Annotated in this window: 50 protein-coding genes and 1 tRNA gene (2 of these 51 running past the window's edge); 33 read left to right on the plus strand and 18 right to left on the minus strand. The window is 56.8% G+C overall.

Annotated elements, in window-relative coordinates:
• Both ACIPF8_RS00805 and ACIPF8_RS00810 read left to right on the plus strand, forming a co-directional pair.
• Positions 1 to 1,261 carry the 3' portion of a RelA/SpoT family protein gene (locus ACIPF8_RS00805; protein ID WP_400416531.1) on the plus strand. It extends 1,007 nt beyond the left edge of the window, so only the last 1,261 of its 2,268 coding nucleotides appear in the window; its start codon lies beyond the left edge, outside the window; its stop codon occupies positions 1,259 to 1,261.
• Positions 1,262 to 1,362: 101 nt separating this feature from the next.
• Positions 1,363 to 1,437: transfer RNA gene (locus ACIPF8_RS00810), tRNA-Val, on the plus strand.
• A 445-nt stretch (positions 1,438 to 1,882) separates the two neighbouring features.
• Here the strand turns inward: ACIPF8_RS00810 and ACIPF8_RS00815 are convergent.
• Positions 1,883 to 9,073: an ESPR-type extended signal peptide-containing protein gene (locus ACIPF8_RS00815; RefSeq protein WP_400416532.1), complete on the minus strand. Its 7,191-nt coding sequence runs from the start codon at positions 9,071 to 9,073 to the stop codon at positions 1,883 to 1,885.
• A 495-nt stretch (positions 9,074 to 9,568) separates the two neighbouring features.
• Here ACIPF8_RS00815 and ACIPF8_RS00820 point away from each other — a divergent pair, with 495 nt between their 5' ends.
• Together ACIPF8_RS00820 and ACIPF8_RS00825 are read left to right on the plus strand one after the other, a co-directional pair.
• Positions 9,569 to 10,024: a hypothetical protein gene (locus ACIPF8_RS00820; protein ID WP_400416533.1), complete on the plus strand. Its 456-nt coding sequence runs from the start codon at positions 9,569 to 9,571 to the stop codon at positions 10,022 to 10,024.
• A 263-nt stretch (positions 10,025 to 10,287) separates the two neighbouring features.
• On the plus strand, positions 10,288 to 11,967 hold the full coding sequence (locus ACIPF8_RS00825; protein WP_400416534.1) for a methyl-accepting chemotaxis protein: 1,680 nt from the start codon (positions 10,288 to 10,290) through the stop codon (positions 11,965 to 11,967).
• Positions 11,968 to 12,026: 59 nt separating this feature from the next.
• On the opposite strand, the gene ACIPF8_RS00830 is transcribed toward ACIPF8_RS00825, so the two are convergent.
• Complete coding sequence (locus tag ACIPF8_RS00830; RefSeq protein WP_400417002.1) at positions 12,027 to 12,656, minus strand: LysE family translocator; 630 nt, start codon at positions 12,654 to 12,656, stop codon at positions 12,027 to 12,029.
• 132 nt (positions 12,657 to 12,788) lie between these two features.
• Here ACIPF8_RS00830 and ACIPF8_RS00835 point away from each other — a divergent pair, with 132 nt between their 5' ends.
• Positions 12,789 to 13,253: an Lrp/AsnC family transcriptional regulator gene (locus ACIPF8_RS00835; RefSeq protein WP_400416535.1), complete on the plus strand. Its 465-nt coding sequence runs from the start codon at positions 12,789 to 12,791 to the stop codon at positions 13,251 to 13,253.
• Between the two features lie 149 nt (positions 13,254 to 13,402).
• Here ACIPF8_RS00835 and ACIPF8_RS00840 read toward each other — a convergent pair whose 3' ends face one another.
• Positions 13,403 to 14,872, minus strand: coding sequence for a nicotinate phosphoribosyltransferase (locus ACIPF8_RS00840; RefSeq protein WP_400416537.1), 1,470 nt, complete (start codon positions 14,870 to 14,872; stop codon positions 13,403 to 13,405).
• Complete coding sequence (prs, locus tag ACIPF8_RS00845) at positions 14,872 to 15,735, minus strand: ribose-phosphate diphosphokinase (protein ID WP_400416539.1); 864 nt, start codon at positions 15,733 to 15,735, stop codon at positions 14,872 to 14,874. Before prs ends, ACIPF8_RS00840 begins: the two co-directional genes overlap by 1 nt.
• Before the next feature lie 204 nt (positions 15,736 to 15,939).
• Between prs and ACIPF8_RS00850 the strand changes: the two genes are divergently transcribed.
• The 3 genes from ACIPF8_RS00850 to ACIPF8_RS00860 are packed head-to-tail and all read left to right on the plus strand — an operon-like array spanning position 15,940 to position 18,904.
• A complete protein-coding gene (locus ACIPF8_RS00850; RefSeq protein ID WP_400416540.1) occupies positions 15,940 to 16,629 on the plus strand; it encodes an NUDIX hydrolase in 690 nt (229 codons plus the stop codon).
• A gap of 1 nt (position 16,630) precedes the next feature.
• Positions 16,631 to 18,751: a hypothetical protein gene (locus tag ACIPF8_RS00855; protein WP_400416542.1), complete on the plus strand. Its 2,121-nt coding sequence runs from the start codon at positions 16,631 to 16,633 to the stop codon at positions 18,749 to 18,751.
• A gap of 6 nt (positions 18,752 to 18,757) precedes the next feature.
• Positions 18,758 to 18,904 carry a hypothetical protein gene (locus ACIPF8_RS00860; RefSeq protein WP_400416543.1) on the plus strand — a complete coding sequence of 49 codons (147 nt, stop codon included), beginning with the start codon at positions 18,758 to 18,760 and terminating at the stop codon, positions 18,902 to 18,904.
• A 9-nt stretch (positions 18,905 to 18,913) separates the two neighbouring features.
• On the opposite strand, the gene ACIPF8_RS00865 is transcribed toward ACIPF8_RS00860, so the two are convergent.
• From ACIPF8_RS00865 to ACIPF8_RS00900, 8 genes are all read right to left on the minus strand, one after another.
• Positions 18,914 to 21,118 (minus strand): OsmC domain/YcaO domain-containing protein, encoded by a 2,205-nt coding sequence (locus ACIPF8_RS00865; RefSeq protein ID WP_400416544.1) that lies wholly within the window; start codon positions 21,116 to 21,118, stop codon positions 18,914 to 18,916.
• A 206-nt stretch (positions 21,119 to 21,324) separates the two neighbouring features.
• Positions 21,325 to 21,522, minus strand: coding sequence for a hypothetical protein (locus ACIPF8_RS00870; protein ID WP_400416545.1), 198 nt, complete (start codon positions 21,520 to 21,522; stop codon positions 21,325 to 21,327).
• 191 nt (positions 21,523 to 21,713) lie between these two features.
• Positions 21,714 to 21,920: a cold-shock protein gene (locus ACIPF8_RS00875; protein WP_400416547.1), complete on the minus strand. Its 207-nt coding sequence runs from the start codon at positions 21,918 to 21,920 to the stop codon at positions 21,714 to 21,716.
• A 402-nt stretch (positions 21,921 to 22,322) separates the two neighbouring features.
• Complete coding sequence (locus ACIPF8_RS00880; protein ID WP_400417003.1) at positions 22,323 to 22,808, minus strand: DUF4440 domain-containing protein; 486 nt, start codon at positions 22,806 to 22,808, stop codon at positions 22,323 to 22,325.
• Between the two features lie 253 nt (positions 22,809 to 23,061).
• Complete coding sequence (locus tag ACIPF8_RS00885; RefSeq protein WP_400416548.1) at positions 23,062 to 23,541, minus strand: hypothetical protein; 480 nt, start codon at positions 23,539 to 23,541, stop codon at positions 23,062 to 23,064.
• Positions 23,542 to 23,562: 21 nt separating this feature from the next.
• On the minus strand, positions 23,563 to 24,081 hold the full coding sequence (locus ACIPF8_RS00890; protein WP_400416549.1) for a spore coat protein U domain-containing protein: 519 nt from the start codon (positions 24,079 to 24,081) through the stop codon (positions 23,563 to 23,565).
• A gap of 193 nt (positions 24,082 to 24,274) precedes the next feature.
• Positions 24,275 to 24,883, minus strand: coding sequence for a TetR/AcrR family transcriptional regulator (locus tag ACIPF8_RS00895; RefSeq protein ID WP_400416550.1), 609 nt, complete (start codon positions 24,881 to 24,883; stop codon positions 24,275 to 24,277).
• A complete protein-coding gene (locus ACIPF8_RS00900) occupies positions 24,867 to 25,046 on the minus strand; it encodes a hypothetical protein (protein WP_400416552.1) in 180 nt (59 codons plus the stop codon). Before ACIPF8_RS00900 ends, ACIPF8_RS00895 begins: the two co-directional genes overlap by 17 nt.
• Here ACIPF8_RS00900 and ACIPF8_RS00905 point away from each other — a divergent pair.
• The 4 genes from ACIPF8_RS00905 to ACIPF8_RS00920 are packed head-to-tail and all read left to right on the plus strand — an operon-like array spanning position 25,045 to position 29,754.
• On the plus strand, positions 25,045 to 26,499 hold the full coding sequence (locus tag ACIPF8_RS00905) for an efflux transporter outer membrane subunit (RefSeq protein WP_400416553.1): 1,455 nt from the start codon (positions 25,045 to 25,047) through the stop codon (positions 26,497 to 26,499). The two genes, ACIPF8_RS00900 and ACIPF8_RS00905, sit on opposite strands and share 2 nt — an antisense overlap.
• Positions 26,500 to 26,540: 41 nt before the next feature.
• A complete protein-coding gene (locus ACIPF8_RS00910; protein WP_400416555.1) occupies positions 26,541 to 27,737 on the plus strand; it encodes an HlyD family efflux transporter periplasmic adaptor subunit in 1,197 nt (398 codons plus the stop codon).
• A gap of 28 nt (positions 27,738 to 27,765) precedes the next feature.
• A complete protein-coding gene (locus ACIPF8_RS00915; RefSeq protein WP_400416556.1) occupies positions 27,766 to 29,304 on the plus strand; it encodes a DHA2 family efflux MFS transporter permease subunit in 1,539 nt (512 codons plus the stop codon).
• A 12-nt stretch (positions 29,305 to 29,316) separates the two neighbouring features.
• Positions 29,317 to 29,754 carry a MarR family winged helix-turn-helix transcriptional regulator gene (locus ACIPF8_RS00920; RefSeq protein ID WP_400416557.1) on the plus strand — a complete coding sequence of 146 codons (438 nt, stop codon included), beginning with the start codon at positions 29,317 to 29,319 and terminating at the stop codon, positions 29,752 to 29,754.
• A 41-nt stretch (positions 29,755 to 29,795) separates the two neighbouring features.
• Here ACIPF8_RS00920 and ACIPF8_RS00925 read toward each other — a convergent pair whose 3' ends face one another.
• Both ACIPF8_RS00925 and ACIPF8_RS00930 read right to left on the minus strand, forming a co-directional pair.
• The gene (locus ACIPF8_RS00925) at positions 29,796 to 30,482 is read right to left on the minus strand and encodes a Fe2+-dependent dioxygenase (protein WP_400416559.1); all 687 of its coding nucleotides are present in this window, start codon (positions 30,480 to 30,482) and stop codon (positions 29,796 to 29,798) included.
• Positions 30,483 to 30,498: 16 nt separating this feature from the next.
• On the minus strand, positions 30,499 to 32,733 hold the full coding sequence (locus ACIPF8_RS00930) for a TonB-dependent receptor (protein ID WP_400416560.1): 2,235 nt from the start codon (positions 32,731 to 32,733) through the stop codon (positions 30,499 to 30,501).
• A 473-nt stretch (positions 32,734 to 33,206) separates the two neighbouring features.
• Between ACIPF8_RS00930 and dkgB the strand changes: the two genes are divergently transcribed.
• The 12 genes from dkgB to ACIPF8_RS00990 all read left to right on the plus strand — a co-directional run bounded on the left by dkgB (position 33,207) and on the right by ACIPF8_RS00990 (position 45,344).
• Complete coding sequence (dkgB, locus tag ACIPF8_RS00935; protein WP_400416561.1) at positions 33,207 to 34,016, plus strand: 2,5-didehydrogluconate reductase DkgB; 810 nt, start codon at positions 33,207 to 33,209, stop codon at positions 34,014 to 34,016.
• Between the two features lie 353 nt (positions 34,017 to 34,369).
• The gene (locus ACIPF8_RS00940; RefSeq protein WP_400416563.1) at positions 34,370 to 36,370 is read left to right on the plus strand and encodes a methyl-accepting chemotaxis protein; all 2,001 of its coding nucleotides are present in this window, start codon (positions 34,370 to 34,372) and stop codon (positions 36,368 to 36,370) included.
• Positions 36,371 to 36,407: 37 nt separating this feature from the next.
• A complete protein-coding gene (locus ACIPF8_RS00945; RefSeq protein WP_400416564.1) occupies positions 36,408 to 36,557 on the plus strand; it encodes a hypothetical protein in 150 nt (49 codons plus the stop codon).
• Positions 36,558 to 36,699: 142 nt separating this feature from the next.
• A complete protein-coding gene (locus tag ACIPF8_RS00950; RefSeq protein WP_400416565.1) occupies positions 36,700 to 37,725 on the plus strand; it encodes a patatin-like phospholipase family protein in 1,026 nt (341 codons plus the stop codon).
• 31 nt (positions 37,726 to 37,756) lie between these two features.
• Positions 37,757 to 38,647 (plus strand): alpha/beta fold hydrolase, encoded by an 891-nt coding sequence (locus ACIPF8_RS00955; protein WP_400416567.1) that lies wholly within the window; start codon positions 37,757 to 37,759, stop codon positions 38,645 to 38,647.
• Positions 38,648 to 38,755: 108 nt separating this feature from the next.
• Positions 38,756 to 39,586, plus strand: a complete 831-nt coding sequence (locus ACIPF8_RS00960) for a 3',5'-nucleoside bisphosphate phosphatase (protein WP_400417004.1) — start codon at positions 38,756 to 38,758, stop codon at positions 39,584 to 39,586.
• A gap of 390 nt (positions 39,587 to 39,976) precedes the next feature.
• Positions 39,977 to 40,477, plus strand: coding sequence for a hypothetical protein (locus ACIPF8_RS00965; RefSeq protein ID WP_400416569.1), 501 nt, complete (start codon positions 39,977 to 39,979; stop codon positions 40,475 to 40,477).
• 195 nt (positions 40,478 to 40,672) lie between these two features.
• Positions 40,673 to 41,881: a c-type cytochrome gene (locus ACIPF8_RS00970; protein WP_400416570.1), complete on the plus strand. Its 1,209-nt coding sequence runs from the start codon at positions 40,673 to 40,675 to the stop codon at positions 41,879 to 41,881.
• Positions 41,882 to 41,902: 21 nt separating this feature from the next.
• Positions 41,903 to 43,675 carry a cytochrome c oxidase subunit I gene (gene ctaD / locus ACIPF8_RS00975; protein ID WP_400416571.1) on the plus strand — a complete coding sequence of 591 codons (1,773 nt, stop codon included), beginning with the start codon at positions 41,903 to 41,905 and terminating at the stop codon, positions 43,673 to 43,675.
• Entirely contained in the window at positions 43,672 to 44,313 is a 642-nt protein-coding gene (locus tag ACIPF8_RS00980) for a bb3-type cytochrome oxidase subunit III (RefSeq protein WP_400416573.1), read from the plus strand. The genes ctaD and ACIPF8_RS00980 overlap by 4 nt, the downstream gene beginning before the upstream one ends.
• Positions 44,314 to 44,331: 18 nt before the next feature.
• On the plus strand, positions 44,332 to 45,021 hold the full coding sequence (locus ACIPF8_RS00985) for a heme-copper oxidase subunit III family protein (protein ID WP_400416574.1): 690 nt from the start codon (positions 44,332 to 44,334) through the stop codon (positions 45,019 to 45,021).
• Positions 45,022 to 45,029: 8 nt separating this feature from the next.
• Positions 45,030 to 45,344, plus strand: a complete 315-nt coding sequence (locus tag ACIPF8_RS00990) for a cytochrome C oxidase subunit IV family protein (protein WP_400416576.1) — start codon at positions 45,030 to 45,032, stop codon at positions 45,342 to 45,344.
• 7 nt (positions 45,345 to 45,351) lie between these two features.
• On the opposite strand, the gene ACIPF8_RS00995 is transcribed toward ACIPF8_RS00990, so the two are convergent.
• Complete coding sequence (locus ACIPF8_RS00995) at positions 45,352 to 46,491, minus strand: SLC13 family permease (protein WP_400416577.1); 1,140 nt, start codon at positions 46,489 to 46,491, stop codon at positions 45,352 to 45,354.
• 184 nt (positions 46,492 to 46,675) lie between these two features.
• Here ACIPF8_RS00995 and htpX point away from each other — a divergent pair, with 184 nt between their 5' ends.
• The 8 genes from htpX to ACIPF8_RS01035 all read left to right on the plus strand — a co-directional run bounded on the left by htpX (position 46,676) and on the right by ACIPF8_RS01035 (position 54,104).
• Positions 46,676 to 47,560: a protease HtpX gene (gene htpX, locus ACIPF8_RS01000; RefSeq protein WP_400416579.1), complete on the plus strand. Its 885-nt coding sequence runs from the start codon at positions 46,676 to 46,678 to the stop codon at positions 47,558 to 47,560.
• 100 nt (positions 47,561 to 47,660) lie between these two features.
• Positions 47,661 to 48,284 carry an L-threonylcarbamoyladenylate synthase gene (locus tag ACIPF8_RS01005; RefSeq protein ID WP_400416580.1) on the plus strand — a complete coding sequence of 208 codons (624 nt, stop codon included), beginning with the start codon at positions 47,661 to 47,663 and terminating at the stop codon, positions 48,282 to 48,284.
• Between the two features lie 180 nt (positions 48,285 to 48,464).
• Entirely contained in the window at positions 48,465 to 49,124 is a 660-nt protein-coding gene (locus tag ACIPF8_RS01010) for a site-2 protease family protein (protein WP_400416582.1), read from the plus strand.
• 64 nt (positions 49,125 to 49,188) lie between these two features.
• The gene (locus ACIPF8_RS01015) at positions 49,189 to 50,391 is read left to right on the plus strand and encodes a tryptophan--tRNA ligase (RefSeq protein WP_400416584.1); all 1,203 of its coding nucleotides are present in this window, start codon (positions 49,189 to 49,191) and stop codon (positions 50,389 to 50,391) included.
• Positions 50,392 to 50,401: 10 nt separating this feature from the next.
• Complete coding sequence (locus tag ACIPF8_RS01020) at positions 50,402 to 51,016, plus strand: class I SAM-dependent methyltransferase (RefSeq protein ID WP_400416585.1); 615 nt, start codon at positions 50,402 to 50,404, stop codon at positions 51,014 to 51,016.
• Between the two features lie 129 nt (positions 51,017 to 51,145).
• Positions 51,146 to 52,024 carry a 4-hydroxy-tetrahydrodipicolinate synthase gene (gene dapA / locus ACIPF8_RS01025; RefSeq protein ID WP_400417005.1) on the plus strand — a complete coding sequence of 293 codons (879 nt, stop codon included), beginning with the start codon at positions 51,146 to 51,148 and terminating at the stop codon, positions 52,022 to 52,024.
• Between the two features lie 53 nt (positions 52,025 to 52,077).
• The gene (gene bamC / locus ACIPF8_RS01030; protein ID WP_400416586.1) at positions 52,078 to 53,259 is read left to right on the plus strand and encodes an outer membrane protein assembly factor BamC; all 1,182 of its coding nucleotides are present in this window, start codon (positions 52,078 to 52,080) and stop codon (positions 53,257 to 53,259) included.
• Positions 53,260 to 53,330: 71 nt separating this feature from the next.
• Entirely contained in the window at positions 53,331 to 54,104 is a 774-nt protein-coding gene (locus ACIPF8_RS01035) for an MBL fold metallo-hydrolase (protein WP_400416587.1), read from the plus strand.
• A gap of 129 nt (positions 54,105 to 54,233) precedes the next feature.
• Here ACIPF8_RS01035 and ACIPF8_RS01040 read toward each other — a convergent pair whose 3' ends face one another.
• Together ACIPF8_RS01040 and ACIPF8_RS01045 are read right to left on the minus strand one after the other, a co-directional pair.
• Positions 54,234 to 54,557: a hypothetical protein gene (locus ACIPF8_RS01040; protein WP_082797903.1), complete on the minus strand. Its 324-nt coding sequence runs from the start codon at positions 54,555 to 54,557 to the stop codon at positions 54,234 to 54,236.
• 683 nt (positions 54,558 to 55,240) lie between these two features.
• Positions 55,241 to 56,362, minus strand: a complete 1,122-nt coding sequence (locus ACIPF8_RS01045; protein ID WP_400416589.1) for a JmjC domain-containing protein — start codon at positions 56,360 to 56,362, stop codon at positions 55,241 to 55,243.
• Between the two features lie 144 nt (positions 56,363 to 56,506).
• Here ACIPF8_RS01045 and ACIPF8_RS01050 point away from each other — a divergent pair, with 144 nt between their 5' ends.
• Positions 56,507 to 57,055, plus strand: coding sequence for a peptidylprolyl isomerase (locus ACIPF8_RS01050; RefSeq protein WP_061535335.1), 549 nt, complete (start codon positions 56,507 to 56,509; stop codon positions 57,053 to 57,055).
• A 100-nt stretch (positions 57,056 to 57,155) separates the two neighbouring features.
• On the opposite strand, the gene ACIPF8_RS01055 is transcribed toward ACIPF8_RS01050, so the two are convergent.
• On the minus strand, positions 57,156 to 57,671 hold the 3' portion of the coding sequence (locus ACIPF8_RS01055; RefSeq protein WP_400416591.1) for a hypothetical protein. It continues 426 nt past the right edge of the window; only the last 516 of its 942 coding nucleotides appear in the window; its start codon lies off the right edge, out of view — the gene reads right to left on this strand; it ends in the stop codon at positions 57,156 to 57,158.

Consider the following 57,671-nt stretch of genomic DNA (forward strand, 5'->3'; position numbering starts at 1 on the left):
CGAGCGGGCGCTGGAAGTGCAGATCCGCACTAACGAAATGCATCATTTCGCCGAGTACGGCGTGGCGGCGCACTGGCGCTACAAGGAAGCCGGCGGCTCCAATTTCTCGGCGCAGAAGTACGACGAGAAGATCGCCTGGCTGCGACAACTGCTGGCCTGGAAAAGCGAAGTGGTCGATGCGGTGGTCGAACATGAGGATAGCCGTCGCGAGTGGCTGGAAAAACTCAAGCAGGCCACGCTCAACGATCATATCTATGTGCTGACGCCGCAGGCGCGCGTGATTGAATTGCCGAGCGGAGCGACGCCCATCGATTTCGCCTATTACTTGCACACCGATGTTGGCCATCGCTGCCGTGGCGCCCGTGTCGACGGCACGATGGTGCCGCTGAATACACCGTTGAAGAATGGCCAGACGGTGGAAATCATTACCGCCAAGAATTCGCCCGCCGGCGCCGGTCCGTCGCGTGACTGGCTGACGCCGGGCTATGCCGCCAGCGCGCGCACACGCTCCAAGGTGCGGGCCTGGTTCAATGCCATCGAACAGCAAGAAACCCTGGTCACCGGCCGCAGCCTGCTGGACAAGACGCTGCAGCGCGAAGGCAAGACCGCGGTCAACCTGGAAGAACTGGCGCGCAAGCTGGAATTCGCCAAGCTGGAAGACCTGTTGCTGGCACTGGGCAAGGATGAATTCAGCTTGCGCCATGTTGAACAGGCGCTGCATGACGATCCCGGCCTGAAATCGATCGAGCACGACAGCGAGATGGAAGAGGCTGCGATCACCCGCAAGAGCCGTGCTTCCAGCGTGGTTCGTGGCGGCAAGTCGGGGGTGTTGGTGGTCGGCACCGACGGCTTGATGACGCAACTGGCCAAGTGCTGCAAGCCGGCGCCGCCGGACCCGATCGTCGGTTTCATCACGCGCGGCAAGGGCGTCTCGATTCATCGGGAAAACTGCAAGAATTTCGCTGAAATGTGCGACAAGGCGCCGGAGCGCGTGATCCTCACAACCTGGGGCGCGCAGGAGGCCGAAACCGTTTATCCGGTGGATATTTTCGTTCTCGCCAGCGACCGCCAAGGCTTGTTGCGCGATATTTCTGAAGTATTTTTGCGTGAAAAGATCAACGTCATCGGCGTCAGCACCCAAAGCGCCAAAGGGCATGCGCGGATGGCATTCACCGCTGAAATCGCTTCCACTGCCCAGCTGCAAAAGGCGTTGACAGTGATCCGCGAGGTCAAAGGTGTGTTGGATGCGAAGCGTCAATAGGCCGAAATGCGTTTGGATCGTGCTTCAAACCACAGTGTTTCAGGATATGCAGGCGGCCGCTTTATTTACCAGAAATTTTGTGTAATAATAGCGGCCTCTCCGGGAGGTTAGCTCAGGGGTAGAGCGATCGCCTCACACGCGATAGGTCACAAGTTCGAAACTTGTACTTCCCACCAATTCAAAGTTCCAAAGTCAATATCCATGCGGGTCTCAGCCGAAAACGGGAAACTCGTTTTTGCGTTTCGGGATAATTCGGATATAAACGGCTTCAAGTCGCCGCCTGTGATCCTTGTCCAGGCCTGCACCAATCCAATTCCCATCAGTCCGCATGACCATCACCTAGTTGCTGTGTTTCGCACTGGTTACTTGATCCTATTGTGAATTTATTTTGATGCTAAATTTGCATCTATTTTGCCATTCCATTGATGGAATCGGTTGACGCCAGCAGCGTCGCGATACGAATTTCATGTAGAAAGAGCGAGCATTTGCTCGCTCTTTCTACATGAAACGTGTGCTTGCATTTATAGGAAATCAAACAAGGAGCCGGTCTGCCGCTTGTGACAGCAGACCGGGTTCTCTCGCCCGGCGCCCACATTCGTGGTGCGCCGAATACAACTCCCTCTAGTTGCCAAACACCACGCCGACACCGGCGCGGATAATGGTGCTGTTGTTACCGGCACTGGATACGCCGGCGTTCAGGTTGATGTTGCCGCGTTGATTCCAGCGCGACACGGTGACGCCCAGCGCCGTATTGCCGCGATAGGTTGCGATACCCGCATTCAACGACGTCTTGCCCGGGAGATAAGGCGTAACGTTGTTCAACGCTGCCGATGCTGCAATCCCGCGGCTCGCCGCCTTGTCGACTTCGTTCAACGCATTGGTCACCTGGTTGAAGCGCTGGTCGGTATAGTCGTTGGCGCTTTGCAGGGTTTGCGCTGCGCTGTTGTTGACCATGTTATTCATCTGGCCGACATTGACTGCATCCGTGCTGGCGACACCTTCGGCAACGTTGACGATTGCCCGTTCGTTGCCGGCAGAGCCGACCGATACGGTATTGTCTTGAGTCGCAACCGAATTGGCGCCGATCGCTACCGAGTTGTTGCCGGTTGCCTGGGCATTCTCACCGACAGCCGCGCTGGACGTACCAGGCGTTGCTACTGCAGGAATGCTCTTGTCGCCGGCAGAAACGAAGTGCGGATCAGATTGACCGCCGCCACCGCTGGTGTTTTCCAGGTTGGTCACGCGATTGTCAATATTGGTGATCTGACCCTGCAGGTTGTCACGCAGGGCTGCAATCTGACCACCATTGACCGCCTGCATGCTGCCGGCAGCGATATTGCCATTGGCGACATTGTTCAGCACAGTGCCACTGGCGCCGGCAAAAGTGACTGAGCTGTTGCCGGAGCCGGCGTCATACACGACTGCGTTGAGCGTATTGCCGCTGCCGTCGACCAGACCGGTATCCTTCAATTGCTTGAGGTTGACCGCATCGGTGTCTTGCGTGCCGGCTGCCAGACCACTGATCTGACGGCCGCCGACTTCAACCACGTTGTCGCGAGTAGCGACCGAACCGGCGCCGAGGGCGACCGAATTATTGCCGGTTGCCGAGGCGTTGGCGCCCATCGCCACCGAGTTGGTGCCGGTAGTAACATTCGCATCGTCGCTGCCATCGCCTGCACCGTCCGCCTTGAAGTAACGCGTGGCGCCGTTCAATTGACCGACATTGACTGCATCGTTGTCTGCCACGCCATTGCCCACATTGTGGATCACTGTCGTGCCGCCGGTGCCGTTGCCGAGGTTGATGTCAGTCTTGTTGCCGTCGGTGTAGGTCACCGCCAGGGCGCCCAGGTCGCCAACTTGGTCGGCAACGCTCTTCAGCTGCGAGACATTCACTGCATCGTTATTTTCAACACCGTCTGCCACGTTGACGATCTGGCGTTCCGCTCCCGCCGCGCCAACCGAGACGGTATTCGCGCGATCGGCAACGGAGCCGGAGCCCAGCGCGACTGAGTTTGTTGCAGCGGCGGTGGTAGTTGCATTGTGCCCCAACGCCATGGATTCATCGGCTACCGAATTTGCCGAAGCGCCCACCGCGACCGAGTAGCTCCCGCTTGCCGATGCATCATCTTTGTCGTCACCCATGCCGTCAGCCTTGAAGTAACGGGTTGCGTGCTTCAAATCGCTATTGACGGTGCTGAGTCCTGTCGACAGCGAGCTGACGTTACTGTTGGTGGAGCTCAGGCCGGTCGACAACGAGCCAACATCGCCAGTGATGGTGCTCAGCCCTGTCGACAATGAACTGACGTTGCTATTGGTCGAGCTCAAGCCGGTGGACAGCGAATCGACGTTGCTGTTGGTCGAGCTCAAGCCAGTCGAGAGCGAGTCAACATTGCTGGTAACGGTGCTCAGGCCGGTAGAAGTCGAAGTGGACAGAGATTCGATGTTGCTGTTGGTCGAGCTCAGACCGGTCGACAGCGAGTCGACATTGCTGGTGACGGTGCTCAGACCAGTAGAAGTTGAAGTCGACAACGAATCTACATTGCTGGTAACAGTGCTCAGACCAGTGGAGGTCGAAGTGGACAGCGATTCGACGTTGCTATTAGTCGAGCTCAGGCCAGTCGACAACGAATCCACGTTGCTGGTGACAGTGCTCAGGCCAGTAGAAGTCGAAGTGGACAACGATTCGACGTTGCTGTTAGTCGAGCTCAAGCCAGTCGAGAGCGAGTCAACATTGCTGGTAACAGTGCTCAGGCCAGTAGAAGTCGAAGTGGACAACGAATCGACGTTGCTGTTAGTCGAGCTCAGGCCGGTCGAGAGCGAATCAACATTGCTGGTGACGGTGCTCAGGCCAGTAGAAGTCGAGGTGGACAACGAATCAACGTTGCTGTTAGTCGAGCTGAGGCCAGTCGACAACGAATCCACATTGCTGGTAACAGTGCTCAGGCCAGTGGAGGTCGAAGTGGACAGCGAAGTGACGTTGCTATTGGTCGAGCTCAGACCGGTCGAGAGCGAGTCGACATTGCTGGTAACGGTGCTCAGGCCGGTAGAGGTCGATGTAGACAACGATTCGACGTTGCTGTTGGTCGAGCTCAAGCCGGTCGAGAGCGAGTCAACGTTGCTGGTAACAGTGCTCAAACCTGTAGAAGTCGAGGTGGACAGCGAATCGACGTTGCTGTTGGTCGAGCTCAAGCCTGTCGACAACGAATCAACATTGCTTGTGACGGTGCTCAGGCCAGTAGAGGTCGAAGTGGACAGCGAATCGACGTTGCTGTTAGTCGAGCTCAGGCCTGTCGACAACGAATCCACATTGCTTGTGACGGTGCTCAGGCCAGTAGAGGTCGAAGTGGACAGCGAATCGACGTTGCTATTGGTCGAGCTCAGGCCGGTCGAGAGCGAGTCAACATTGCTGGTGACGGTGCTCAGGCCGGTAGAAGTCGAAGTGGACAGCGAATCAACGTTGCTGTTAGTCGAGCTCAAGCCGGTCGACAGCGAGTCAACATTGCTGGTGACGGTGCTCAGGCCGGTAGAAGTCGAGGTGGACAACGAATCGACATTGCTGTTGGTCGAGCTCAGGCCGGTCGACAACGAATCGACGTTGCTGTTGGTCGAGCTCAGACCAGTCGACAGCGAGTCGACATTGCTGGTGACGGTGCTCAGGCCAGTAGAAGTCGAAGTGGACAGCGAATCAACGTTGCTATTGGTCGAGCTCAAGCCTGTCGAGAGCGAGTCAACATTGCTGGTGACGGTGCTCAGGCCAGTAGAGGTCGAAGTGGACAGCGAATCAACGTTGCTATTGGTCGAGCTCAAGCCTGTCGAGAGCGAGTCAACATTACTGGTAACAGTGCTCAGTCCAGTAGAAGTCGAAGTGGACAGCGAATCAACGTTGCTATTGGTCGAGCTCAAGCCTGTCGAGAGCGAGTCAACATTGCTGGTGACAGTGCTCAGGCCGGTAGAAGTCGACGTGGACAGCGAATCAACGTTGCTGTTGGTCGAGCTCAAGCCGGTCGACAGCGAGTCAACATTGCTGGTGACGGTGCTCAGGCCGGTAGAAGTCGAGGTGGACAACGAATCAACGTTGCTGTTGGTCGAGCTCAGGCCGGTCGACAACGAGTCGACATTGCTGGTGACGGTGCTCAGGCCGGTAGAAGTCGAAGTGGACAGCGAATCAACGTTGCTGTTAGTCGAGCTCAGGCCAGTCGACAACGAGTCAACATTGCTGGTGACAGTGCTCAGGCCGGTAGAAGTCGAAGTGGACAGCGAATCAACGTTGCTGTTAGTCGAGCTCAGGCCAGTCGACAGCGAGTCAACATTGCTGGTGACGGTGCTCAGGCCGGTAGAAGTCGAGGTGGACAACGAATCAACATTGCTGTTGGTCGAGCTCAGACCAGTCGACAGCGAGTCAACGTTGCTGGCAACAGTGCTCAAACCTGTAGAAGTCGAAGTGGACAGCGAATCAACGTTGCTATTGGTCGAGCTCAAGCCAGTCGACAACGAATCAACATTGCTGGTGACGGTGCTCAGACCAGTAGAGGTCGAAGTGGACAGCGAATCGACATTGCTGTTGGTCGAGCTCAGGCCAGTCGACAACGAATCGACGTTGCTGTTAGTAGAGCTCAAGCCAGTCGAGAGCGAATCAACATTGCTTGTGACAGTGCTCAGGCCAGTAGAAGTTGAAGTGGACAGCGAATCGACATTGCTGTTAGTCGAGCTCAGGCCAGTAGAAGTCGAAGTCGACAGCGAATTAAGTTGGTACATCGCCACGGCATCGTTATCTTCAGTGCCTCCTGCGACATTAACGATCTGGCGCGTAGCGCCGCCGATTGCGCCCCCCGCGCCTACCGAGACGACGTTGTCACGGCTGGCAATCGAGTTAGTGCCCAAGGCGACCGAATTGTCGCCTGTTGCATTTGCATTGTTGCCAATGGCAATCGTGTTGCTGGTAAGGGTGGCGCCGCTACCGCTTGTACCGGCGCGGGCGCCAAAGCCGATGGCGATGCCTCGATCGCTGCTGGCGTTGGCGGAATTGCCGATTGCGACGCTTTGTGAGCCGGTAGCAACGGCGCTTGCACCGGCGGCAACGCTGCGGTAACCGGAGGCGACAGCGTCATCGGAGCCGTTGTTTGCGCCATCCGCCTTGAAGTAGCGCGTGGCGTCGGTCAGATTGCTGGAGACGGTGCTGAGGCCGGTCGACAGCGAGCCAACATTGCTGTTGGTCGAGCTTAAGCCTGACGAAAGCGAGTTAACACCGCTGGTGACAGTGCTCAGACCGGTGGAAGTCGAGGTCGACAACGAGTTAACGTTGCTGTTGGTCGAGCTCAAGCCAGACGACAGCGAATTAACACCGCTGGTGACAGTGCTCAGACCGGTGGAAGTCGAGGTCGACAACGAGTTAACGTTGCTGTTGGTCGAGCTCAAGCCAGTCGACAGCGAATTAACACCGCTGGTGACAGTGCTCAGACCTGTGGAAGTTGAAGTCGACAACGAGTTAACGTTGCTGTTGGTCGAGCTCAGACCGGTCGAAGTCGACGTCGACAACGAGCTGATCCCGGTCGACAGGCTGCCGACACCGGTGCTCAATTGCGCAACCGTGACCGCATCTGATGCTGCCGAACCGTCGGCCAGGTTGGTCATGCGACGTTTCACGGTAGCGGAGCCGATCGATACTTCGGATGTCGGCGCTGCGGAGCCGGTCAGGTAGCCGACGCCGGTCGGCGCTGCGGCGCCGGTGGCCGAGCCGTTACCCAAAGCCACTGAATTGGCGTAAGTGGCGTTGGCGCCAGCGCCGATTGCCACGGCATTGGTGGCGGAAGCGATCGACGAAGAGCCGAGTGCAACGCCATACGCGCCTGCTGACGTAGCGGTGTTACCCATCGCGAGAGAATTGGCGCCTGTGGCGTTGGAACGGATACCGACTGCGACGGCGGTATTGCCATAGGCGGTGGTCTGATAACCAAGGGCTACCGCGCCGTTGCCTGAAGCCGTTGAGGTACCGATAGATACACCATAACTGCCGCTAGCGACACCGGTGCTTAGCACACTTGCTACCGCATTGTTGCCAATTGCGACCGAGCCGCCGTTGTATGCCTTGGCATTGCTGCCGAGCGCCGTGCCGGCCATCTGTGCACTATCGGCTCCACTTTGCGCCAGTGCGTTGTTACCGATGGCGATGGCGCCGCGGGCATTATCACCACCTGAGCCGCCGGCCCAGTTGGCTTGCGCGCCGGTACCGATAGCGATGGTGTTTTGGCCGTTGGCCACAGCGGATCGGCCTGCGGCAATCGCACCCGGGCGAGCCGCCGTTGGCAGGTCGCTACTGTCACCAGCACCGGTTGCGACGAAATAGGCATTGGCGCTGACGCCGGCAACTGCGGTGCTCAACTGCGCCAGGTTCACGGCGTCGGTGCCGGTGGTGCCAGCCGCGACATTGGTGATTTGACGTTCATGGCCTGCATCGCCGACCGATACCACGTTGCTACGGCCGCCATCGGTCGAATTGGCGCCAATCGCCACGGAATGGGAACCTGTGGTTACTGCTGCGTCAGCATCGCCGGCCACGCCATCGGCTTTGAAAAAGCGCGTTGCGGTGCTCAGGTTACCGCCGATTGTGCTCAAGCTTGTTGAGGTCGCAGTCGACAGAGACGATACGCTACTGTTAGTTGTGCTCAGGCCGGTCGACAGCGATGCAATGCCGGTCGAAGCTGAAGTTGACAGCGAGGTCACGTTGCTGTTGGTTGTGCTCAAGCCAGTGGATGTGGAGGTCGACAGCGATGTCACGCTGCTGCGGACGGTGCTCAAGCCGGTTGAGGTCGAGGTCGACAACGAAGTCACGTTGCTGTTGGTTGTGCTCAGGCCGGTTGAGGTCGAGGTCGACAAGGAGTTCAACTGGCTAACGTTGACCGCATCGGTGAGCGCGGTACCGGCAGACATGTTGGTCATCTGACGTTGGTTGCCAGCAGTGCCTACCGAGACGCTGTTGGCGCGATCAGCCACACTGCCTTGGCCGAGAGCGATACTGTTGGTGCCGGCCGCCGTGACGCTGGCGCCGCTGCCAACGGCGACGCCATTGGCGACAGCTGCTGCGGCATTGCTACCTATGGCGAGGCTGTTGTTGCCGGTGGCGTTGGCGCCGAAACCCATGCCGATGGCATTGGCGCCATTCGTGACAACGCTGGAGCCGAACGCCAGTGCGCCCGCCGCATTGGCCCTTGAGCCCCAACCGATAGCGAAGGCGTCGGACGCGTTCGCTTGCGAGCCGCTACCGATAGCGATCGCACGTTGATTGGTTGCCTGAGCGTTGGTGCCGATTGCGGTGGCGTCAGTGGCTGTTGCCAGAGAGCTTTGTCCAATCGCGGTGGCATGGCCACCACTGGCGTTCGCATAGGCACCAAGGGCCTGGGAATATTCACCGGCTGTCGCATAATTGCCGATTGCCACGCTTGCGGTCCCGGTTGTGGTGGTGTTTTGACCGACAATCACGCTGTTTTGGTAAGTCGTATTGGCGCCATTGCCGATGACCGTGGAGCAGGCCACAGGCTGGCCACTGACGCCGGAGCAAGCCGTTGTGGGACCGGATGCGCCATCGCCGACGACGGTGTTGGCCGCGTTACCCTGGACGGCGCCAGTGCCGGCCACATACGCTTCAGCGCGGCGCGGCAAGACTGATGCGGTGGTCGCAGCGGCAACCGCCAGCACTACCGCGAGCGATTTAACTGCGTTCGAAGTCTTGCTCTTGGTGCGGCCTTTGGCTGTTTCAGCGACGGCAGTCCAGGTGCCGGTGACCTGATTAAATACTACGCGATAGATTTTGTTCATGGATGCTCCCAACTTAAGAGGATTTGTACTGGGATGAACTTTATCTATCGCGCCTCCTTTCAAATATAGGAATTGTCCGAAAATTCTCGGAAACTCTGACCTTTTCCTTAAAAAAACAACAGACAAATCTGATGTGGTCGAATCTTATTCTTGCTTGCAATATTCCTTAATCGCAATCTTCTGTCGGGTTTTTCTGACGCGTCAGTCGGAAACGAAAATGCGCTGCTGCCAAGCGGACGCTGGGGGAAAGGCCGATCGCGTTGCGGGCGGTAGCCGACTCATTGGCGTTTCGCCTCGACGCAGTGGGCTGTGCATGAGCCGATTCCACCTGCATTGTTTTCCTGTAGCAATTCCTTACACATTAGCGCGGAACCACGTAAACCTTTCCCGATGCGGGCCGTTGATGTCACAGGCGCGCTAATTCGCCATGCATCTGCCAAGCCAAGTGTTCTGTTTTTTTGTATTTTTCGACCATACAGCCAGGGAGTCACCATCATGAAATTGAAATTATCCGCGGTAGCCGTACTGTTTTCCGCCATGCTGCCATTTGCCGCCCACGCCGATCTGCCGGGCGCGCATCCTGGTTATCTGCATGCACTGACCGATCTGCGCGATGCGCGCTGGAACCTTGAGCATCGTCCTGGCGACGCTGCGGTGAGCGGCCAGGAAGATGTCGCCATCAGCGAAATCGACCGTGCAATCGGAGAGATCAAGAAGGGGGCGCGCGACGATGCCAAGAATCTGGGCGATCATCCGCAAGAAGATGCCAACCTCGACCACCCGGGTCGCCTGCATCACGCGATCGAACTGCTGGAGCGGACGCACAGCGATCTGGCGCAAGAAGAAGACAATCCGGAAGCCAGGGGCCTGAAGCATCGCGCCCTGGATCATGTCGACCGCGCAATCGATGCGGCAAAACATGCGCTGCATGATGCTGAACATCATCGCTGATTCGATGGCGTAATCGCTGCAAAGCGCTTGCTGAATGGGCAAAGCCGTGGTCACGGGCTTTGCCCATTTTTGTTTGGGCGCCGTCTTAGGTCTTCGGCATCGCTTCTCTCCTCAATGATTCCACGTTTCTGCCGTTAACCGGGGTATGGGTTCTTATCGAGCGTTTTTCTCGCAACTGTTTTGTCTCGTGAAAACAGCACGCGATGCGGAACAAGCGCTCTTTACAGGCCAGGTCAACGTCTAAATGAGAATAAGGAGATAACGTGCGTCTTAATACTCCAGTCAGTCATGTCGAGTATGAACTCAGCGATACGCAAACCATCGTGTCGACCACCGACACCCAGGGAAACATCACCTATGCCAATCCCTATTTCATCACGGTCAGCGGTTATACCGAGCAGGAACTGATAGGCGCGCCGCAAAATATCCTGCGTCATCCCGACATGCCGCCGGAGGCATTTGCCGATTTGTGGCGAACCATCAAGAATGGTCAATCCTGGACCGGCATCATCAAGAACCGTTGCAAGAACGGCGATTTCTATTGGGTGCAGGCGAACGTGACGCCCGTGATGGAAAACGGCTTGCCGGTCGGCTATATGTCGGTGCGCACCAAGCCTAGCCGCCGTCAAGTGGAAGAAGCGACGGCGCTGTATCAAAAAATCAGGAGCGGCAATCGCGACAAGGTCGTCTTCGACCAAGGCGTCGCCGGCAAGAGCGGCCTGTTGGGCAAGCTGATGGCACTTAAGGATATGTCGCTCGGCAAGCGCATCGCTTTGAATCTCGGTTTCCTGATCTGCGTGTTGGCGGCATTGGTCGTGTCTGATTTGTTCTTTGTCGAACAGGTGCCGGAAACTGCCCATCATTGGCTGGCAGTGCTGGCGCTGCTGGCGATTGCCAGCACCGGCTACTTTTGGTATTCGCTCTACAGTGGCGTCATCGTGCCGTTACGGCAGGCCCTCAGAGCAAGCCAGGTGATGGCCGGCGGCGATCTGACCATGGATATCAGCACCCGCCGCAAGGACGATGTAGGCCAGTTGCTGAGATCACTGCGCCAGCTCGGGGTCAACTTGAATTCCATCGTTGGAGATGTACGCAGCAGCTTTGAGCAGATCGGCGTCGCAACCAGGGAAATCGCGACCGGCAACGCCGATTTGTCGGGGCGTACCGAATCGCAGGCGTCGGCGCTGGAAGAAACCGCCTCCAGCATGGAGCAACTGGCGTCAACGGTCGAGCAGAACAGCAGCAACGCCGTGCAAGCCAATGACATGGCGCATGGCGCGTCGCAGGTGGCGGGCAAGGGCGGCGACATCGTGACGCAAGTGGTGGCGACGATGGGAGAAATACGGGTTTCATCGAAAGAGATTGTCAGTATCATCAGCATCATCGAAGGCATCGCTTTCCAGACCAATATCCTGGCGCTGAACGCGGCGGTCGAGGCTGCCCGCGCCGGTGAACAAGGGCGCGGCTTCGCTGTGGTGGCGTCGGAGGTAAGAAGCCTGGCGCAGCGCAGTGCGACTGCGGCCAAGGAAATCAAGCAATTGATTGATGCCTCCGTGAAAAAAGTCGAGGCTGGCACAGTGCTGGCCGAGCATGCCGGTGTCACCATGCGCGAAATCATCGATTCGGTGCAGCGGGTGAGCAGCATCATGGGCGATATCGCCACTGCGTCACGTGAGCAAAGCTCAGGTATTGCGCAAGTCAATGATGCGGTAAGCCAGATGGATGAAGTGACGCAGCAAAATGCGGCGCTGGTGGAGCAGGCTGCGGCAGCTGCCGGCAGCTTGCAGGATCAGACCTTGAAGCTGGAGCAGGCACTGACGGTATTCAAATTGAACCGCAAGCCGCATGTGGCGGCAGCTGGCACGCGTTCTTTCGGCAACGGTGGGAAGGGGCATGCCGCGCATCGCACATCGGCCCGGCAAGTCGTCGCGCTGCGCACATAGTCGAATCTCCTCGAATCTTCCACCCGAAAGACCGGGCGGCGCCGCAGCGAGGCTTTCACCTATTCAATGGACAGCCGCAGCGCAAATGCCATCAGTGCGGCCGAGAAGGTCCAGCGCTGCATGGTTTGCGCACGCGGACTGTTGCGCAGCCAGCCGGCTATCCTTGCCGCGCCGAGCGCCAGGGTAAGGTCAAACACCAGGCCGATCACGATCAGCACGATGCCGAGTTCCAGCACTTGCGACCATACCGGGCCGCTTTCCGGGTGGACGAATTGCGGCAGCAGCACCGAACAGAACAGCAGCGCCTTCGGATTCAGCAGGTTGCCCAACATGCCTTTTTGCAAGGACGAGCGTAAAGTGGCGCGCGGCTGCTTCGATGCCGCCGAATCGCCCAGGCCGAATCCCGGCGATCGAAAAATCTGTATTGCAATATAGGCCAGGTAGATTGCGCCCATTATCCGCACTGCGCTGTAGAGCCAGGGAGCGCCGCGCAGCAACGCCGCGACGCCGCAAGCGGAGAGCGTCACGTGTCCTGCGCGTGCAATCGCGAGGCCGCCTGCTGTCGCCAAGCCATGCCGGATTCCCCTGGTCGTGCTGGTTTGCAGGACCAGCGCCATGTCCGGGCCGGGCAACGCATACACCACCACCAGCGCGCCGATGAAGACTGTGAGCAGGTGAAGAGAAACCATCATGAACTCCGCATTGAAAAGGTCACTATGATGCGGGAGATTCAGGAGTGTTTTCTGGCAAATAAATCTATATATTTGCTGCTGATTGATGGAATCCGCTAATATTTGAAAATATTATAGGGGATACCGTTTATGAAAGATCTCGACAAAATCGACCGCGCCATCCTTGCAGCGGTGCGGCAGGATGGCCGCATACCCATCGCCAAATTGGCCGAGCGGATTGGTTTGAGTGAAACTCCTTGCGCGCGGCGCTTGAAGCAGCTGGAAAATGCCGGCTACATCGAAGGCTATCGCGCCGTGTTGTCGCGCAAGGCGCTGGATATCGGCGTCATTGCTTTCGCGCAGATCCGATTCAATATCCACGATCGGGCGCTGTCCGATCGCTTCGAGCGCGAAATTCAAGGCCTCGAACGCATCGTGTCTTGCCACAATATCTCGGGCAGCGCCGATTACCTGGTGCAGATAGCGGTGCGCGATCTCGACGAATACGGCACCTTCATGCGCGACGTGATACGTACGCTGCCGGGAGTGACATCGGTCGAGTCGATGCTGTCGCTGCGCGAGATCAAGCGCGATAGCGGTTTTCCTTTATTGTGACGCAATCCGGAAGTCGGGGAGATACCTTGCCGGCAAACTCTGACGAGTTGCCGGGTCTCTTTGCAAGGTATATAGGGCAATGCCGTGCTCTTCCGCGACCCGGGTTTCAGTTTGCGATGGTGACGAGGCGTAGCGAGCCGGCGTCCGGATTAAATCGTGGCGGCCAGACGTTCCCTTACCTCCTTAAGGGTTACCTCGTTGAGTAGTTTTCCATTTTCAAACACGGGAACAAATTCGCAGTTATTGACTTCATTCCAGCTCACCTGGTCCTTCAAATAAAATTCGCCTTGCGCATTTTTATATACCGCAACCAAGCCTTTGGCTGAGTTCTTGGTTCCATCCCCTGTTTTTGGGGCTTTGAAAATTTCACGATTTTCACCGGAAATTTTGGCGAAAGTGGCTTTAACGGCGAAACCATCGGTATCGCGAGTGACGTACTGGTAGGTGTAGCTGCCAATTCCGAAAACCACATTGGTTGAGGCAAATCCTTTGGCTTTGAGCCCTGCACAAATTGCCGTGGCGCGCTCAATGGTGATGGAGTCGCCATAAATCAATCCAACATGCGGATCCAGAATTTTGTAGCCTTGCTTGGTTTCGCTACCGCCAAACACTTCCCACAAGCATTCAATCGTGCCCTTGTATTCCGGTGAGCCGATTTCGGCATCGGCATCACCACAGATCATTTTGACTGGGCAACCGGTATCAGGACGAAATACGACTTTTCCGTCACGCGCCAAAATCTGTGCCTTGAGTTTGACGGTAAAGTCCGTCATCACTTGCCAGAAATCCCAGGAATCGGACACGATACTAACGATCCCAGCCGGATAGATGTCTTGAATCAAACGCCGGAAGGTTTCAAGTTCATTGTCCATGCCGCCGGCACACATGACTGAATGCTCAGTTGCCGCAACACTGCCGCCAACCAGTTCCACATCGCTATTGGCGCCATAAAAATCTTCCAGGAAATCGATGGCGGGAATGGTGTCTGTGCCGGTAAAACTCAATAAGTGCGCCGCGCCGCTCATTGTGGCTGCTTCAACGCCATACATGCCGCGAAAGCTAAAGTCATGTCCTTGCCAATTCACGAACTCGGTGCTGCCATCAGTTTCCAGTGCGTAAGCAGTCAGTATTTTTTTGTACTCGTGCGCCGTAGTGGCGCTGGTGCACATGCCCCATACATTGGTTGAGAGAATGGTTTCCAAATAATTGGTGAGCCAGAAAAACCGCTCGTCGGTATTGAAAATCACAAGGCATGGCACTCTTAATGGATAAACCGAACCCTCCGGCAGCGCCATCATTTTTATGGGCAAGTAGCCCAGGTCGTGGAGATCCGCGATGTGCTGGGTGCCGACATTATTCGGACCCAAATAGTTATTTATGCGACGAGAAAATCGGCGAATGACTTCGTCTTTGGGTTGTTTGAAAAAATCGTCTTCCCAGCTTTTGATTAAAAAGTTTTTTATAAAATACTGCAATCCAAAAAAAACCAGATGATCGGTGTACTCGCGGCGGGTTGTTCTGGCCGTCAGATTGCTGAATACAACTTCAGTATTGTCGGGGTATTGACGACGATGATCGACCTTGTAGCCATCGATTGCAGTGACTGGATTCAAGTTCATTATTTTTCTCCTTGTGTTGGCATGAAGCGCCAAATATCTTTCACATTTAAAAATTCTGTTGCGACGAGGTCGCGCAAACTGTTGGTGGTGTATATCGCGTCAATGCCGCTTTCCATCAATTTTTCCTGATCCGCAGTGCCTTCGTAGTGAGACACAGCCAGGATGATTTTTTTGCAGTTTTTGGCTTTCAGTTTTTTCGCCAATTCGATAAAAGTCCTGCCGCCGGCACAAATGTCGTCAACAATCATGGCCGTCTGCCCACTTAAATCGTCGCAGTAAATCTCCGTGGCGATGATGGCGCCATTGCGCACGTCGCGAATTTTGTCGGCCCGGATCACCGGCAATCCGCCCAGCGGACTGGACAGTTCAAAGATTTTTTTATTCGAACCGGCATCTGGCGACACCAAAACAAGATCTGATCGAATGTCGCTCACCACGTCTCTGATGAATTGATGGTTTTTGACGACATGGACGTTATTCAAAAGAGCCACAAGCACATCACTGTGGGGATCAAAAACACAAACCTTTTGATAGCGCTGTTGATTGATTAAATCGGCGTAGACCTTAACCGACAGTGGTTCGCCTGCATTGCAAACGCGGTCTTGCCTTGCGCCTGGAAAATAGGGGATGCATAAATCGATCACATTTGCGCCCTGGCGGCGAAGCGCATCGGTCAGCAGCAAGAGCTGAATCAGCGATTGATCTCCGCTGTAGCGAAACATGATTTCGACATGGGAACTGCTGGGCGCCAGAATTTGGAGATGATTTTCGCCGCTCTTGAATTGAAAATGCTTAAACGAATCTTCAGCCGGTTGAGGATTCGGTAAAAAATAACGATTGATGCTTGTTGTGTGGCTGCCCATTTGCTGACCCTGTCTTGAAGTAATCAGAGCGCAGTCAATTCTTGTTCGTTTGACTATGCTTTTTTGTTTTATCGGGGAATGAATAAAACATGAATAGATATTAATGTCCGTGAGACACAAAGTAAAGCAAAATTTGACAACTTTTAGCGAGCTGCCATTTATGCTATAAGGAAAGTGTCCCAAAGACATAAAAAGACGAGAAAAATGAATGCCATATTGCAAATAGAAAAACCATTGTTCACGGTGGACAGCGTACTTTTCACCGTCCACGATGGCGTTTTGAAAGTGCTGATGGCCAAACGCGCTGAACCGCCGTTTGTGGGTTGTTGGGGCCTGCCTGGAGGATTTATTGATATCAGTCTGGATGAAGACACTGATATGACGGCGCGTCGAAAGTTGTTGAGCAAGACGGGGCTGGTGCCGAGCTATCTGGAACAATTGCAGGTGATCTCCGGAGCCAAGCGTGACCCGCGTGGCTATAGCGTCACGCTTGCCTATTATGCGTTGGTAGCGCATCAGGAGGTTGAGTCTAGAATCGCCTCAGTTGAAAGCAGTTCCTGGTTGAATGTGAGTGAATTGCCCAAGCTATCGATTGCCTTCGACCATCGCCACATCATTGATATGGCGCAGCAGCGGCTGCAACAGAAAACGCTGTATTCGATGATCCCCGTATTTTGTCTGCCCGAAAAATTTAGCATCGGCCAATTGATCAAGGTGATTGAAGCAATCATCGAAAAGCCCATCCAAAGAAAAAGTTTGATGCGACGCATCGAGGCATCAGGAATGTTCGAAATTTCGAATGAGAAAATATCTTCAGGAGGGCGATTTGCTCAGCTCTATGCACTGAAGCCAGGTGCCGACATCGTTAATTTTGAACGCAATCTGAGTCTTTAACATGAGAGAAACCGTCAAGGAAAACATGATGGCATTTAACGCGCCTGCACCGATCTCCGGATTATCCGATACCAGCAAATTCCCAAACGCTATCGACGACCTTTCATCTTTGCTCTCAACCACGCAAGGGGATGCCGCCACCGGCATCGTTCTGGAAATACTCGATAAATACGCGATAGCTCTCGATACGCAAACTTATCCGGCGAGCCTCTATGCCGAATCACTCTTGTACATGGTTTATTGGTTCCATCGCCTGCGTGACCCCATTCGCAAGAACGGTATTGAAAATTGCATCGCCAAATATCTCAACGTGGATCATCAATCGGCGGTAGTGAACGCATTGTTGTCCGATCAAAAACTGAAGATTCAGGCAAAGCAGCGGATTGATCAGGGAGTCATGGTTCGTAAGACTGTCGACGTGCTTGTGATGCGAGAAGGAGAGCAGGGCAGGGAATTCCTGACGTTGGACAGAGCGTTTTTCCCTGAGGGGATGTCGCTGCCTGGCGGCTTGCTTCGGGATGAGGATGAACAAAACGAGATCGGAATTCCAGCCAACATTTTTGCAGCATTAAGGGTAACCGGCAGCAAAGTGTTCGGATCAGTAGAACCGAAATATGGCATCGCCGAATCAGATGGGCGTAAATACTATTTCGTCCGCAGCGAAGCAGGAAAAGAAGCGCGAATCCATATGGATAGAACCATTTCTCATGGATATCGCGATCACCTCAAAGACATAGCTCTCCCGTCAGATCCGCGCCATATTGTCGATACGGTTGGATTTCTCGTGGAAATTTCGGAACCAGAAGAGGTTGAGGGCAGGTGGCTTCCTGAGAGCGTGATTACCACGCCGAATGCGAAAGAAGGTCCCTTTGCCTTCGGTCACCATAAACAGATTGCCGCTGCGCTTATTGCAAAAAATTTTACTAAAACGCAGGGTGCTTCTCATCATGAATGGATACGGGAAACGGTAAAAAATCCATTGGATGTGTACCGCGGAGTGCGGGCGCGGTTTGCGTCGAACAACGACAGCCTGGATACGCCAATTCTGGAGTTGTTGCCCGTGGTTGAATACGTCCGTAGCCAGATGATGCTGTCTGCAATAGAAGACAAGTGCCGCGACAATGCGGCACTTGCGTCGATGCGCGATCAGTTGCTGCATAAGCTTCACCACGTTACGATCCAGAACGGCCCGATGTGCCCCTATGCGCCGACGCTGCGCATCTTGTTTGAAGCGGTAGGCTTCTTTGATGTGGCCTGCCGTATCGAGAAGGATTTGAGCATCCATTTTCAAAAGAAGTACTGGTACCGCTACGAGGAGCTGATGCATCGGCTTCCCGATGTGCTCATCATTCCGACTTTTGACAACATTTCCGCCACCGATCTCATGAAGATCCGCGGTACCCCAATCTATTTTATTGGGGTATCAACGGAGCCTGTGTATGTTGATGAGTTCTGGCAGTCGCCACTCGAATTCCTGATACACGATCTCAACCATGCCTGGAAGATGATGGACATGGACGACAGGTTTTTGGAAAAACAACCAAATTTGAGCAGGGATGCGCTCATGCATGAATCCAATGAATTCATCCGCGCGTACTTTCCGAGTATCGCCATCCAGAAAACAGACACAGAACAACAGAAGGAGATGAAGAAGCTCAAGAAAATTCTGTTGTTTGAAGTCGGTCACGAAGACGCGAGACCTTTGTTGCCACATGTCGTCAATGAGGCGCTTCTGGAAGATGAGGGATATGAATTTCCGGATAACGTGATTCGTTATGATGAAGCTGCGAACCAGGCCTATTTGGAAAAACGTACCATTCCCGGCATCACTGCGCTTTCCTATGTCAGGCACAAGCTGCAACATGGTTTCTTCGATCAGACCGACTCGCAGAATATCCAGATAGTCTCTCCGAAATATCGCACGGTAGAGTGGATTGTGAGGGCGACAGAAGAATTGCTATCGGAAATGAAAGCGACAATTCCAGCAACGGTTCAAGCGGAAGGATTGACGCAGTACCTGACGCGGCAGGCCTGTTCTCGAGGCCCCACGATTCTTCACTCACCGGAAAATCTGGACCCTGTGGTGGGAGAGTATGGGGATGGGACGATTATTCAGGCCTAGTGGTTAGTGGTTGAGATAGAAGCGCAGATAGAAGCCGAGATAGAAGTCGAGATAGAAACAAAAAAGCCGGCATCCACATTGGTGGATGCCGGCTCGGATGGTCGTTCTGGTATCGACCTGGGGGATCAGTGGAATCAACGCATCCCGCCATGACGCATAACTCTAACTGGCCGTAGCCGCCGCATTGGCGCGCGCCTTATGCAATTTTTTGTAGCTGTCGATCAGGCGCTGGTGCCTATCGAGGCCCTCCAGTTTCATGCTCGTTGGCGTTAACCCAAAGAAGCGCACGCTGCCGTCCACTGAACCCATTACCGCATCCATCCGGGCATTGCCAAACATCCGGCGGAAATTGACCTGGTAATCGTCCAGTTCCAGTTCATCATCCAGCAGCACCTCCAGCACCACATTCAAGGCCTGATAAAACAATCCGCGCTCGACAGTATTGTCGTTGTACTGCAGGAAGGCCCCCACCAGCTCGTGTGCCTCTTCAAATTGCTTTAACGCGAGATGAATCAATAGCTTCAATTCGAGGACGGTTAGTTGCCCCCAGTCGGTATTCTCGTCAAATTCGATACCGATCAAGGTGGCGATGTCGGAGTAATCATCCAGCTCATTGTTATCCAAACGCTCAAGCAGTGCTTCCAGGCTGTCATCGTCCAGACGATGCAGATTCAGGATATCGGCGCGGAACAACAGCGCCTTGTTGGTGTTGTCCCAGACCAGATCTTCTATCGGGTAAACTTCCGAATAACCGGGCACCAAAATGCGGCAGGCTATAGCGCCTAACTGGTCATACACCGCCGTGTACGACTCTTTGCCCAAGTCTTTGAGAATGCCAAACAAGGCCGCGGCTTCCTCGGCATTGGAGTTTTCTCCCTGGCCGGAAAAATCCCATTCAACAAAATCGAAATCCGCTTTGGCACTGAAAAAGCGCCACGACACAATGCCGCTGGAATCGATGAAGTGTTCGACGAAGTTATTTGGCTCAGTCACCGCTTCGCTGGCAAAGGTGGGGCGAGGCAGTTCGTTCAAGCCTTCAAAACTGCGACCCTGCAGCAATTCCGTCAGGCTGCGCTCCAGCGCCACTTCCAGGCTTGGGTGTGCGCCGAACGAGGCAAACACACCGCCGGTCCGCGGGTTCATCAAGGTGACGCACATCACCGGGTACACGCCTCCCAGCGATGCATCCTTCACCAGCACCGGAAAGCCTTGTTCTTCCAATCCCTGAATGCCGGCCAGGATGCCTGGGTATTTCGCCAGCACTTCCTGCGGCACATCAGGCAATGTGATTTCACCTTCCAGAATTTCGCGTTTTACCGCGCGTTCGAAGATCTCCGACAGGCATTGCACCTGCGCTTCGGCCAGCGTGTTACCGGCACTCATGCCATTGCTGACGTACAGGTTTTCGACCAGGTTGGACGGGAAATACACCACTTTGCCATCCGACTGCCGCACATACGGCAGCGAGCAGATACCGCGCTGCGCATTGCCGGAGTTGGTGTCGATCAGATGCGAGGCAAATAAGTCGCCGTCGGGATTGTAAATCGGCAGACAGTACGCATCCAGAATTTCAGCCGGCAGCCTATCTTTTGGGCCAGTCTTAAACCAGCGCTCGTTCGGGTAATGGACAAACGCCGCGTTGGCAATGTCTTCACCCCAAAACGTGCCGGCGTAGAAATGGTTGTTATTCAGTCGCTCGATATACTCTCCCAACGCCGACGCCAACGCGCTTTCTTTGCTCGCGCCCTTGCCATTGGTGAAGCACATCGGTGAGTGCGCATCGCGGATGTGTAGCGACCACACATTGGGAACCAGATTGCGCCATGAAGCGATTTCAATCTTGATGCCCAGGTTCGCCAAAACGCCCGACATATTGGCGATGGTCTGCTCCAACGGCAGATCCTTGCCCGCAATATAGGTGCTGACGTCAGAAGCTGGTTTCAAGGTCAACAAGGACTGCGCATCGGCATCCAGGTTCTCCACTTCTTCAATCACAAACTCGGGGCCGGCTTGCACCACTTTTTTTACGGTACAGCGCTCGATGGAGCGCAAAATGCCTTGGCGGTCTTTGGCGGAGATATCCGCCGGCAATTCAACCTGAATCTTGAAAATCTGCTGGTAGCGGTTTTCCGGATCAACAATATTGTTTTGCGACAGGCGGATATTTTCGGTAGGAATATTGCGCGTTACGCAGTACAACTTCACAAAATAAGCCGCGCACAAGGCCGACGAGGCCAGGAAATAATCGAAGGGCCCGGGCGCCGAGCCATCGCCCTTATAGCGGATAGGCTGGTCGGCCACGACCGTGAAGTCATCGAACTTGGCTTCAAGGCGTAACTTGTCGAGAAAGTTGACTTTAATTTCCATTGGGGAATTTTAAAAATGAGGTAGCCGCTATTATCCGTCGCCACGCCGCTGCCGTGCAATGTATCAATGGTTTCCTCAAAAGCCGCGGCATAACGGGGCACGGTAGGTTTGATCTGGCGCTGCCTGCCAGGGCAAGTTTGGGTTATATCGATACATTCTGCGGCAGGACAATGTCCCGCTCTCGATAGTCCTTGGAGGGGGAGGCGTTACCACCAGCTTCGTAGTTTCTTTATCAAGTCATGATTTTTTGCCATCTCGGCAAGCAGAACCAGATCCAGGTTGTTCTTGTCGTTGACTTCCGCCCACGCAGTTTCGTCGCCATTGTTGATGCGCTCATACAGCTTGCGGATGGTTTCCTTATAGCGTTTTTTTTGGCTAAGGCTGTTCGGATCGTTTCTTTGCATGATGCCTCCTTACGGCGGCGACATTTTGATGTGGTGAGATCTAACTTTCATGGCTGCTGGGTATTCTTCAAATTGCATCAATGAAAAAGGCTCGCACGCTCTGTTGAGCTGCGAGCCTTGGCAAATCTGTCAATACCTTAACTTCACCATGAGGTTACAGCAGAGGTCTTGCAGTTCCTGTTGATCGTTGACTAGTTTGCTTCTTGAATGTTGGATGCCTGTTTGCCTTTGGGGCGATCCATGACGTCGAACTTGACTTTCTGCCCCTCGCGGAGGAATTTTTCGCCGCCCATCTGAATGGCGGAAAAGTGGGCAAACAACTCTTCGCCGCCGTTATCGGGCGCGATGAAGCCAATACCCTTGGAGTCATTAAACCATTTGACAGTACCTGTATCCATAATAGTCTTTCCAAAATTGATACATCACACTGGTCCTAAAAGTGACAAATCGCTGCATGCAGCGTGCTAAGTTGAATTGCTGCGTCAAGCAGCTCACTTTCATGTGCTTTCATGTTGTGAGTCGCCTTGGCATCTGGATTGCGGATGACAGGAAATCCAGTGTGCAAGCGCTTGGCGGCGATTCAGCCGTTAACCAGTTTAGCTAATTTGTCCGATTTCGCCAGAGCAAAATCGACAGGGTGGCACGCAAATTTGATCGATTACATTAGGTTTATGACATTGACACTCGGCGAGTTAATCAAACGACAGCGTTGCGGCGATAGCGGCGCATTGACCCGGCCGGTGCATCGCCGCAGTGCGCTGCGCTGCGCTGCGCTGCGCTGCGCTGCGCTGCGCTGCGCCTCAATCCTTGCCGGGCATGCCTGAGGAGTGTTGGCTCGTAATCAGCCATTGCATGCCATCCCACTTGTAGGTGAAGGTATAGCGAGCCTTGGCTTGAATTCCGGTACTGGCAAACGTGAAGGTATAGAAACCGGCGTCAACCGCGGTGTTGCAGTCAATCTCGATAAACCTGGAATCGATCCGCCCCATGGGTTTGGTTTTGAGGAAACCCTGGAAATATTCCTCTTTCTCTACGGCGGTCAGGCGCGGCTGGTTGGAAAGCGCCGGCAACAGGATTGATCGTTGAGCATAGTTTTCCACCACCTTGTGTGGATCGCCGGTTTGCAGCGAATTGTTCCAGCGGTCGAAGAGGGCGGCTATTTCTTTTTCACTGGTTGGCTTGCAAGTTTCTTTTCGGGCGCCGTCTGGCGTCGTCGATGAAGTCGAGGCGCATCCTGTTAGCGCCACAACGGTAGCGGCTAGCGCAAGGAATATGGGGGTCTGCATTGAAATTCTCCGGGTCATGAGCGCAATGGGAGTGCCGCGCCAGCAAAATAATGTCATGACAATCGCTTCCGATCAAGCTGCATGCATCACCTCATGATCTGGGAGAACAAGGGCGACAAGTGGCGGATGACGCAGGTTGTCAGTTACGGGGGCCGCGCTTTATCGGCAAATGAAAACGCGCCGGCTCATTGAGCGGCGCGTTTTTGTCAGATGTCGGAAGATGGCTTGAAACGCCGGCGACTGGCCAGGCTTGTTAAGCTTTGAATTTGTTTTTGAGCGCATCCAGCTTGCTGATTGACGCTGCCTTGCCGGCATCATCGCTGGCGCCAGAGTCGGCGTCATCGGCAGGGAATTCCTCGGCAAACTCATCCGCCAGGTTCTTCCAGCCCTTGCTGGCGGCGAATGTATTGAATTCTTCAGGTGCTTCCAAGACGATCAACTTATCATCTTGCAGGCCGAGATCGCCGTGGCCGAAATCCGGGCCGACGTAGCCGATCTGGCGCAGCCTGGCCAGGATTTGTCCAATCAATACTTTGTCGGCATACAGCCGTTCTTTGCCGATCGCGGCGCTGAAATCAACATAGACGTCGATGATGCCGTAGCCTTCGTCGAAGATGCGGATTGCTTTGATATCGTGGTTGCGGCCAGTGGCGTCGGTAACGCGGAATGGTCCGCTGAGCTGGATGTCGGTGTCATTGTTCATGGCGTCAGCATACACCAAATGACGTTGCATCTGCTTCCTTGCGGCTGTTGCTTAAAAGGTTACGGTGGCGACGACTGCGTCGGTGAATGTTGTAGCCGGTCCGGTTTGCCCGGACGGCACGCGCGCGTAGACAGTCAGTGCGGTGGCTGAGCCGTTGGCGGAGACGGCGGCCGGCGCGGTCGCTGCGGTGTTGCCCCAGGTGACGGTGCGGCCGGAGTCGGAGAACATCCCGTAGTTAAGGTAGCTTGGCGCGCCGCCGCCGCTGGAAAGGCGGCGTAATGGGATGGCGTCGGTCGAGCCGGTATTGGCGTTGGCTCCCTGTCCAAGCGTGACTACGGGAGAGGCGCCGACCGTGCAAGTGGTCGTCACGCTGGCTGTCACGTCCTGGTTGGCGCTGGCATTGACGACCACCGGATCGTAGGTGGTGGTGAAGCCGAGGGTGGAGATGCTGCAATTGCCGGCGATGGTGACCGTGTTGGTCATGGTGGCCGTGGCGGTTCCTGCCAGGCTGCCGGTACCGGCCATTGTCGATACGATAAGCAGAGTGAGGTTCCGGACAAGCTGTTTCATGACGAATCTCCCGATTGCCATTCATTCGCTAGGTAAACCCAAGTCTTGATTTGAACGTTCCTGCCGCCCTTATCTACCGGATAAAATTTCCTTTGGGAAATAAGTTTGTCGAAATAAGTATAGTCATTGCCGACGTTTTGACAAGTGCAGCATGCGCGCCGATGCGGTGCAGGGCATCGCTGCGCTTTCTTTGCTAGTGCTTCTCAGCGGCGTAGGCCAGCATGAACACATCGATTGCGCGTTCTACCGTATCGCGGATTTTGGCCGGGGTCACGCTTGTGACGACGCCGAGCATCCTGACTTCAAACCATTCTGCATCGAGCAGCCCGCGCAATTGCAGCGCAGCGACCCAAGCATCGGCCTGGCGCAACTGTTTTCTTGCCATCGCTTTCTTGAGGAATTCCGCAACGATTGTCCAGCCCAGCTTCGGCCCGCGTTCGTACAACATCTGACCCAGGTTGGAACGCTCGGCGTGATAGAAGGCCAGGCGTTTGGCGGCAATGACTTCAGGGGATAGCACCGCATGTAAATACAGTGCGCCAAAGCGTTGCAAGGCGCTGCGCAGATCATCCGATTCGACCAGGCTGGTGAAGGTCACTTCAAATTTCTGGCCAGCCTGCTGGCGCATGACTTCGACAAAAATTTCTTCCTTCGAGGAGAAATAGTTGTACAGCGTCGCTTTCGATCCCCCCAGGCGGGCAGAGATTTCCGACATGGATGCCCGTTCGAAGCCGACGTCGTTAAACATTTCCGCAGCGATGTCGATGATCGCCTGCCGTCGCTCTTCACTTTTCTTGCGCATTGATTGGTCCTTGTTCTTGCCTGCTCACAGCGCTGGCCGCAGCTTGCTGCACCTCTGTTGTAAAAAATACCTGTTTTTTCAAGTACGCCAGTTTTACTTGACGACGCCAAAAAGTCAATACTATACTATACCGTACAGTACAGTTATAAATGGATATCGTCATGTCGCTCCGTAATTTCTCACCCTCTGCTGCACCCGCTTTGCGTGGTGTCGCCAGCTCGCTCCTGCTGGCGCTGACCCTCGGCGGCTGCGCGCAGTTTTCCGATATCGGTCCGCGTGCCGAGCCAAAAGACATCGGCAGCTATCAGACCGGACAGTCGTTGAGCGGCAGCGCCGTCAACTGGCCTGACGATAATTGGTGGACGGTCTACGGCGATCGGCAATTGGATGCCTTGATCGCCGAGGGTTTGAAGGGCGCGCCGTCGTTGGCCGCCGCCCAGGCGCGCCTGATGAAGGCGCAAGGCGTGGCGCAGCAGCAGGGTGCATCGCTGCTGCCGCAGGTCAGTGCGAATGCATCGGCCGACTACATGAAGCAAAGCTACAACAACGGCATTCCGGCTGAATTCGTGCCGCAGAACTATAACTACGAAGGCCAGGCGACACTGAACCTCAGCTACGAAATCGATTTCTGGGGCAAGAATCGCGCAGCGCTGGCGGCTGCCACTTCCGATCTGGAGGCAGCCAGGGCCGATGCCGCGCAGGCGCGCATCACGCTGGCGACCTCGATTGCCGCCGCCTATGCCGAATTCGAGCGCTTGCTAAGCCAGCGCGATACTGCAGAAGCGGCGCTCAAGGTGCGGACGCAGACGCTGGATCTGTTCGAGCAGCGTCGCCTCAACGGCCTGGAGATGCTGGGCAGCGTCAAGCAGGTGCTGGCGCGCAAGGCGTCGGCTGAGGCGGATTTGCTGAGCCTGGACGAATCCATCGATCTGCAGCGCAACAAGCTGGCAGCGCTGATCGGCGCCGGACCAGATCGCGGCCTGCAATTGACGCGTCCGGTGCTTGATCTGTCCAAGCCGTTTGCGTTGCCGCAGCAGTTGCCGGTCAATCTTCTCGGTCGCCGGCCCGATGTGGTTGCCGCGCGCCTGCGTGCTGAAGCTGCGGCAAAACAGATCAAGGTGGCCAGGGCGCAGTTTTACCCCAACGTTAACCTGACCGCCTACCTGGGATTTCAATCGCTGGGTTTGGGCATGCTGACCAAGGCTGGCTCCGATATCGGCAGCATCGGTCCCGCCATATCGCTGCCGATTTTCGAGGGCGGTCGTTTGCGCGGTCAATACCGCTCGGCCAGCGGCAGCTATGACGAGGCAGTCGCCAATTACGATGGTGCGGTGACGCAGGCCTTGCAGGATGTGGCCGATGTCGCTGTCAGCGAGAAGGCGTTGTCGGGACGTCTGGCAAAAGTGCAGGAAGCGACCGATGCCGCGCAAGATGCTTTCCGCATCGCCCAGAACCGTTACGAAGGCGGCCTGGCAACCTATCTCGACGTGCTCAATGCACAGGACACCTTCCTCACCAACCAGCGCGACCTGTCGACGCTGCGCTCACGCATGTTCTCGCTTGATGTGGAACTGGTGCGGGCGCTCGGCGGCGGTTACCGGCAGGCTGCCATCTGATCCAATCAAATTCAATACATAGTCAATACATAGGCAAGAAAATGTCCCATTCCGATTCTCAAGCTATCGACGAACTTGCATCCACAGAAGCAGCCGGCGCTGCAGACGCGAAAGCAAACAACCAAAAACGCAAGAAGCTGTTCGCCATCCTTGGCGGCGTCATCCTGATTGCCGCCGTCTCATACGGCACCTACTGGTACTTCATCGGTTCGCGCTATGTCAGCACCGACAACGCGTATACCAATGCCGAGATTTTCCAGATTACGCCGGCCGTCAATGGCATCGTGGCTGACGTCAAGGTGGTCGATACCCAATACGTCAAGCAGGGCGATGTGCTGGTCGAGATTGATAACAGCGACGCCAAACTCGCGCTGTTGCAAGCCGAGGCCGACCTCGGGCGAGCCCAGCGTCGGGTGCAGGGTTATTTCGCCAATGATCACGGCATGACCGCCCAGGTATTGGCGCGCGAGGCTGAACAGAAGCGTGCGGCGGCGCAGACCTTGTCGGCGCAGGCGGACCTGCAGCGCGCCGAACTGGATCTGCATCGTCGTGAGGCGCTCTCCAAATCGGGATCGGTCTCCGGCGAAGAGGTGACCAACGCCCGCACCGCGCTGCTGACGGCGCAAGCCAATCTGAAAGTGGCAGAGGCCGGCCAGGTAGAGGCCAGCAGCAACCGCCAGGTGGCAATCGGCGCGCAGCAGGCCAGCACGGTGCTGACTGCCAACACCACGGTCGACACCAATCCTGAAGTGGAACTGGCTCGCGCCAAACGCGATCAGGCCAAGCTTGATCTGGAGCGTACCGTATTGCGGGCGCCGGTCGATGGTGTGATTGCGCGACGCCAGGTCCAGGTCGGCCAGCGAGTGCAGGCCGGCACCGCGTTGCTGTCGGTCGTGCCGATACATTCGCTGCACGTGGATGCCAATTTCAAGGAAGGGCAGTTGACGCAAGTGCAGTTGGGGCAGCCGGTCACCATGAGCGCCGACCTCTACGGCAGCTCGGTTGAATATCACGGCACTGTGGTCGGCCTGGCCGGCGGCACCGGCTCGGCATTTGCGATGATTCCCGCGCAAAACGCCACCGGCAACTGGATCAAGGTAGTGCAACGCTTGCCGGTGCGGATTTCGATCGATCCCAAGGAATTGATCGAGCGGCCGCTGAGCGTGGGCTTGTCGATGGAAGTATCGATTGACACGCGCGGCCGCAGCAACAAGGCCGCGCAAGTTGCGGGCATGTAAGCAAGAGCGTCGATAAGGCAAACAAATCATGTCCTCCACTTCATCAGCGCTGCCGATCAAGCCGCTGGCAGGCGCGCAGCTGATCGGCGCCGGCCTGTTGCTGGCTGCCGCCAACTTCATTGCGGTACTCGATACCACCATTGCCAACGTTTCGGTATCGACCATTTCCGGGGCGCTCGGCGCCTCATCCAGCCAAGGCACCTACGTCATCACCTCGTATGCGGTGGCGGAAGCAATCACGGTGCCGCTGACCGGCTGGCTCGCCAATCGCTTCGGCGCAGTGCGGGTGTTCATCACGTCGATGATCATGTTCGGCGTTTTTTCGGCGTTGTGCGGCTTGGCCAATTCGCTGGGCCTGCTGATCGCCTTCCGTATCCTGCAAGGCTTGGCCGGCGGCCCGTTGATTCCACTGTCGCAGACATTGCTGCTGCGCGTTTTCCCGAAGGAGAAAGCGCCGACGGCGGTCGGCCTGTGGGCGATGACGACCCTGATTGCGCCGATTGCCGGCCCGATACTTGGCGGCGTGCTGTGCGATCAGTACAGCTGGCCTTACATCTTCTACATCAACGTACCGGTGGCGCTGCTGTGCGGCTATCTCGGCTGGAAAATGTTCAAGCCTTACGAATCGAAACTGGTGAAGCTGCCGATCGATAAAGTTGGACTGGCCTTGATGATCGTCTGGGTCGCCGCGCTGCAGCTGATGCTGGACCAGGGCAAGGAAAAGGATTGGTTCGCGTCGACTGAAATCGTGACTCTGGCATTGATCGCCATGGTCGGCTTCCTGGCGTTCATGATCTGGGAGCTGACCGAGCGCAACCCGGTGGTCGACTTGCGCGTCTTCCGGCATCGCGGATTTTCCGCCAGTGTGATCACCATCTGCCTGGCATTCGGCGCCTTCTTCGGCGCTACCGTGCTGACACCATTGTGGCTGCAAGGCTATATGGGATATACCGCGACGCACTCCGGCCAGACCACCGCATTGAGCGGCATCCTGGCGGTGATCACAGCGCCGTTCGTCGCCAAGCTGTCGACCAAGGTCGATCCGCGCAAATTGGTGTGCCTCGGCGTGATGTGGCTGGGCGCCGTGACCTTGCTGCGCAGTTTCAACAGCACCGACATGACCACCTTCCAGATTGGTTGGCCGCTGCTGCTGCAAGGAATCGGGTTGCCATTGTTCTTTGTGCCGTTGACGGGACTTGCGCTGAGTAGCGTGAATCTGTCGGAAACTGCATCGGCCGCGGGGTTGATGAGTTTTTGCCGCACCATGTCCGGCGCCATCGCGACTTCGCTGGTCAATACCAGTTGGGAAAACAAGGCGATCTACTATCACGCGGAACTGGCGGGCCTGGTCGACAAGAACGGCGAGGCCAGCAGCGCGCTGGTGCAGTCGGGGTTCAGTGCCGATCAGGCCAGGGTCAGCATCGAACAGACCTTGCAGTCGCAAAGCATCATGCTGTCGACCAATCATATCTTCACGGTGGCGGCATTCTCGTTCCTGCTGGCGGCGACGGCAGTCTGGTTCGCGCCCAAGCCGAAACGCGTGGCGGATACCTCGGCAGCGCATTAACGCTGCTCAGCCATGGTGGCAAGCAAGCAAGATGCGGCGGCTCTCGATACGCTGGACTCACTGGTGGGGCAGGCACGCACGGCGATTCTGGCGGCGCTGGATCAGGAACTGCAGCCGCTGGATATGACAGCGGCGCAGTACGTCATCATCGTCAAGCTGGCCGGTTCTCGATCGGAATCGATGGCTGCGCTGTGCAAGACGCTGTCTTACGATCCAGGCGCCATGACGCGCATGATTGATCGACTGGAGCGCAAGGGGCTGGTGACGCGCTTGCGGCCTTTGGATAACCGTCGTTCAGTAATGCTTGAGCTTACCGAGGCGGGTTTGCGGATGTACCCGAAATTGACTGAATGCGTCGCGCAAGTCATACGGCGATTCCTTGCCGGGTTTGCGCAAGACGAAGTCAGTGAGCTGAAGAGGTTGCTGCAAAAATTGTTGGCGAATGCCTGATTGCTATCGCTGCGATAATGAATCAATGATTAACGCACCAATTAGGTGTCGCTCCATTGCCGCATCAGGTTGTGATAGCAGCCGATCAAGGTGCGGCGCGCCTGTTCATCGGCATTGGTCTGGTTCAGTTTCTGGATGGCGTTGTCCATGTCGAACAGCATGCTGCGCTGGGCATCGTCGCGCACCAGGCTTTGCACCCAGAAAAAGCAGGCGGTACGCACACCACGTGTAATCGGCGTCACTTGATGCAGGCTAGTGGCAGGGTAGAGCACCATGTCGCCGGCTTGCAGCTTGACTGCATGCGTGCCGTAGGTGTCGTGGATCTGCAGTTCGCCGCCGTCGTAGGATTCCGGATCAGACAGGAACAAGGTGGCCGAGATGTCGGTGCGCAGTTTGCGGCCGCTGTGTGGATCGATCCGCACGCTGCCGTCGACGTGGGCGCCAAAGGTCATGCCCTCGCCGTAGCGGTTGAACATCGGCGGATAGACGGTATTCGGTAATGCGGCGCTGATAAAGCGCGGGTGGCGCTCCAATGCCTGCAGGATGATCTGCTGGCATTGGAGCGCCACATCGGAACGCTCATCAATCTGCTGATTGAACTTGACTGCCGCCCCTTGGTACCCGGCCGTGACGCGGCCGTCGACCCACGCCGCACCGGCGTGGTCGAGCAACTGTCGCACAGCGCCTAGCTGCTGGGCATCGAGTACCTTGGGAATGGCAATCAGCATGAACGGCTTTTAAAGTTTAGAAGCGATAGTTGAGCGACAGCATGGCGGTGCGGCCAGTACCAGGCACCGAACGTCCGCCGTCGGACTGAATCAACGAATCGTAATACATCTTGTTGGTCAGGTTAAACAAATTCAGGCGAATATCGTATTTCGGCTGTGTATAAGCGACCGTTGCGTCCCAGCGCGTGTAACCGCCGACCTGCACCGTATCGGTACTGTTGGCAAAACGTTCCGACATGTAGGTGGCGCCGCCGCCAACTTCCCAGTGCGGTGCAATCTTGTAGGTAGTCCAGGTCGTCAGCGTGTTTTTAGGTGTGTTGAGTGGCACTTTGCCCAATGTGCCGTCAAGCACGGAAGCGCCGACAATCTTGGCGTCCAGGTAAGTATAGCCCGCCGCCACTTGCCAGTCTTTGGTGATGTGTCCGGTCAAGCCTGCGCGTGCGCCGTTGACGCGCACGGTGCCTTCAAGCACGTAGACGCCGGTCGATACCTGGCTGCGTGCATTGTCTTTCTGGATCTGGAAAATCGCCGAATTCAACGACAGTTTGTCGCCCAACAGGTCCCATTTTCCGCCCAGTTCGTAGGAACGGTTCTTTTCTGGCGCCAGTCCCTGCTGGCCAGTGGTGCCGACCAGTTGTTCCAGCGATGGGTTGAACGAAGTGCCGTACGACAGGTAATACGATTGTGCTGCGCTAGGCTGCCAGATGCCGCCCGCCCGGACGCTGGTGAAATTGACGGTTTGATTGGCGTAGCCGATGGTCGTGTTTTTTGCGACAGCAGGCGTGTTGCTTGAGTTGATCGAGTTGCTGATGCTGGCGATGTATTTATCGTAGCGCAAGCCGCCGACCAGTTTGAATTGGTCGGTAAGGGCTACGGTGTCATTGAAATAAGCCGCCAGCGTATTGGCAGTGCCGCCCGCATGGTTGCCGGCCTGACTGGCAACGCTGCTGCCTGCCGCGCTGTAGCCCGGATTGACCAGCGGGACGCAATCGACATAGCCGCTAGTCGGTGTCGATGGTCCGGTCAACGGCAAACCGTTACAGCTACCGTTGCGGTAGTAGGCCTGGTTGTCGTAGCCGTCGTGGCCGACTTCAAAACCGACCAGCAAGTCATGCTTGATACTGCCGGTGCTGAGCTTTGCCGACAATTCCGTCTGGTTGAAAATCGAGTAATCGCGGATGTCGCGGTCATGGCTTTGGCCACGTACGTACAGGCTGCTCAATGGCAGGTTGCTCGACGCATTTGTCAACGGCGTGAAGATGCCATTGGCGACGGTACCGATGCTTTGCGGCGCAGTTTCAACAGCACTGACGCGGACGTAGTTGAACTGGGTTTGGTTGCGCAACACCACGTCCGGCGTAATTTTGTGCTTGATGGTGGCATTCAGTGCGGCCACATCCTGATCCGTGTGGTCGCTGTTGAGGCCGTAGGAGGTGTTGCGGTCAACATTGACTGGATGGCCGTTGAGTGGCGGCAGGCCGTAGTCAGGCATGTCGTGGTTGTGCTGGATCAGCGCCGACAAGGTGATTTCGGTCGGGGTGCCGATGCCGAACACGTACGAGCCGGCCAGGCCGAAGTCTTGCACGTCGCTCTGATCGCGCGTGGTGGCTTTGCCGCTCTGCGCCATAGCCGAAAGGCGGAAAGCCGAGGTGTCCGACAACGGATGGTTGTAATCCGCAGTGGTGCGCACCAAACCGTTGGTCGTGGCCGATGCCGAGACTTCGGTCGATTCATGCAGGTTGGCCTTCTTGGTTACCTGGTTGATCACGCCGCCGGTGGAGCCGCGCCCGAACAGCATCGATGACGGGCCCATCAATACTTCAACTTCATCGATGGCGAAGGTGTCGCGATAGTACTGGCCGCGGTCACGGAAGCCATCCAGATAGATGTCGGTACGCGCCGAAAAGCCGTTCAAGTTAATGTTGTTGCCGATCTGGCCACCTTCCGCACCGCCCAACGTGATACCCGCAACGTTGCGCAGAGCATCCGCTAGTGAATTCGCGCCTTGCGATTGCATCAGTGCCTTGTTCACCACCACTACCGATTGCGGCACGTCATGCAGGTCAGCCGGCAATTTGGAGAGGGAGGTGCCGTTGGCGTTGAAATCGCCACGGCTACCTTCCACCACGACTTCCTGCAGTACGGCAGGGCTGGCGTCTGTTTTCGGGCTGGGGGTTTGTTGTGCGTAGGAAGACAGGGGGGCGGCAAACACTGCCACCAGAGCGGCGGCAATCGGGTTGAGACGGTTCATTTTTTTATTGGCAAAAGGGTTGGCTTCTACGAAGCAGCAGAAAATTTGGCTGGCTAGTACGGAGGTGGACCGTTTTGCTGGCTGGAATGTCTTTAATTACAAATAAGAGTGATTCTGTAATCAATTCTCATTTGAGTTTATTTGGTGTCGGCAATTATAGAGGATATCCATGTAAAACAAATAGCCGGCAATTGTGAAAAACATTAAATTACAACACTCCGAGTTGTTGCAAAGGCATTCAAATAGCCGCATTGCGGCCGAATCGGCGTGTCAGGTCGGAATTGACGGCAAGCCGGAAGGCGGACGGTTTTGATTGTTCGCTACATTCTGTTTTTACAATTATTGTTGACTCAGTAGCAAATAACATTTGTTGTCTAGGGTATTTTTTGCAATAAAGAATGCGTGCACAGTACGCCTATCGGTTCATTGGCGCAGCCATGCCGGCATCTTCCATTCCACGCAAAGGACAACACATGAGCATCACCATTCCCCAAATCGGCCTCGGCACTTTCCGTCTGCAAGGCCAGGTCGTCATCGACTCGGTGCGCAACGGCATCGAGGTCGGCTATCGCCATATCGACACCGCGCAAATCTACGGCAATGAAGCCGAGGTCGGGCAGGCCATGGCCGACAGCGGCGTCGCCCGTGACGAATTATTCGTTACCACCAAGATCTGGATCGACAACCTGGCGCACGACAAGCTGCTGCCGAGCCTGAAGGAAAGCCTGCACAAGCTGCGTCTCGAACAGCTCGACCTGACCCTGATTCACTGGCCGTCGCCAAACGACGCGGTGGCGGTCGAGGAATACATGGCTGCGCTGGCGGAGGCCAAGGCGGCTGGGCTGACCAAGGCGATTGGCGTATCCAATTTCACCAACGCGCATTTGCAGCGTGCCATAGCGACAGTCGGCGCGGCCGAGATCGCGACCCAGCAGGTCGAGATTCATCCTTTCCTGCAGAACCGCAAGGTGGTCGAATTTGCCCGCAACCTGGGTATCCACATCACTGCGTACATGCCGCTGGCCTACGGCAAGGTGATGCAGGAGCCGGTGCTGGCGCGCATCGCTGAACGCCACCGCGTCAATCCAGCCCAGGTCGCGCTGGCATGGTCGCTGCAGCAAGGTTTTGCGGTGATTCCTTCATCGACCAAACGCGCCAACCTGGAGAGCAACCTGGATGTACGTGGAATTGTGCTGACGGCGCAAGACATGGCCGAGATCGCCACGCTGGAGCGCAACGAACGGCTCGCTAATCCAGAAGGCCTGGCGCCGCATTGGGATTGATGCCGTGCAGCCAGCGTTGCTGTCCTTGAGCGCTGGCTAAGCACCCGGTTGCGTAGCTGGAATCGCAGCCGGAATCGTCACCATAAATGTCGACGCCGGGAACCTCGGCTAAGGCACCCAATGGATTTTTCTGAACGTTTGAAATGCGGGCTGAACAGCCGTCTTTTCAATGGATCGCTTCTACGTGATCGCGATAGCCTTGCACAAAAAAACACTGACTGATGCAGGCACAGCGGTCAATACAGCGTATTCAAAACCAGCGCATCAGCAGGCACAGCCGGTCTCATGTACTTATCATGTTGTCGGCGGAGCTGGTTGATGTCGCACAGACAAATCCAAAGGACCGTTACTTCATGTTTTCCTCGCTTCGCATCCGGCTCATCGCCATTTGCCTGTCTATCGTGGTGCTCTCCATGCTGACGGTGGTGTTTGCCAATTTCATCTCCACTCGCAGTCATACGCTGGAATCCGTCAATCAGCAAACGCTGCTGCTGGCAGCCAGCCAGTCTGCCGAAATTGCCGAATGGGTACGTGAGAAAAGAACGATAGTTTCTTCAATGGGTCTTGCCGTGAATGCGTCCGACGCATTGCCTGCGATCCAGGCAGCGAAAGCGGCCGGCGGCTTCGATGACGCATACATCGGTTATTCGGATAAGCGGATCCTGTTTCTGCATGAACTGCCTCCCGGCTACGATCCGACTGCCAGGCCGTGGTTTATCAAGGCCAGCCAGGCCGGTGCGCCGGTGCTGACCTCGCCATATATTGACGCTACCACCGGCAAACTGGTCATCACCTTTGCCGAGCCGGTCAACGCAAAAAATGGCGTCAAGGCTGTTGTCGGTGCGGATGTCATCCTCGAATCGATCGTCAAAACCGTGAATTCGATCAAACCAACGTCGAACAGTTTTGCTTTCCTGGTGGATGGCGGCGGCAACCTGATCACGCATCCCGATTCGGCACTGCGCCTGAAGCCGGTATCGGAAATGGCGCCCGGGCTCTCGGCGGCCAAGCTGGCAGAGGTCGAGCAGTCGAAGACCAGCCTGGACGTGCATTTGAACGATCGCGACGGCATGCTGTTCGTCAGCAAGATAGAGGGAACGGACTGGATGCTGGCAGTTGTGCTGGATCGTTCCGATGCAACCAATGCACTGTCCAGCATGCTGACAACCTCGGCGGTGACCTCGCTGGTGATCATTCTGCTGGCGGCGCTGGCATTGACGTTGCTGCTGAATCACTCGTTGCGACGTCTGGAATTGATCCGCAATGCGATGCAGGAAATTGCCTCGGGAGATGGCGATCTGACACGCCGTCTCGATGCGCGCGGCGGCGATGAACTGTCCCAGATCGCGACCGCCTTCAATATGTTTGTCGACAAGATGGCGAACATCCTTGGCCGCATTCGCCACACCAGCGAATCGGTCAATGTGGCGTCGCGCGAGATTGCAGCCGGTAACCTGAATCTTTCCGCGCGCACCGAGCAGCAAGCCAGTTCATTGGAGCAGACCGCGGCGTCGATGGAGCAGATTACCGGCACCGTCAAGCAAAGTGCAGACAACGCGCGCCAGGCCAACCAGCTGGCGGAGTCGGCGGCGGCGGTTGCAACCCAGGGTGGCGCTGTGGTGTCGCAAGTGGTGGCGACCATGGGTTCAATCAGCAGCTCGTCAAAAAAGATTGTCGATATCATCGGGGTCATTGATGGCATCGCTTTTCAAACCAATATCCTGGCGTTGAACGCTGCAGTTGAGGCGGCCCGCGCTGGCGAGCAAGGCCGTGGCTTCGCTGTGGTTGCCAGCGAGGTGCGCAACCTGGCGCAGCGCAGCGCCACTGCGGCCAAGGAAATCAAGGGCTTGATCGGTGATTCGGTTGCCCAGGTCGAGACTGGCAGCAAGCTGGTCGGCGATGCCGGTGCGACGATGGAACAGATCGTTGACAGTGTCCGGCGCGTGACCGACATCATGGCGGAAATCTCGGCTGCCAGCCAGGAACAGACTTCCGGCATCGAGCAAATCAACCAGGCGATCACGCAGATGGATCAGGTTACCCAGCAAAATGCTGCGCTGGTGGAGCAGGCGGCTGCGGCGGCGGAATCGCTGCAGGAGCAGGCGGGAGATTTGTCGCAAATTGTTGCCGTATTCAAGCTGGATGTAGCTGTGGCTGCGGCGCCGGCCATCGCGAGCAAATCGCCGGCGGCATCACAACTGCACGTAGTCAAGGCCACGGCTGCGGAAAAGCCAGCTGCCAAGCTTGCGCCCAATACCGCAGGGAAGGGCGCGCATCAGCCGGCAGAGGCGCCGACGGCGTTGAAGGTTGCCAATGGCGGATCGACAGCAGGCGACGACTGGACGCAGTTTTAAAGACGGCCCAATGCATCCTGGGTGTTCCGCTTCTGGAATGATGCCCCATCTTGGAGCGGCAACCGGTGAAAACGGTGCAAGGGCGGCCCATGTGATGGCACCGCTTGCCGATTTTGATCAGTTGGCCAGCAAAATGTATTTCCTGTGTGAACGTATCGGCCAGATAATTCCGGATAATCGATTTTAAGAAAACGCAGTTCCCGAAAGATTGGTAAATTAGAGGCGGCTCTGGATCGGGCAGCTCAGTTGGCGCTGGGCTGTTTGCAAAAAGGATGACGCCGCTGGCAGGGCTTCATGCAATGATGACTAATTTACCGGGGATGGCTGGCATGCAAAACAAAACAGTGACATTGGCGCTGCAGGGCGGAGGATCCCACGGCGCGTTTACCTGGGGTGCACTGGATCGCCTGCTGGAAGATCCGCGCATCGATATCGAAGGCATCAGCGGCGCCAGCGCCGGTGCGATGAATGCGGTGGCGATGAGCTATGGCCTGACAATCGGCGGCCGCGATGGCGCGCGCCAGGCACTGGCTGATTTCTGGGATAGCGTCAGCACCAAGGATCTCTACAGTTTCATGCGACCGGAAGCGTTGAGCGAGGCCGGTATCGCTGCGCACGCGACATCCTCGGCGCTGCTGAAGCACATGTTCTCGGTAACCCGCATGTTTTCGCCGTACCAACTCAATCCTTTTGATCTGAATCCGTTGCGCGACATCCTCGCCAAGCAGATCGATTTCGAGCGCTTGCGCACGGAAGGCAAGGTCAAACTGTTCATCGCGGCAACCCAGGTCAGCACCGGTCGGCTGCGCATTTTCCGCAACGATGACCTGACGCAGGATGCGCTGCTGGCATCGGCCTGCCTGCCTTCGATGCATCATGCGGTGGAGATCGACGGTGAAGCGTATTGGGACGGCGGACTGACCGCCAATCCGCCAATATTTCCATTGCTGCATTTGTGTACCTCACCTGATGTGGTGGCGGTGCTGCTGCATCCGTTCCGGCGTCCATTGACGCCAACCAGCACTGACGAAATCGGTCAACGCCTGAGCGAAATCAGTTTCAGTTCGACCTTCTTTACCGAATTGGGCGGGCTGGCGCTGGCCAAGCGTGAAACGGAAGCTGATCCGCAGGCGCGCGGCAAGATGCATGAGCGCCTCAAGGAATTGAAAATCCACGTGATCGATTCGGATGCATTGATGAGCCAGTTGAGCGTCGCCAGCAAACTCAACACCAAGGCCTCATTCATCCATGCATTGCGCGATGCCGGCCGCCAGCGTGCAGACACCTGGCTGGCGGAGAAATTCACCGGCAACAAACTGCATCCGAATTTTGACCTCGCCCAATTTCTTGCCTGATTTTTCTTCCGAGTTTCTTCTCATTATGCCGATGCAGCCATCCCGTTCCGAATTCATTCCCTTGCGCGGTTTACGCTATCACGTACGTCACTGGGGCCGCGCCGGCGCGCCGAAAATTTTCATGCTGCACGGCTGGATGGATGTGGCTGCCTCGTTCCAGTTCGTAGTCGATTGCCTGCAGCAGGAGTGGCATGTGATCGCGCCCGATTGGCGCGGCTTCGGCCTGACCGAAGGGCCGCCGGTGGATACCTATTGGTTTCCCGACTATCTGGCAGATCTCGACGCGTTGCTGCAACACTATGCCGGCGACGAGACGGTGAATCTGCTCGGACACAGCATGGGTGGCTACGCGGTCGGCCTGTATGCCGGCGCTCGTCCGGAGCGGATCAAGACGCTGATCAACCTGGAGGGTTTCGGCGGCGAGCACATGGCGCCGGAATTGGCGCCGGCGCGTTATGCCAAATGGCTGGATCAGCTACGCGCGCCGGCGACCATGAACACTTATCCCGAGGTGGGCGCGGTTGCCGCGCGCCTGCAAAAAACCAACCCGCGCCTGAGCGATGAACGGGCAGCTTTCCTGGCCCGGCACTGGTCGCGCCAGAACGATGCCGGACGTTGGGAAATCCTCGGCGATCCTGCGCACAAGATCGTCAATCCGGTATTGCCGAGAATCGAAGAAATGATCGCCTGTTGGCGCTGCATCAGCGCGCCGGTGCTGTGCGTCGAAGCCTCCGAGACCAATATGTGGTTGTGGATGGGTGGCAAGGAGTCGATGCGCGGCGAAATTGACCGTCGCATTGCGTTCCTGCCGCACGCCGAAAGTGCCGTTATAGCGGATGCCGGACACATGCTGCATCACGATCAGCCCGAGGCGCTGGCGGCGCTGATCGAGCGTTTCCTGCAAGAACACGGTGGGCGCTGAGCGGGCAGTCCATCGGCCATAAAAATGTGCGTTTGCAGCATGAGAGGGCCAACGGGCGTACAATCGGGACATGACCCCTTTTTGCCTACTCTGCAGCGCGGACTAATGATGTTGAATGTTGACCTCCATTGCCACTCCAATGTTTCCGACGGCACCTTGACCCCGACGGCGGTAGCCGAGCGCGCCAAGGCCAACGGCGTCGATATCTGGGCCTTGACCGATCACGACGAAATCGACGGTATCGCCGAAGCGCGTGCGGCGGCGGCAGCGCTTGATTTGCGCTATGTGCCTGGGGTTGAAATTTCGATTACCTGGGCCAACCAGACGATTCATATTGTTGGCCTGCAAATTGATGAAACCAATCCGGAATTGGTGCAGGGCCTGGTGGCGACCCGTGGCGGCCGTGAGCGGCGCGCGCATGAAATGGCAGAGCAGTTGGCCGCTGTCGGCATTCCCGGCGCATTCGAGGGCGCCTTGAAGCATGTCGGCAATCCCGATTTGATCTCGCGCACGCATTTTGCCCGCTACCTGGTGGAAATCGGCCGTTGCGCCGACACCAGCGAAGTATTCCGCAATTTTTTGACAGAGGGCAATCCCGGCTACGTTCCGCATCGCTGGGCAACGCTGGAGCAATCGGTGCGCTGGATTCGCGGCGCCGGTGGGGTGGCGGTGGTGGCGCATCCCGGGCGCTATAAGCTGAGCGACCTGGCTTTCGACGCATTTTTCGACGAGTTCAAGCAGTTGGGTGGCGCCGCGATCGAAGTCATGACCGGCAGCCATACACCCGATCAATACGGTTATTACGCCAAGGTGGCCGCCGATTACGGCTTCCTGGCTTCGCGCGGTTCGGATTTCCACAGTCCGACCGAATCCCGGGTCGATCTTGGCGCTTTGCCGCCTCTTCCTGATAGCGTTACCCCAATCTGGCATAACTGGTAATCCCTGCTGCGATCTATGCTGATCGCCTGCCGGATTGGCCGAAAAATGGCCGAAAAATGGCCGGAATTGCTGCCTGAACTGCTTGTCCCTTGTTCCCGGTTTTCATTGAATCTCCACTGGATTTTTCCGTCGCCAGTAGCGTCCGTAGCTGCTGCGTCGCACCATAGTTACCGCCTTTGCATGTCTATGATTCTGTACTACATTGAAATGGAGTCTGTAGCGTAAGTGCCCGGTGCCGTGACTACGCGCCGCGGTATTGTTTATGCGGCGCCAAGGCAGGGTGGGGCGCTTGGCGACAGGCCTTTCGATGCGACGGTGTCGGCTTTTATCGGATGCCGCGAGAACGCGTCGGGAATGTTGTTGAGCGTTAGCGCTTTTCAGGAGGTCGTCATGGAACTTCACATGCATTCGCATCACTGGGAGCATCGCCTGCCGAACTGGCCGGCGGCGGCCGTCGCCGGTTTTGCCGCAGGTGCAGTGCTGATGGTGCTGGAGCTGTTCTGGTCAACCATGGTGACGGACGTCAGCCCATGGACCACTTCACGCATGGTCGCTTCCATCGTTATTAGCCCCGACACCATGCAGACCAGCGACTTCAGCGTCGGCGTAGTTGCGGTGGCGATGGCCACGCACTATGTGCTGGGGATCGTCCTCGGCCTGATCCTGGCTGCCATCATCGCGCCTTTCCACTTCGATTCCAGCATCGGCATGGTGCTGTTGACCGGCGCAGTGTTCGGCCTGGTCGTCTATCTGTTCAATTTTTACGGCATGGCCCGCTTCTTCTCATGGTTTGACGACATGCGCGGATGGTCAACCCTGGTTGCGCATCTGATCTTCGGCATGTCGGCGGCGATCATTTACTGGAAGCTGGAGCGCCCGATAAAGGAATAACGGCAAGGGCTTCTTGTGCGTGCGTGACGGCGGATCGGAATTGACATCTTATTCGCCGGCATCGTGCATCGCTAGCAAGAGCGGCGCCGGGTTCGGGTTTGTTGCCGTTCATTTTCTGTTTGCAGCGTTCAGAGAATAGTCTTCATTGCTTCTATGTCACTTCGGCGGATCTGGTCCGCAGGAGAGAGGATAGCTATGGCCATGGCAGCTGCACTCGTCCTGATCGTCTTCGCCTCGGTGCTGTTTCATTTCGTCAGCCCCTGGTGGGCCACACCGCTGGCGTCGAACTGGCGGCAGATGGACGATACGCTGACCATCACTTTCATCATCACCGGCATCTTCTTCGTTCTGATCAACCTGTTCCTGGTCTATACGTTGCTGCGCTTTCGCCATCGCGAAGGCCGAATTGCCGCTTATGCCCCCGAAAACAAGCGGCTGGAACGCTGGCTGATCATCGCCACCAGCGTCGCCATCATGGGCTTGTTGGCGCCCGGGCTGTTCGTGTATGCCGCCTATGTCACGACGCCAGCCAATGCATTGCAGGTGGAAGTGGTCGGCCAGCAATGGCAATGGCGTTTCCGTTATCCCGGGGCAGGCGGCAAGCTGGGCCGCAGCAGCATCGACCTGGTCAGTGCCGCCAATCCGTTTGGCCTCGATCCGGCCGATCCGTCCGGGCAAGACAATATCCTGGTCAACAACAATGAAATGCATCTGCCGCTGAACAAGCCGGTCAAGATGTTGCTGCGCTCCCAGGACGTACTCCATGATTTTTTCGTGCCGCCGTTCCGCGCACGGATGAACATGGTGCCGGGGATGGTGACGTCGTTCTGGTTCACGCCGGACAAGGCAGGGCGCTACGAAGTCCTGTGCGCGCAGTTGTGTGGCGTCGGGCACTCGGGCATGCGCGGCTATGTGGTGGTGGAAGATGAGGCCAGTTTCCAGCATTGGTTGAAGGCGCAGCCGACCTTTGCGCAGACGATGGCGCCGGCGCCGGCAACTGGCGCGGTCGCGGCGGCAACAACTGCGGTAGCGGCCGCGGCTGCGATTGTCGGGAATGGCGAAAGTGGCGCGAACGCCGACGCCATGGTGGCGCAGGGCAAGGCGCTGTCTGAATCGAAAGCCTGCGTTGCCTGTCATACGGTGGATGGCAGCCCGCGCGTCGGGCCGACCTGGAAAGGGTTGTTCGGCAAGACCGAAACCATGGAAAACGGCAGTACGGCGCAGGTCGATGAGACCTACCTGAAGAATTTCATCCGTAATCCGCAGGCCCGCGTGGTCAAGGGATTTACGCCGATGATGCCGAAGATAGAAATGACCGATGCTGAATTGGAGGCTCTGGTTGCGTATATCAAATCGATTGGCGTGCCGCCACCGGCGGCGCCAAAGCAGCAGGCGCAGCAATGAACGCTCTCACCGAGGAACGCCATGGCCTACACTGACGACAGCACCCACGATAGCCACGATAATCACGATCGCGGGCCGCAAAGCTTCTTCCTGAAATACGTCTGGAGCCAGGACCACAAGGTGATTGCGATCCAGTACGCCAGCGTTGCCATCATGGCCGGGCTGGTCGGTGTCGGACTGTCGAACCTGATGCGCTTGCAACTGGGCTTCCCCGGAAAATTCGCCTTTATCGACGCGCCGCATTACTACCAGTTCATGACGATGCACGGCATGATCATGGTGATTTACCTGCTCACCGCGCTGTTCCTGGGTGGCTTCGGCAACTACCTGATTCCGTTGATGGTCGGCGCGCGCGACATGGTTTTTCCCTACCTGAACATGCTCAGTTTCTGGGTTTATTTCCTCTCGGTGATCGTGCTGATGGCGAGCTTTTTCGTTCCCGGCGGCCCGACCGGCGCCGGCTGGACACTGTATCCGCCGCAGGCGATCCTGCCCGGCACGCCGGGCTACGAGTGGGGCATCATCCTGATGCTGGTGTCGCTGCTGATCTTCATCGTCGCCGCTACCATGGGCGGCCTGAATTATGTCACCACAGTGCTGCAGGCCCGCACTGAAGGCATGACCTTGCTGCGCATGCCGTTGACCGTGTGGGGCATCTTCGTGGCCACCATCCTGGCGTTGCTGGCGTTCCCGGCACTGTTCGTGAGCGGCGTGATGATGCTGCTGGATCGTACGCTGGGCACCAGTTTTTTCATGCCGTCGCTGGTGTCGATGGGACAGATCAGCGGCTACAAAGGCGGTAGTCCGCTGCTGTTCCAGCACCTGTTCTGGTTCTTCGGCCATCCCGAGGTGTATATCGTGGCGCTGCCGGCGTTCGGCATCGTCTCGGACCTGATCAGCGTACATGCGCGCAAGAGCATTTTTGGCTACCGCACCATGGTGTATGCGATCCTGGCTATCGGCGTGCTGAGCGTGGTGGTGTGGGCGCATCACATGTTCGTCAGCGGCATGAATCCGTATTTCGGTTTCTTCTTCGCCACCACCACCCTGATCATTGCGGTGCCGACCGCCATCAAGGTCTACAACTGGCTGCTGACCTTGTGGCAGGGTGATATCCACCTGTCGGTGCCGATGCTGTTCGCGCTGGGCTTCATCAGCACCTTCCTGATCGGCGGCCTGACCGGGCTGTTCCTTGGCAATGTCAGCGTTGATATTCCTCTTTCCAATACTTATTTTGTGGTCGCGCATTTCCATATGGTGATGGGCGTATCGCCGCTGCTGGTGGTGTTTGGCGGTATCTATCACTGGTATCCGAAGATCACCGGCCGCATGCTCAATGAAACCCTGGGAAAATTGCATTTCTGGGTGACCTTCCTCGGCACCTACGCGATCTTCTTTCCGATGCATTATCTGGGCATCCTCGGCATGCCGCGCCGCTATTACGTTTTCGAGGGCTATAAATTCATCCCGCAGTCGGCGCAGACGTTGAACGCCTTCATCACGGTGGTGGCGCTGATCGTGGCGACGGTGCAACTGACCTTCATCTTCAACCTGGTGTGGAGCGTGTTCCGCGGCAAGCGCGCCGATCCGAACCCGTGGCGCGCCGCTTCGCTGGAGTGGCAAACGCCGTCGACGCCGCCTGCGCATGGCAACTGGGGCCCGCATTTGCCGGTGGTCTATCGCGGCGCCTATACCTACAGCGTGCCTGGCGCAGAGCAGGATTTCATCGCGCAAAATGCGCCACCGGTGGCAGGGGATGCCGAGTCGCGCATCGGTAAGGAGGCATTGGCATGAACCAGGCAGCGATCTTGAAAGTGCCGGCGGTCGGTTACGGAAAATCCGGCCCCGGGTTCCAGGGCGACCGCCGCGGCGCCGCCATCAGCGTCGCCTTGTGGCTGTTCATCGGCGTGGCGACGGCGCTGTTCCTGCTGTTTATCGCCGCCTATGTGATGCGGATGGACGCCAGCGACTGGTCGCCGCTGGCCATGCCATGGCAGTTATGGCTGAGCAGCGCGCTGCTGGCGTTAGCGAGTGTGCTGCTGCAACTTGCCGCCAGGGCGTCTTCGGTGCTGCTATTGCAGCGTGCGCGCGCACGTTTGCTGGCTGCCGGTATTTGCGGCTGCGCTTTCCTGGTCGTGCAATGGTGGGGCTGGCTGGCATTACAGGCGATACATGTCAGCGCCACCGGTAATCCGGCCGGCAGCTTCTTCTATCTGTTGACGGCCATGCACGGTTTGCATGTGGCGGGTGGGCTGGTGGCGTGGGGTATCACTGCCGCAGGCGCCAGACGCCAGGATGCCGGCCGCCTGACCTGGCAGATCCGCCTGTGCGCCCGTTACTGGCATTTCCTGTTGGCGGTCTGGCTCTTGCTGTTTGCCGTGCTCGGCTGGCTGACGCCTGAAGTGGTGCGCATGGTCTGCGGTGTTCGCTGAGCCGCAAAAGGAGTAAATATGAGTACCGTCTCTTCCGCACCGCCATCCGGCCAGGTCCCGGGACGCTGGCGTCAACTGGTGGCCGATTGGTCGTCGGACCGGCAGGCTTTCCAGGTGTCGTGGGGCAAGGCGATGATGTGGATTTTCCTGCTGTCCGATACTTTCATCTTCAGCTGTTTCCTGACCGGTTACATGACGGTGCGAATATCGAGCACTGTGCCGTGGCCGAATCCGAGCCTGGTATTCAGCCTCAAGATCGGTACGGCCGAGGTGCCGCTGCTGCTGATCGCCATCATGACTTTCGTCCTTATCAGCAGTAGCGGCACGATGGCGATGGCAGTCAATTTTGCGTATCGCCGCGAGCGTGTGCGTGCGGCGATACTGATGCTGGTCACCGCCGGTTTCGGTGTCGCCTTTGTCAGCATGCAGGTGTTTGAATGGAGCAAGCTGATTTTGCAGGAGGGCGTACGTCCTTGGGGCAATCCGATGGGCGCGGCGCAATTTGGCTCGACCTTTTTCATGATCACCGGCTTTCACGGCCTGCACGTCAGCGCCGGCGTGATTTACCTGGTGACGGTTGCAGTCCGCCTGCTGCGCGGTCGCTATGAGAAAAGCGGCAATTACCAGATCGTTGAAATCGCCGGCCTGTACTGGCACTTCGTCGACCTGGTCTGGGTCTTCATTTTTGCGCTGTTCTATCTTTGGTAGGTGCCGCCATGACTTCCACCACCGGGCAACAACATCCGATCAGCCTCTACCTGAAGATATGGGGCTTGCTGTTTGTACTCAGTACGCTGTCGTATCTGGTCGATTATTTCAATTTTCACAGCTACCTGCGCTGGACCTTGATCATCGTCCTGATGCTGATGAAGGCCGGGCTGATTGTCGCCTTCTTCATGCACATGGCATGGGAGCGTTTGGCGCTGGTGTGCGCGATCTTGTTGCCGCCACTGTGCCTGTTGGTGCTGGTAGGGCTGATGGCGACCGAGGCCGATTACACCTTCGTCACCCGCTTGCTGTTTTTCCGTTGACGGACGATCAAGCCAATAGTGCCCAGGCAGCCAGCGCCGACAAAATCAGGAACGGAAACGAGTACAGATGGAAGCGCAGCCACAGATGACGCTCCGGCGCCATGCGCAACGCGATGATGTTGGCCAGCGAACCGATGGCCAGGCCAAAGCCGCCGGCATTGACGCCGTAGGCTATTACTTTGTAGGCCGTTGAATAATTCACCAGCAGGATCGTGGCCGGCACGTTGCTGATGACTTGCGAGCCTAGCATCGCCGCGACGAGCAACTCAATTTGCGAAAAATGCGGGATTGCAGCAACCCAGGACTGGATGAAATGCAATTGGGTGAGCAGTTGGATGTCAATGAACATCAGGATGAAAACCAGGATCAGGCTCCAGTCGACTTTTGCAATGACTTCCCGGCAGAACAGCGCCGCAGCGGCCGCAACGCACAGCAGGCCCCAGCCGGGGTAGCCGAGTTCCACGGTCGCGAGGAAAGCCAAGTAAAGCACGGCGCAGGTCCGTAGCAGGCCAACGCGATAGGAGGCCGGATTGTCCTCCAGTTCGGCATGGATGGTTTGCTTGGGGAAGCAGAGCCAGGTCGCGACCAGCAACATCAGGAAAATCGCCAGCGCAAGCGGCGCCATTTGCCAGGTGAATGCACCAAACGACAAGTGCGAGCGTTGCCACAGCAGGATGTTTTGTGGATTGCCGATAGGCGTCAGCATGGAGCCGGCATTGACCGCCAGCGCTTCAAAGATGACCAGCCGGCCGATCGGCAAGTTGCCTATGCCGCGCAGGCCTACCGTCAGCGGCACCATGACAAACAGCGCGATGTCGTTGGTCAGGAAGGTCGACAATAACGCCGCGGCTGACACCAGGAAAAACGCCAGCGCGCGTTCGTTGCGCAGCCGGTTGATGATCGCCCGGCCCAGATGCTCCAGGTAACCGCTGGCTTCTATGCCGGTGGTCAGCAGCAGCATGCCTGCCAGGGTGGCGATAGTGTGCCAGTCGACCCAGCTCCGGTAATCGGCAATCGGGTGCGGCGACAGAACTGAAAGTGCGATTGCTGCAATCAGCAGCAGGTGCATCAGGCGGTCGCGCAGGAACGGGCGGCAGATATCGTGGATGAAAGACTTGGAGGACGTTGCGTGGGTAATTTCTGACATGAATCTTCTGCATTTTTGTTTATTATTCGGATAATACGTGAGCGCTAGCGTTCTCTACGAGAATATTGTGAAAGTGCTTCGTTTTTCCGCGCCGACAGTCTGGCATAATTGCCGCTCTCACTCTTGAAATCTGCGTCTCCGACCTTATCTTCAAGGCAATTCTTTTTCGATTGGAGCTTTCCGCATGAAACGTATTTTCCTGTTCCTCGCTACCAACATCGCAGTGATGGTTGTGATGAGCATCGTTCTGTCGTTGCTGGGCGTGGACCGCTTTCTGACGCGCAGTGGCCTGAACCTGCCGATGCTGATGGTGTTCTCGCTGGTGGTCGGTTTTACCGGCTCGATTTTCTCACTGTTGATCAGTAAACAAATGGCTAAATGGTCGACCGGTGCACGTGTGATCACGACGCCGTCCAATTCGACCGAATTGTGGCTGGTCGATACCGTCGGCAAACTGGCGCAGCGCGCCGGTATCGGCATGCCAGAGGTGGCAGTGTATCAGGGCGACGCCAATGCGTTCGCTACCGGCGCCTTCAAGAACTCCGCGCTGGTGGCCGTTTCCACCGGTCTGCTCGAGAGCATGACCAAGGAAGAGGTTGAGGCTGTGCTGGGCCATGAAATCGCCCATATTGCCAATGGCGACATGGTGACCATGACCTTGATCCAAGGCGTGGTGAATACTTTCGTGGTGTTCCTGTCGCGCGTGATCGGTTATGCTGTCGATCGCGCATTGTCGCGCGGCAATAACGATGGCCCTGGCATCGGCTATATGGCCACTGTGCTGGTGTCGCAGATTGTGCTGGGTATCGGCGCCTCGCTGATCGTGGCCTGGTTCTCGCGCCATCGCGAATTCCGCGCCGACGCCGGTTCGGCCAAGTTGCTGGGCAGCGCGTTGCCGATGCAACATGCGTTGGCGCGCCTGGGTGGAATCGAACCAGCCACGTTGCCGGAATCGATGGCCGCACTCGGGATCAACGACAAGCCTGGTTTCATGTCGCTGTTTTCCAGCCATCCGCCGATCGAGCAGCGTATTGCCGCTTTGCGTAATCCGCAGGTCACCGCGCTGTAATAAATCGGTCGCCAGAGCGTATCAAGGCGGCGGTAGCCTAGGGGCTATCGCCGTTTTTCATTTTTTGAACGATTTTTGAACGATTGTGAATGCCTGAACCATGAGCCAATTTTTTCAAATCCATCCGGATAATCCGCAGCTGCGCCTGATCAAGCAGGCGGTGCAAATCATCCAGTCCGGCGGTATTGTCGCCTTGCCTACCGATTGTTGTTACGCGCTGGTCTGTCAGCTGGACAACAAGGATGCGGTGGAGCGGGTACGCCGTATCCGCGGTGTCGACGACAAGCATCACTTGACCATGATGTGCCGCGATCTGAGCGATATTTCGTTGTACGCCAAGGTCGACAACCGCCAGTTCCGCCTGTTGAAGAGCGCCACGCCGGGTGCTTTCACCTTCATTCTCGAAGCCACCAAGGAAGTGCCGCGCCGCCTCAGCCATCCGGCGCGCAAGACCATCGGCTTGCGGGTGCCCGAGCACAGCATCGTGCAAGCGCTGCTGGAGGAGCTTGGGCAGCCATTGATCGGCACCACGCTGATCATGCCTGGCGAAGGCGAGGCGCTGACCGATCCGGAAGAAGTGCGCGACCGGTTGGAAAAGCAGATCGATCTGGTGATTGACGGCGGCGCCTGCAGCCTGGATCCAACCACTGTGATTGACCTGACCGACGACGAACCGCAACTGATACGCCAGGGGCGTGGCGACGCCGGCTTGTTCGGCTTGTGATCCTGGCGCTGGCGTGCCGCTGCTAGCGTCGGTGTTTATTTTTTGTAATTTTTCTCGACGCTGCAATCCCGCCGCAACGCCGGCAATGCTTGCCGCGCTTCATCCAGGTTAGGGGCGTTGCGGACGGCGCCCCGGTTATTTGCGACGCATTGCGTCAACCCCTCTGATAGAATCCCGCCCATGAATGATCTTATCCAAACCGTTGCAGTGTATGCGCTGCCTGTGCTGTTCGCGATTACGCTGCACGAAGCCGCCCATGCCTACGCCGCCAAGTATTTTGGCGACTCTACCGCCTACATGATGGGGCGTATGAGCCTCAATCCGATCAAGCATATCGATCCGTTCGGCACCATCCTGATCCCGATCCTGCTGTATTTCTCGACCGGCGGCGCCTTCCTGTTCGGCTATGCGAAGCCGGTGCCGATCAATTTCGGCCAACTGCGCAAGCCTAAACGCGACATGGCCTGGGTAGCGTTGGCGGGGCCTGCAGCCAATTTCGTGATGGCGCTGATGTGGATGCTGGTGTTGATCGCGCTGGCGGTATTCCGGGTCGAAGAGGATTTCTTCGCCCTGATGGCGCGCGCCGGCATCCTGACCAACCTGGTAATGTTCGCCTTCAACCTGTTCCCGATTCCGCCGCTCGACGGCGGCCGTATCCTGACCAGCCTGCTGCCGAATAAATACGCCTACAAGTTCGCGCAGATCGAGCCCTACGGTTTCTTTATCGTGATGGCGCTGGTGCTGCTGAAGGTATTATATTTCTGGATGACCCCGGTCATGACGATTGCCCAGACCGCCTTGCAGTGGATCGTCTCGCCGTTGCTGCTGCTTTTGCGTTGATGTTTCGCCGCCGTTTCATTGGCCATGCATCGATTTTCCTTACCTGATTTGACCTTGACCATCTATGTATCCTGATCGCGTTGTTTCCGGCATGCGCCCCACTGGTGCGCTGCATCTTGGCCACTATCACGGCGCCCTCAAGAACTGGGTTCGGCTGCAATCCGAACTGCCATGCCTGTTCTTCGTCGCCGACTGGCACGCGCTGACCACCCATTACGACGATCCGAGCGTCATCGAGACCAGCACCTGGGAGATGTTGATCGACTGGCTGGCAGCCGGCGTCGATCCGTCGCAGGCAACCTTGTTTATCCAGTCCAAAGTGCCGGAGCACGCCGAATTGCACCTGCTGCTGTCGATGGCGACGCCGCTCGGCTGGCTGGAGCGGGTGCCGACCTACAAGGATCAGCAGGAAAAACTCAGCGACCGCGACCTGGCCACCTACGGCTTCCTCGGCTATCCGCTGCTGCAAGCGGCCGACGTGCTGATTTACCGGGCCAGTCAGGTGCCGGTTGGCGACGATCAAGTACCGCATATCGAGATGATGCGCGAGATCGCGCGGCGTTTTAATCATTTGTACGGCAAGGAAAAGGGCTTTGAAGAGAAGGCCCAGGATGCCGTCAAGAAGCTCGGCAGCAAGCGCGCCAAGCTCTACAACGAATTGCGCACCGAATTCCAGCAGCAGGGTAGCGAGAACGCGCTGGAGCAGGCCAAGGCGATGCTGGACGATGCCCAGAACCTGTCGATGATCGACCGCGAGCGCCTGTTCGGTTTCCTGGAGGGCAGTCGCAAGCTGATCCTGTCGGAACCGCAGGCGCTGCTGACGGAAGCATCGCGCCTGCCGGGGCTGGATGGACAAAAGATGTCGAAGAGCTATGGCAACGCCATTGCGCTGCGCGAGGACAAGGATGTGGTCAGCAAGAAAGTACGCACCATGCCTACCGATCCGGCGCGCGTGCGACGCACCGATCCGGGCAATCCCGACAAGTGTCCGGTCTGGCAATTCCATGTGGTGTATTCCGACGATGCCACCAGGACCTGGGCCGACAAGGGCTGCCGCAGCGCCGGCATTGGTTGTCTTGAGTGCAAGCAGCCGGTGATCGACGCCATCATCCGGGAGCAGGAGCCGATGCACGAGCGTGCCCAGCAGTATCTGGACGATCCGTCGCTGGTGCGGGCGATTGTCGCGGACGGTTGCGACCATGCGCGCAAACTGGCGCAGGATACGATGCGCGACGTGCGCGAAGCGATGGGCTTGGGCTACGCCTGAGCGCGGCCCTGTGATTGATCAAGCCCAGATGCAGCCAAGCCAGTTCAACCAGCAGGCATTGACCGACGCAGCGTCGCCGTGGATCAGCCGCTTCGGCGGCCTGCTGCCCGCTGGTGGCCGGGTGCTGGACCTGGCTTGCGGCACTGGCCGCCATGCGCTCTGGTTGGCCGCCCACGGGCTGGATGTGCTGGCGGTAGACCGCAATCCGGCGCCGTTGGCAGAACTGGCGGCCGCAGGCTTCGCCACGCGCCAGATCGATCTTGAAGCTGGCCCTTCAGCTGCGCTGGAAGAGCTGTTCCAGCCAGGGCAATTCGCTGGCGTGGTCGTTACCAATTATCTGCATCGCCCGCTGTTTCCTCTCATATTGCGCAGTATCGCAGAGCAGGGCGTGCTACTTTATGAAACGTTTGCCATCGGAAATGAGCAATTTGGCAAGCCATCCAACCCCGATTTTTTGCTGAAGCCAGCCGAATTGTTGGCATTGCTGGCCGCCGATGAGGACGGCTCCTGGCATGTGCTGGCCTTTGAAGATGGCTACGTAGAGCAGCCGAAACCGGCCATGGTGCAGCGGATTTGCGCGGTCAAGGGTGCTGGGAACTCGGCTTCCGCTTTGCGGATCGGCTGATGCTTTCAGCTTTTACGGCGGAAAGTTGACTTGTGGAAATTGTATTTGTAACTTGATTTACAAGTGGAATTTACCCATAGCCACGGCTATCCGCTACAATCAGTCTTTTATTTTTTCGCATTTACCATCATGATCCAGGGCAGCATTGTTGCAATCGTTACTCCCATGCACACCGACGGCAGTCTCGACTTGCCGGGTTTGCGGAAACTGATCGACTGGCATATCGCAGAAGGAACTGATGCGATCGTTATCGTCGGTACTTCAGGCGAGTCGCCGACCGTCTCGGTGGATGAGCACTGCGCGCTGATCAAACTGGCGGTAGACCATGCCGCCAAACGGATTCCAATCATCGCCGGCACCGGCGGCAATTCCACGGCAGAAGCGATCGAACTGACTCGCTTCGCCAAGGAAGCCGGCGCCGACGCTTCGCTGCAAGTCGTGCCTTACTACAATCGGCCGACCCAGGAAGGCATGTACCAGCATTTCAAGAAGATCGCTGAAGCGGTTGACCTGCCGGTGATTCTGTACAATGTGCCGGGCCGTACCGTAGCCGACATGAGCAACGAAACCATCCTGCGCCTGGCGCAGGTGCCGGGAATCATCGGCGTCAAGGATGCGACCGGCAATATCGCCCGCGGCTCCGACCTGATCCGCCTGGCGCCAAAGGGTTTTGCGGTTTACTCAGGCGACGATGCGACTGCAATGGCGTTGATGTTCTGCGGCGGCAAGGGCAATATCTCCGTGACCGCCAATGTGGCGCCGCGCGACATGCATCTGCTGTGCGTCGCTGCAATGGACGGCAACGTCGCCGAGGCAGTCAAACTCAACAACAAGCTGCTGCCTTTGCATAACAAGCTGTTTGTCGAACCGAATCCGCTGCCCGTGAAATGGGCGTTGACCGAAATGGGACTGATGGCGGATGGTATCCGTTTGCCGCTGGTGCCGTTGTCTGCCGAGTATCATGCGACGGTGCGTGAGGCGCTGCGTGAATCTGGTGTATTAAAATAAGCTGCGCTGACAGGCGTTTCCAATTTCCTTCGTCTCTTTGATCCTGTATCCACATGACTATTCGCAAGAACATTCCATCGACTCAATTCAGTCTTACACAACGTGGCGTTGTTATCGCTTTGGCGCTGGCCGGTCTGGCAGGATGCAGCTCGATCAGTTCAGTCCTCGAGCCGAATAGCATCGATTACAAAAGTGCCGGCAAGGTGACAACACCGAAGCTGGATGTGCCGCCAGATCTGACTCAGTTGCAACGTGAAAACCGCTACGCGATTCCTGATGCGACGCAAGGTACGGCAACCGCATCCGGCTACACTCTGGAGCAGGGCGCGCGCCCTGCTGCGGCAGCTGCGGCGATTGCTCCGAACGCAGCACCTGACATGCACATCGAACGCGATGGCTCGCAGCGCTGGCTGGTGGTCAACGCTACCCCTGAAAGCCTGTGGCCAAAGGTCAAGGATTTCTGGCAGGATTCCGGCTTCCTGATCAATATCGAGAATTCGGAAACCGGCGTGATGGAAACCGACTGGGCTGAAAATCGCGCCAAGATCCCACAAGATTTCGTCCGCAACACGCTCGGCAAGGTATTCGATTCAATCTACTCGACCGGTGAGCGCGACAAGTTCCGTACCCGCCTCGAGCGCGGTCCGAACGGCACTACAGAAATCTACATCAGCCATCGCGGCGCGGAAGAAGTGTTGTCCGGCGCGCAAAAAGAATCCAGCATCTGGACTGCACGTCCTGCCGATCCACAACTGGAAGCCGAATTCCTGTCGCGCCTGATGGGCCGCCTGGGAGCTGACGAAGTGAAAGCCAAGGCAGCGGTTGCCAATGCGCCATCGATGCAGGCACGTTCCAAGCTGGTGAAGAATGGCGCCGGTGATTTTGTCCAGGTTGATGAGGGTTTCGACCGCGCATGGCGCCGTGTCGGCCTGGCGCTGGATCGTGTCGGCTTCACGGTTGAAGACCGCGATCGCACCAAGGGCTTGTATTTCGTGCGTTACGTTGATCAGGATGCGGACGCCAAGGACAAGAAATCGGAGAAGGGTTTCTTCTCGCGACTGTTCAGTGGCTCGGATAGCGACAAGGCAAAGAATGCCGCCAGCTATCGCATTTTCGTGAAGGGTGCCGAGTCCGGCAGCCAGAGCCAGGTTCTCGTGTTGAACAAGGATGGCAATCCAGAGTTGTCGAAGACCTCCGACAAGATCCTGGCCCTGCTGAACGAGCAACTGAAGTAAGTTGTTGATCGAGACTGTTACGCAATAATGGCAGCACAACAGCAATGCATCGCCGGCGTTAGGCGCTACCCTTGAAATTCGCAAGCCTGGGTAGCGGTAGTGAGGGCAATGCGTTGCTGATTTCAGCAACATCGGGCAGCACGATCACCAATGTGATGCTCGATTGCGGTTTCGGCATACGCGAAACCGAGCGGCGCCTGGCGCGCCTTGGCCTGGATGGCTCTGCTCTGTCCGCCATTGTCGTCACCCATGAACATCAGGATCATGTCGGTGGCGTTTTCAAATTCGCCCGACGGCACCGTCTGCCGGTCTGGCTCACTTTCGGCACCTATCAAGCATTGCGGCAAGACTGCAGCGATGTCGTGGTTCAGTTTTGCCGCGACGGCGAGCCGCTCGCAATCGGCGATCTCCAACTTGTTCCCTATACGGTGCCACACGACGCGCGTGAGCCGGTGCAGTACGTCGCCAGTGACGGCAACTGCAAGCTGGGCGTCCTTACCGATGCCGGCAAGCTTACCGATCACCTGGTGCAGGCACTAGGCGGCAGCGATGCTTTGGTCCTGGAGTGCAATCATGATCGGCAGATGCTGATCAATTCGACTTATCCTGCATCACTCAAGCGCCGCATCGGCGGTGAATACGGTCACTTGTCGAATGACAGCGCGCGTGAAATTCTGGCAGCAATGGACCAGTCGCGCTTACGCAGGGTGGTTGGTGCGCATTTGAGTGAGCGTAATAATTTGCCGGAGCTGGCTTATGCGGCCTTGTGTGCCGGGCGTTACAGCGAATCGGTAGAGGTGACGATTGCCTGTCAGGAAGAGGGTTTCGGCTGGATCGAGATGTGATTACGGTGTGTGCAGCGAGCTGCAGATTTATGTCGCAGCGGGTGAGTCGCTGTTGCTAAGCAGCTTGTAGAAAAATTCAGGTAATAAAAAAGCCGACCCGAAGGTCGGCTTTTTTTATGCAGCCAATGATTACTTGGAAGCAGCAGGAGCGGCAGCAGCTTTAGCAGCGTCAGCAGCAGCGTCAACAGCTGTGTGAGCAGCATCAGCAGCAGCGGAACCAGCAGCAGTTGCAGCGGCGCCAGCAGCAGTTGCAGCGTCAGCAGCAGCGGAACCAGCAGCAGTAGCGGCAGCAGCAGCGTCGGATGCAGCGGATGCAGCAGCGTCAGCAGCAGCAGGTGCAGCCATTGGAGCTGGAGTCGAAGCGTCAGCGGCAGGAGCAGCTGCGTCGTCTTTTTTGCCGCAAGCAGCCAGAGTCAGAGCCAACAGGGATGCGATCAACAGTGTTTTTTTCATGAATGTTCCTTCAGTAGTAATCAAAAATTTTGCGATGAATAATTACCGGTAATTATCGCTCTACAGGATGTTTTCGCAGTGCTTTGCCGGAACCGCGCATCGCGATGCAACAAAAACTTTCCAGGTCAGGATTATAGCTGGAATTTGTCAAATAAGACATGAACGGTTTGCTATTTAGTAAGAATTTGTATCAGCGCAACAGGGAGCTGCAAAGCTGGACTATGTGCGTTTGATTCGCTTGCAATATTCTGCCATATCCGGAGCCTATATTCACCCGCTTTGGGGCGCTGATAGTGCGATTGCGGTTTATTGGTGTAAATCAAAAATGCCCGCTGTATGAACAGAATTTGCCAGCTCTTTTACTGTCAGAAATGCGGGGCGGTGTAAGTAATGTTTTGTTAAATGATGAAATGTTAATTATTGATAATAATGTGCAAATGGGTGATTAATTAATGCCTTTGAACCGCATTTTATTATTCATATTTACATTTAAATAGATTTGACTGCGTATTCATGCGCTTTATCCGGGCTCGGATTTTAGAAACTGCGGTGTAGTTTCTAATGCAAATATTATGGCTTGCATACGATTACGGCCCCCGGATTCGCCTGCACGCAGCAGAAATTCCGGGGCCGTAAGGGCATTCGCCGCCTGAACGACAGCGACAGGTAATTGCCGGCGATTATCAGCCTAGCGTGACCCAGCCGTCCTCGTACCAGGTATAGAGCGCTTCTAGCACGTCGGTCGATACCTTGCTGGCCGCCTCGCCGTCGAGCTGGCGCTGATCTGCCAGCAGCGTCAGCGATGCCTTGTCGGCGCGGCCGGCTGCAAACGATTCGCCGTTGATGAATACATGCTTGCCGCGGTATAGCATTTGCGTCTTGCGCGACAGCGCTACGCCGCGTTTGGCAAGCGTGGCGGTGAAGCGGGCCAGCGTCAGCGGTTTTGGCGGCGACTCAAAGAAAACATTGGACTTGGGTTCGGACAGGTATTCGCCGACGAAAATCGCGATATCGTCCTCGGTGAAGCGTACCTTGTTGAGTTCGTCGGAGATCTGCGTCAGCATGCCGCGGCTGATTTCGGCCGGATGCTTGGTTGGCTCCAGGTCTGGATCTGCATAGCGTCCGGGCAGGTCGATCGAATCGGCCATGAATTGCAGGAACGCTTCGCCCAGTTCCTGGAACGGCGGCGCCCGGAAGCCGATTGAATAGGTCATGCATTCGCCGATGGCAGTGCCGTCATGCGCGTATTGCGGCGGCAGGTAGAGCATGTCGCCCGGCTCCAGTATGAATTCCTGCTCCGGCGTGAAATTCTTCAGTATTTTGAGGGCGCTGCCTTCGACCAGGGTCAGGTCCTGGGTCGCGCCGATCTTCCAGCGGCGCTGGCCGTGTGCCTGCAGCAGGAACACATCGTAGGAGTCGAAGTGCGGGCCGACGCCGCCGGTGTCGGTGGCGTAGCTGATCATCAGGTCGTCCAGCCGCGCATCCGGGATGAAACGGAACTGGCGCAGCAGTGCGTCGGCGTCGTCATGGTGCAGGTTGACGCCTTGGACCAGCAGCGTCCAGTCTTTCTGGCTGAGGGCCGGCAATTCTTCGAACGGGCCGTTTGCAACTTGCCACTGTTGCTTGAAATGCGTCACCAGGCGCGATTCGACATCGTCGCGCTGCGCCATCTCAAACAAGGCTTCAGGAGTCAGCAGCGGGGTAAAGCCAGGCAGCGCCTGACGGATCAACAAGGGCTTCTTGTGCCAGTAGTCACGGAGGAATTGTGCCGGCGTCAAGCCGCCGAGGAGTGTGGAATTTTTCATGCCGCTATTATATCGGGTTAGCTATGGCGAAATGTGGGCGCGGCGAATGGAGGATTGCCGCAAGGGTTAAATTTTTCGCGGTCGGCAGGGCGATGGCGTTCCGGCGGGTATAATCCCATCGCATGTTAAATGAAAGGAATGATCATGAAGATTGCCAAAAATACGGTAGTGACTGTACGCTACAAATTGTCAGATGCCCAAGGCAATCTGATCGAAGAAGGTAGTGAGCCAATGGTGTACTTGCACGGTGGCTACGAAAACACGCTGCCGAAGATCGAAGAAGCCCTGGAGGGCAAGGAAGCCGGTTACCAAACTGAACTGCAGGTCGAGCCGGACGACGCCTTTGGCGAATACGATTCGAACCTGGTCAAGATCGAGCCGCGCAACCGCCTGCCGACACCGCTGGAAGTCGGCATGCAGTTTGAAGGCACGCCGGACAATGAAGATGACGAAGAGCACGCGCTGATTTTCACCGTCACCGATATCGCTGACGACAAGGTGGTGCTGGACGGTAATCATCCGCTGGCAGGCATCGCGTTGCGTTTCAACCTCAACGTCACAGAAGTACGTGCGGCGACTGAAGAAGAAATTGCACATCAGCACGTGCACGGCGCGCATGGCCACGATCACGGCCATGACGACCAGGATGACGATGCCGCGGACGATCATTTCCGTAGCCATCCTATCCACTAAATTTTTGGTGGTGCGCGCCGTGCAGGTCACGACGGCGCAATGAAAAAACCGCAGACATGCTTGCATGTGCTGCGGTTTTTTTTATCTTTTTTTTTTGAGATCAGCGGCGGGATAGCGGCGGCGGATCGGCGGGCTTAACCAACTCGAACAGTTTTTTATCGGTCGGATCGAATGTGATCTTGAGCCAGCCGCCCGGCACTTCCAGATCACCCACATTATGTTGCCAGGCGATGTCAGGAGAGTTTGACGAGCCGTTGCCGCGGGTGGCGTGGATCACCAGCACCTTGCCGTCGAACTGCGCCGCATGCGCATTGATTTTCTGGCGAATTTCGGCAAAGCCGTCGCGTTTGACGTTGAAGTCGAAGACCCTGTGATGTTGCGCAACCAACGGGTCACCGTCGCAAAACAGCACCACCGCATCGGCTTTCTTTTGCGAGGCGTTGAGGAAGATGCGCTGCAGCCATTCGCGGTTGGCGATTTGCCGGTCTTCGAATTCACTGTTGCGGCCGCCCTCTGTCAGGTAGTGGTTGTTGGTGGCGGGCAGGTTGATGGTGGCAAAAACCACGCTGCCGATTTCCCAGCGCGCATTTTCCACGTAGCTGCGGAATTTCGGCGA

The sequence above is a fragment of the Collimonas sp. NPDC087041 genome (assembly GCF_044745265.1).
In the GTDB taxonomy this organism is placed as follows: Bacteria; Pseudomonadota; Gammaproteobacteria; order Burkholderiales; family Burkholderiaceae_D; genus Collimonas.

Coding starts and splice junctions, on each gene's coding strand:
- ACIPF8_RS00965 (WP_400416569.1), top strand. CDS start 39,977: ATGGAACTTCACATGCATTCGCATCACTGGGAGCATCGCCTGCCGAAC.
- dapA (WP_400417005.1), top strand. CDS start 51,146: ATGATCCAGGGCAGCATTGTTGCAATCGTTACTCCCATGCACACCGAC.
- ACIPF8_RS00970 (WP_400416570.1), top strand. CDS start 40,673: ATGGCCATGGCAGCTGCACTCGTCCTGATCGTCTTCGCCTCGGTGCTG.
- ACIPF8_RS00915 (WP_400416556.1), top strand. CDS start 27,766: ATGTCCTCCACTTCATCAGCGCTGCCGATCAAGCCGCTGGCAGGCGCG.
- ACIPF8_RS00830 (WP_400417002.1), bottom strand. CDS start 12,656: ATGGTTTCTCTTCACCTGCTCACAGTCTTCATCGGCGCGCTGGTGGTG.
- ACIPF8_RS00955 (WP_400416567.1), top strand. CDS start 37,757: ATGCAGCCATCCCGTTCCGAATTCATTCCCTTGCGCGGTTTACGCTAT.
- ACIPF8_RS00895 (WP_400416550.1), bottom strand. CDS start 24,883: ATGCGCAAGAAAAGTGAAGAGCGACGGCAGGCGATCATCGACATCGCT.
- htpX (WP_400416579.1), top strand. CDS start 46,676: ATGAAACGTATTTTCCTGTTCCTCGCTACCAACATCGCAGTGATGGTT.
- bamC (WP_400416586.1), top strand. CDS start 52,078: ATGACTATTCGCAAGAACATTCCATCGACTCAATTCAGTCTTACACAA.
- ACIPF8_RS00850 (WP_400416540.1), top strand. CDS start 15,940: ATGAATGCCATATTGCAAATAGAAAAACCATTGTTCACGGTGGACAGC.
- prs (WP_400416539.1), bottom strand. CDS start 15,735: ATGGGCAGCCACACAACAAGCATCAATCGTTATTTTTTACCGAATCCT.
- ACIPF8_RS00870 (WP_400416545.1), bottom strand. CDS start 21,522: ATGCAAAGAAACGATCCGAACAGCCTTAGCCAAAAAAAACGCTATAAG.
- ACIPF8_RS00940 (WP_400416563.1), top strand. CDS start 34,370: ATGTTTTCCTCGCTTCGCATCCGGCTCATCGCCATTTGCCTGTCTATC.
- ACIPF8_RS00920 (WP_400416557.1), top strand. CDS start 29,317: ATGGTGGCAAGCAAGCAAGATGCGGCGGCTCTCGATACGCTGGACTCA.
- ACIPF8_RS00820 (WP_400416533.1), top strand. CDS start 9,569: ATGAAATTGAAATTATCCGCGGTAGCCGTACTGTTTTCCGCCATGCTG.
- ACIPF8_RS00980 (WP_400416573.1), top strand. CDS start 43,672: ATGAACCAGGCAGCGATCTTGAAAGTGCCGGCGGTCGGTTACGGAAAA.
- ACIPF8_RS00925 (WP_400416559.1), bottom strand. CDS start 30,482: ATGCTGATTGCCATTCCCAAGGTACTCGATGCCCAGCAGCTAGGCGCT.
- ACIPF8_RS00885 (WP_400416548.1), bottom strand. CDS start 23,541: ATGCAACGTCATTTGGTGTATGCTGACGCCATGAACAATGACACCGAC.
- ACIPF8_RS00835 (WP_400416535.1), top strand. CDS start 12,789: ATGAAAGATCTCGACAAAATCGACCGCGCCATCCTTGCAGCGGTGCGG.
- ACIPF8_RS00875 (WP_400416547.1), bottom strand. CDS start 21,920: ATGGATACAGGTACTGTCAAATGGTTTAATGACTCCAAGGGTATTGGC.
- ACIPF8_RS00900 (WP_400416552.1), bottom strand. CDS start 25,046: ATGACGATATCCATTTATAACTGTACTGTACGGTATAGTATAGTATTG.
- ACIPF8_RS00815 (WP_400416532.1), bottom strand. CDS start 9,073: ATGAACAAAATCTATCGCGTAGTATTTAATCAGGTCACCGGCACCTGG.
- ACIPF8_RS00985 (WP_400416574.1), top strand. CDS start 44,332: ATGAGTACCGTCTCTTCCGCACCGCCATCCGGCCAGGTCCCGGGACGC.
- ACIPF8_RS00880 (WP_400417003.1), bottom strand. CDS start 22,808: ATGCAGACCCCCATATTCCTTGCGCTAGCCGCTACCGTTGTGGCGCTA.
- ACIPF8_RS00855 (WP_400416542.1), top strand. CDS start 16,631: ATGAGAGAAACCGTCAAGGAAAACATGATGGCATTTAACGCGCCTGCA.
- ACIPF8_RS00960 (WP_400417004.1), top strand. CDS start 38,756: ATGTTGAATGTTGACCTCCATTGCCACTCCAATGTTTCCGACGGCACC.
- ACIPF8_RS00995 (WP_400416577.1), bottom strand. CDS start 46,491: ATGTCAGAAATTACCCACGCAACGTCCTCCAAGTCTTTCATCCACGAT.
- ACIPF8_RS01005 (WP_400416580.1), top strand. CDS start 47,661: ATGAGCCAATTTTTTCAAATCCATCCGGATAATCCGCAGCTGCGCCTG.
- ACIPF8_RS00905 (WP_400416553.1), top strand. CDS start 25,045: ATGTCGCTCCGTAATTTCTCACCCTCTGCTGCACCCGCTTTGCGTGGT.
- ACIPF8_RS00945 (WP_400416564.1), top strand. CDS start 36,408: ATGATGCCCCATCTTGGAGCGGCAACCGGTGAAAACGGTGCAAGGGCG.
- ACIPF8_RS00910 (WP_400416555.1), top strand. CDS start 26,541: ATGTCCCATTCCGATTCTCAAGCTATCGACGAACTTGCATCCACAGAA.
- ACIPF8_RS01050 (WP_061535335.1), top strand. CDS start 56,507: ATGAAGATTGCCAAAAATACGGTAGTGACTGTACGCTACAAATTGTCA.
- ACIPF8_RS00990 (WP_400416576.1), top strand. CDS start 45,030: ATGACTTCCACCACCGGGCAACAACATCCGATCAGCCTCTACCTGAAG.
- dkgB (WP_400416561.1), top strand. CDS start 33,207: ATGAGCATCACCATTCCCCAAATCGGCCTCGGCACTTTCCGTCTGCAA.
- ACIPF8_RS01045 (WP_400416589.1), bottom strand. CDS start 56,362: ATGAAAAATTCCACACTCCTCGGCGGCTTGACGCCGGCACAATTCCTC.
- ctaD (WP_400416571.1), top strand. CDS start 41,903: ATGGCCTACACTGACGACAGCACCCACGATAGCCACGATAATCACGAT.
- ACIPF8_RS01015 (WP_400416584.1), top strand. CDS start 49,189: ATGTATCCTGATCGCGTTGTTTCCGGCATGCGCCCCACTGGTGCGCTG.
- ACIPF8_RS00865 (WP_400416544.1), bottom strand. CDS start 21,118: ATGGAAATTAAAGTCAACTTTCTCGACAAGTTACGCCTTGAAGCCAAG.
- ACIPF8_RS00950 (WP_400416565.1), top strand. CDS start 36,700: ATGCAAAACAAAACAGTGACATTGGCGCTGCAGGGCGGAGGATCCCAC.
- ACIPF8_RS01010 (WP_400416582.1), top strand. CDS start 48,465: ATGAATGATCTTATCCAAACCGTTGCAGTGTATGCGCTGCCTGTGCTG.
- ACIPF8_RS00930 (WP_400416560.1), bottom strand. CDS start 32,733: ATGAACCGTCTCAACCCGATTGCCGCCGCTCTGGTGGCAGTGTTTGCC.
- ACIPF8_RS00890 (WP_400416549.1), bottom strand. CDS start 24,081: ATGAAACAGCTTGTCCGGAACCTCACTCTGCTTATCGTATCGACAATG.
- ACIPF8_RS01040 (WP_082797903.1), bottom strand. CDS start 54,557: ATGAAAAAAACACTGTTGATCGCATCCCTGTTGGCTCTGACTCTGGCT.
- ACIPF8_RS00840 (WP_400416537.1), bottom strand. CDS start 14,872: ATGAACTTGAATCCAGTCACTGCAATCGATGGCTACAAGGTCGATCAT.